Annotated in this window: 50 protein-coding genes and 1 tRNA gene (1 of these 51 only partly in view); 22 read left to right on the top strand and 29 right to left on the bottom strand. The window is 65.8% G+C overall.

The features are described from left to right. The 6 genes from JQX08_RS16150 to rpsU form a co-directional block, all read right to left on the bottom strand. Positions 1-1,755 carry the 5' portion of a cation-transporting P-type ATPase gene (locus tag JQX08_RS16150; protein WP_205349437.1) on the bottom strand. 948 nt of this gene lie to the left of the window's left edge, so the window shows 1,755 of its 2,703 coding nt (coding positions 1-1,755); the start codon lies at positions 1,753-1,755; its stop codon lies off the left edge, out of view. A gap of 397 nt (positions 1,756-2,152) precedes the next feature. Beyond that, a tRNA-Ile gene (locus tag JQX08_RS16145) sits at positions 2,153-2,229 on the bottom strand. A gap of 16 nt (positions 2,230-2,245) precedes the next feature. Beyond that, positions 2,246-5,980, bottom strand: coding sequence for an EAL domain-containing protein (locus tag JQX08_RS16140; protein ID WP_205349436.1), 3,735 nt, complete (start codon positions 5,978-5,980; stop codon positions 2,246-2,248). A 98-nt stretch (positions 5,981-6,078) separates the two neighbouring features. Beyond that, on the bottom strand, positions 6,079-7,923 hold the full coding sequence (rpoD, locus tag JQX08_RS16135) for an RNA polymerase sigma factor RpoD (RefSeq protein WP_205349435.1): 1,845 nt from the start codon (positions 7,921-7,923) through the stop codon (positions 6,079-6,081). Positions 7,924-7,990: 67 nt separating this feature from the next. After that, on the bottom strand, positions 7,991-9,958 hold the full coding sequence (gene dnaG, locus JQX08_RS16130) for a DNA primase (RefSeq protein WP_205349434.1): 1,968 nt from the start codon (positions 9,956-9,958) through the stop codon (positions 7,991-7,993). 143 nt (positions 9,959-10,101) lie between these two features. After that, entirely contained in the window at positions 10,102-10,317 is a 216-nt protein-coding gene (rpsU, locus tag JQX08_RS16125; RefSeq protein WP_002551877.1) for a 30S ribosomal protein S21, read from the bottom strand. Positions 10,318-10,518: 201 nt separating this feature from the next. On the opposite strand from rpsU, the gene tsaD reads away from it, so the two are divergent. Further along, complete coding sequence (gene tsaD, locus JQX08_RS16120; protein ID WP_205349433.1) at positions 10,519-11,550, top strand: tRNA (adenosine(37)-N6)-threonylcarbamoyltransferase complex transferase subunit TsaD; 1,032 nt, start codon at positions 10,519-10,521, stop codon at positions 11,548-11,550. A 29-nt stretch (positions 11,551-11,579) separates the two neighbouring features. On the opposite strand, the gene plsY is transcribed toward tsaD, so the two are convergent. Next, positions 11,580-12,149 (bottom strand): glycerol-3-phosphate 1-O-acyltransferase PlsY, encoded by a 570-nt coding sequence (gene plsY, locus JQX08_RS16115; RefSeq protein WP_205349432.1) that lies wholly within the window; start codon positions 12,147-12,149, stop codon positions 11,580-11,582. 70 nt (positions 12,150-12,219) lie between these two features. Between plsY and folB the strand changes: the two genes are divergently transcribed. Next, positions 12,220-12,573: a dihydroneopterin aldolase gene (gene folB / locus JQX08_RS16110; protein ID WP_205349431.1), complete on the top strand. Its 354-nt coding sequence runs from the start codon at positions 12,220-12,222 to the stop codon at positions 12,571-12,573. Continuing rightward, positions 12,564-13,103 carry a 2-amino-4-hydroxy-6-hydroxymethyldihydropteridine diphosphokinase gene (folK, locus tag JQX08_RS16105; protein WP_205349430.1) on the top strand — a complete coding sequence of 180 codons (540 nt, stop codon included), beginning with the start codon at positions 12,564-12,566 and terminating at the stop codon, positions 13,101-13,103. Before folB ends, folK begins: the two co-directional genes overlap by 10 nt. A gap of 33 nt (positions 13,104-13,136) precedes the next feature. Here folK and JQX08_RS16100 read toward each other — a convergent pair whose 3' ends face one another. The 12 genes from JQX08_RS16100 to JQX08_RS16045 form a co-directional block, all read right to left on the bottom strand. After that, positions 13,137-14,366, bottom strand: a complete 1,230-nt coding sequence (locus JQX08_RS16100; protein WP_205349429.1) for a multifunctional CCA addition/repair protein — start codon at positions 14,364-14,366, stop codon at positions 13,137-13,139. Between the two features lie 58 nt (positions 14,367-14,424). Then, positions 14,425-14,934 carry a DUF4136 domain-containing protein gene (locus tag JQX08_RS16095; RefSeq protein ID WP_205349428.1) on the bottom strand — a complete coding sequence of 170 codons (510 nt, stop codon included), beginning with the start codon at positions 14,932-14,934 and terminating at the stop codon, positions 14,425-14,427. A 61-nt stretch (positions 14,935-14,995) separates the two neighbouring features. Further along, a complete protein-coding gene (locus JQX08_RS16090; RefSeq protein WP_205349427.1) occupies positions 14,996-16,543 on the bottom strand; it encodes a SpoVR family protein in 1,548 nt (515 codons plus the stop codon). 10 nt (positions 16,544-16,553) lie between these two features. Further along, positions 16,554-17,825: a YeaH/YhbH family protein gene (locus JQX08_RS16085; RefSeq protein ID WP_205349426.1), complete on the bottom strand. Its 1,272-nt coding sequence runs from the start codon at positions 17,823-17,825 to the stop codon at positions 16,554-16,556. Between the two features lie 101 nt (positions 17,826-17,926). Further along, complete coding sequence (locus tag JQX08_RS16080) at positions 17,927-19,849, bottom strand: PrkA family serine protein kinase (protein WP_205349425.1); 1,923 nt, start codon at positions 19,847-19,849, stop codon at positions 17,927-17,929. 279 nt (positions 19,850-20,128) lie between these two features. Beyond that, complete coding sequence (gene glpE / locus JQX08_RS16075) at positions 20,129-20,458, bottom strand: thiosulfate sulfurtransferase GlpE (RefSeq protein ID WP_205349424.1); 330 nt, start codon at positions 20,456-20,458, stop codon at positions 20,129-20,131. Then, positions 20,451-21,278 carry a symmetrical bis(5'-nucleosyl)-tetraphosphatase gene (locus JQX08_RS16070; protein ID WP_205349423.1) on the bottom strand — a complete coding sequence of 276 codons (828 nt, stop codon included), beginning with the start codon at positions 21,276-21,278 and terminating at the stop codon, positions 20,451-20,453. The genes glpE and JQX08_RS16070 overlap by 8 nt, the downstream gene beginning before the upstream one ends. Further along, positions 21,278-21,658: a Co2+/Mg2+ efflux protein ApaG gene (gene apaG, locus JQX08_RS16065; RefSeq protein WP_205349422.1), complete on the bottom strand. Its 381-nt coding sequence runs from the start codon at positions 21,656-21,658 to the stop codon at positions 21,278-21,280. Before apaG ends, JQX08_RS16070 begins: the two co-directional genes overlap by 1 nt. Before the next feature lie 37 nt (positions 21,659-21,695). Continuing rightward, entirely contained in the window at positions 21,696-22,502 is an 807-nt protein-coding gene (gene rsmA, locus JQX08_RS16060; RefSeq protein WP_205349421.1) for a 16S rRNA (adenine(1518)-N(6)/adenine(1519)-N(6))-dimethyltransferase RsmA, read from the bottom strand. A gap of 115 nt (positions 22,503-22,617) precedes the next feature. Next, positions 22,618-23,619, bottom strand: coding sequence for a 4-hydroxythreonine-4-phosphate dehydrogenase PdxA (pdxA, locus tag JQX08_RS16055; protein ID WP_205349420.1), 1,002 nt, complete (start codon positions 23,617-23,619; stop codon positions 22,618-22,620). Positions 23,620-23,753: 134 nt separating this feature from the next. After that, a complete protein-coding gene (locus JQX08_RS16050) occupies positions 23,754-25,031 on the bottom strand; it encodes a peptidylprolyl isomerase (RefSeq protein ID WP_239482227.1) in 1,278 nt (425 codons plus the stop codon). Between the two features lie 4 nt (positions 25,032-25,035). Continuing rightward, positions 25,036-27,804 carry an LPS-assembly protein LptD gene (locus JQX08_RS16045; protein ID WP_205349418.1) on the bottom strand — a complete coding sequence of 923 codons (2,769 nt, stop codon included), beginning with the start codon at positions 27,802-27,804 and terminating at the stop codon, positions 25,036-25,038. A 128-nt stretch (positions 27,805-27,932) separates the two neighbouring features. On the opposite strand from JQX08_RS16045, the gene JQX08_RS16040 reads away from it, so the two are divergent. The 3 genes from JQX08_RS16040 to JQX08_RS16030 are packed head-to-tail and all read left to right on the top strand — an operon-like array spanning position 27,933 to position 30,404. Then, entirely contained in the window at positions 27,933-28,958 is a 1,026-nt protein-coding gene (locus tag JQX08_RS16040) for an aminoglycoside phosphotransferase family protein (RefSeq protein ID WP_205349417.1), read from the top strand. After that, positions 28,955-29,626, top strand: a complete 672-nt coding sequence (murU, locus tag JQX08_RS16035) for an N-acetylmuramate alpha-1-phosphate uridylyltransferase MurU (protein ID WP_205349416.1) — start codon at positions 28,955-28,957, stop codon at positions 29,624-29,626. The genes JQX08_RS16040 and murU overlap by 4 nt, the downstream gene beginning before the upstream one ends. A gap of 1 nt (position 29,627) precedes the next feature. Further along, positions 29,628-30,404, top strand: a complete 777-nt coding sequence (locus JQX08_RS16030) for a TerB family tellurite resistance protein (protein ID WP_205349415.1) — start codon at positions 29,628-29,630, stop codon at positions 30,402-30,404. Positions 30,405-30,411: 7 nt separating this feature from the next. On the opposite strand, the gene JQX08_RS16025 is transcribed toward JQX08_RS16030, so the two are convergent. Then, on the bottom strand, positions 30,412-31,395 hold the full coding sequence (locus JQX08_RS16025) for an alpha/beta hydrolase family protein (protein ID WP_205349414.1): 984 nt from the start codon (positions 31,393-31,395) through the stop codon (positions 30,412-30,414). Positions 31,396-31,567: 172 nt separating this feature from the next. Between JQX08_RS16025 and JQX08_RS16020 the strand changes: the two genes are divergently transcribed. From JQX08_RS16020 to trpC, 10 genes are all read left to right on the top strand, one after another. Then, positions 31,568-32,692 (top strand): ABC transporter ATP-binding protein, encoded by a 1,125-nt coding sequence (locus JQX08_RS16020; protein ID WP_205349413.1) that lies wholly within the window; start codon positions 31,568-31,570, stop codon positions 32,690-32,692. 81 nt (positions 32,693-32,773) lie between these two features. After that, positions 32,774-33,766, top strand: a complete 993-nt coding sequence (locus JQX08_RS16015) for an ABC transporter substrate-binding protein (RefSeq protein ID WP_430472548.1) — start codon at positions 32,774-32,776, stop codon at positions 33,764-33,766. Between the two features lie 97 nt (positions 33,767-33,863). Further along, positions 33,864-35,111, top strand: coding sequence for an ABC transporter permease (locus JQX08_RS16010; RefSeq protein ID WP_205349411.1), 1,248 nt, complete (start codon positions 33,864-33,866; stop codon positions 35,109-35,111). 10 nt (positions 35,112-35,121) lie between these two features. Continuing rightward, on the top strand, positions 35,122-35,949 hold the full coding sequence (locus tag JQX08_RS16005) for an ABC transporter permease (protein WP_205349410.1): 828 nt from the start codon (positions 35,122-35,124) through the stop codon (positions 35,947-35,949). A 132-nt stretch (positions 35,950-36,081) separates the two neighbouring features. After that, entirely contained in the window at positions 36,082-36,756 is a 675-nt protein-coding gene (gene rpe, locus JQX08_RS16000; protein ID WP_205349409.1) for a ribulose-phosphate 3-epimerase, read from the top strand. After that, a complete protein-coding gene (locus JQX08_RS15995; RefSeq protein ID WP_205349408.1) occupies positions 36,753-37,574 on the top strand; it encodes a phosphoglycolate phosphatase in 822 nt (273 codons plus the stop codon). The genes rpe and JQX08_RS15995 overlap by 4 nt, the downstream gene beginning before the upstream one ends. Before the next feature lie 73 nt (positions 37,575-37,647). Further along, positions 37,648-39,138 (top strand): anthranilate synthase component I, encoded by a 1,491-nt coding sequence (gene trpE, locus JQX08_RS15990; RefSeq protein WP_205349407.1) that lies wholly within the window; start codon positions 37,648-37,650, stop codon positions 39,136-39,138. A gap of 12 nt (positions 39,139-39,150) precedes the next feature. Then, complete coding sequence (locus JQX08_RS15985; RefSeq protein ID WP_205349406.1) at positions 39,151-39,744, top strand: aminodeoxychorismate/anthranilate synthase component II; 594 nt, start codon at positions 39,151-39,153, stop codon at positions 39,742-39,744. Position 39,745: 1 nt separating this feature from the next. Then, entirely contained in the window at positions 39,746-40,795 is a 1,050-nt protein-coding gene (gene trpD, locus JQX08_RS15980; protein ID WP_205349405.1) for an anthranilate phosphoribosyltransferase, read from the top strand. Then, positions 40,792-41,625, top strand: coding sequence for an indole-3-glycerol phosphate synthase TrpC (trpC, locus tag JQX08_RS15975; protein ID WP_205349404.1), 834 nt, complete (start codon positions 40,792-40,794; stop codon positions 41,623-41,625). The genes trpD and trpC overlap by 4 nt, the downstream gene beginning before the upstream one ends. A 74-nt stretch (positions 41,626-41,699) precedes the next feature. On the opposite strand, the gene crp is transcribed toward trpC, so the two are convergent. After that, positions 41,700-42,344, bottom strand: a complete 645-nt coding sequence (gene crp, locus JQX08_RS15970) for a cAMP-activated global transcriptional regulator CRP (RefSeq protein ID WP_205349403.1) — start codon at positions 42,342-42,344, stop codon at positions 41,700-41,702. Between the two features lie 236 nt (positions 42,345-42,580). Here crp and JQX08_RS15965 point away from each other — a divergent pair, with 236 nt between their 5' ends. Next, on the top strand, positions 42,581-43,003 hold the full coding sequence (locus JQX08_RS15965; protein WP_205349402.1) for an OsmC family protein: 423 nt from the start codon (positions 42,581-42,583) through the stop codon (positions 43,001-43,003). A gap of 236 nt (positions 43,004-43,239) precedes the next feature. Continuing rightward, positions 43,240-44,034 (top strand): adenosylmethionine decarboxylase, encoded by a 795-nt coding sequence (gene speD / locus JQX08_RS15960; RefSeq protein ID WP_205349401.1) that lies wholly within the window; start codon positions 43,240-43,242, stop codon positions 44,032-44,034. Between the two features lie 62 nt (positions 44,035-44,096). Here the strand turns inward: speD and coq7 are convergent, their stop codons facing one another. After that, positions 44,097-44,744: a 2-polyprenyl-3-methyl-6-methoxy-1,4-benzoquinone monooxygenase gene (gene coq7 / locus JQX08_RS15955; protein ID WP_205349400.1), complete on the bottom strand. Its 648-nt coding sequence runs from the start codon at positions 44,742-44,744 to the stop codon at positions 44,097-44,099. Between the two features lie 72 nt (positions 44,745-44,816). Beyond that, on the bottom strand, positions 44,817-45,155 hold the full coding sequence (locus JQX08_RS15950; RefSeq protein WP_205349399.1) for an HIT domain-containing protein: 339 nt from the start codon (positions 45,153-45,155) through the stop codon (positions 44,817-44,819). An 88-nt stretch (positions 45,156-45,243) separates the two neighbouring features. Here JQX08_RS15950 and JQX08_RS15945 point away from each other — a divergent pair, with 88 nt between their 5' ends. After that, entirely contained in the window at positions 45,244-46,725 is a 1,482-nt protein-coding gene (locus JQX08_RS15945) for an AAA family ATPase (protein ID WP_205349398.1), read from the top strand. Here JQX08_RS15945 and JQX08_RS15940 read toward each other — a convergent pair. From JQX08_RS15940 to hemJ, 4 genes are all read right to left on the bottom strand, one after another. Further along, positions 46,712-47,506 carry an SDR family NAD(P)-dependent oxidoreductase gene (locus JQX08_RS15940; protein ID WP_205349397.1) on the bottom strand — a complete coding sequence of 265 codons (795 nt, stop codon included), beginning with the start codon at positions 47,504-47,506 and terminating at the stop codon, positions 46,712-46,714. The two genes, JQX08_RS15945 and JQX08_RS15940, sit on opposite strands and share 14 nt — an antisense overlap. 27 nt (positions 47,507-47,533) lie before the next feature. Beyond that, on the bottom strand, positions 47,534-48,538 hold the full coding sequence (locus tag JQX08_RS15935) for a DUF805 domain-containing protein (RefSeq protein WP_205349396.1): 1,005 nt from the start codon (positions 48,536-48,538) through the stop codon (positions 47,534-47,536). Positions 48,539-48,691: 153 nt separating this feature from the next. Further along, positions 48,692-49,639 (bottom strand): NAD(P)H-dependent flavin oxidoreductase, encoded by a 948-nt coding sequence (locus JQX08_RS15930; protein WP_205349395.1) that lies wholly within the window; start codon positions 49,637-49,639, stop codon positions 48,692-48,694. A gap of 25 nt (positions 49,640-49,664) precedes the next feature. Beyond that, complete coding sequence (hemJ, locus tag JQX08_RS15925) at positions 49,665-50,090, bottom strand: protoporphyrinogen oxidase HemJ (RefSeq protein ID WP_205349394.1); 426 nt, start codon at positions 50,088-50,090, stop codon at positions 49,665-49,667. Positions 50,091-50,283: 193 nt separating this feature from the next. Between hemJ and argC the strand changes: the two genes are divergently transcribed. Together argC and erpA are read left to right on the top strand one after the other, a co-directional pair. Beyond that, positions 50,284-51,318 (top strand): N-acetyl-gamma-glutamyl-phosphate reductase, encoded by a 1,035-nt coding sequence (gene argC / locus JQX08_RS15920; RefSeq protein ID WP_205349393.1) that lies wholly within the window; start codon positions 50,284-50,286, stop codon positions 51,316-51,318. A 100-nt stretch (positions 51,319-51,418) separates the two neighbouring features. Further along, positions 51,419-51,769 (top strand): iron-sulfur cluster insertion protein ErpA, encoded by a 351-nt coding sequence (erpA, locus tag JQX08_RS15915; RefSeq protein WP_205349392.1) that lies wholly within the window; start codon positions 51,419-51,421, stop codon positions 51,767-51,769. A 57-nt stretch (positions 51,770-51,826) separates the two neighbouring features. Here erpA and JQX08_RS15910 read toward each other — a convergent pair whose 3' ends face one another. Together JQX08_RS15910 and JQX08_RS15905 are read right to left on the bottom strand one after the other, a co-directional pair. Further along, the gene (locus JQX08_RS15910; protein WP_205349391.1) at positions 51,827-52,918 is read right to left on the bottom strand and encodes an anhydro-N-acetylmuramic acid kinase; all 1,092 of its coding nucleotides are present in this window, start codon (positions 52,916-52,918) and stop codon (positions 51,827-51,829) included. Between the two features lie 3 nt (positions 52,919-52,921). Next, positions 52,922-54,364, bottom strand: coding sequence for a peptidoglycan DD-metalloendopeptidase family protein (locus JQX08_RS15905; RefSeq protein ID WP_205349390.1), 1,443 nt, complete (start codon positions 54,362-54,364; stop codon positions 52,922-52,924). A 214-nt stretch (positions 54,365-54,578) separates the two neighbouring features. Between JQX08_RS15905 and tyrS the strand changes: the two genes are divergently transcribed. Further along, on the top strand, positions 54,579-55,778 hold the full coding sequence (gene tyrS, locus JQX08_RS15900) for a tyrosine--tRNA ligase (RefSeq protein WP_205349389.1): 1,200 nt from the start codon (positions 54,579-54,581) through the stop codon (positions 55,776-55,778). Positions 55,779-56,163 lie beyond the last annotated feature (385 nt).

Here is a 56,163-nt window from a genome sequence, read left to right as displayed (position 1 = left end):
CAGGTCGTTGCCCATGCCGAGCATGCCGGCGATGGCCACCGCGGTATCGGGGTGGTCGCCGGTGATCATCTTCACCTGGATGCCGGCCTGCCGGCACATGGCGATCGCCTCGATCGCCTCCGGGCGCGGCGGGTCCATCAGCCCGGCGACGCCGAGGAACACCATGCCCTGCTGCACGTCCGGGTGATCGATGTCGCCGCCGGCGCCGGGCACCGGCTTGTAGGCCGCCGCCAGCATGCGCAGGCCCTGGCTGGCGATATGGCTCATCTCGCGTTCCCAGTAGGCGCGGTCCAGCGGCTCGACGCCGGCGCTACCGAACTGTTGTTCGCACATGCGCAGCAACACGTCGGGCGCGCCTTTGAGGTAGATCAGCGGCTCGCCGTCGACGTCGCAACGCCGCGCCATGTACTTGTAGGCCGAGTCGAAGGGAATCTTGCCCAGCCGCCGCACCTCGATCTCGGCCAGTTCGGCCTTGCGCGCCAGCACCTTGAGCGCGCCCTCGGTGGGCCCGCCGACCACGCTCCAGCGCCCGCTGTCGTCGCGCTGCAGGCTGCTGTCGTTGCAGATGTCCACGGCGCGGATGAACGCCGCGAGGTTGCCGTGCGCCGCCCAGTCCAGCGGCTCGGTGGCGCCGGCCAGGGTAATGCGGCCCTTGGGCTCGTAGCTCTGCCCCTCGACGGCGTAGCTGGCGCTGGCGGTCAGCACCTGCTTGGCGGTCATTTCGTTCATGGTCAGCGTGCCGGTCTTGTCCGAGCAGATCACGCTCATCGCGCCGAGCGTCTCCACCGTCGGCAGCTTGCGGATGATTGCCTTGTTGCGCGCCATGCGCTGCACGCCGAGCGAGAGGATGATCGACACGATCGCTGGCAGGCCCTCGGGCACCGAGGCCACCGCCAGACTGATCAGCGACAGCAGCAGTTCGCCGAACGGGTAGTCGTGCCAGAAGAAGCCAATGACGAACAGCGCCAGCATCATGCCGATGATCAGCTGGAAGATGCGCTTGCCGAGCTGGGCGATCTGCCGCAGCAGCGGGGTTTCGGTCTCGTCCACCGTGGCGATCATGCGGTTGATCTTGCCCAGCTCGGTGGCCGCGCCGGTGCCGATCACCACGCCCTTGGCGTTGCCGGCGCTGACGCTGGTGCCGGAGTAGCCGAGGTTGGTGCGGTCGGCGAGTTGCGCCTCGTGGTCGAGGGCCTCGGCGTGCTTGGCCACGGTCAGCGACTCGCCGGTGAGCATGGATTCCTCGACCTGCAGGTGGTGCACCTCGAACAGGCGCACGTCGGCGGGAATCTTGTCGCCGGGGCGCAGCACGATGATGTCGCCGGGCACCAGTTCGGCGGCGTCGATCTCCAGCTTGGCGCCGTCGCGGATCACGTGCGCGCTGCTGCTGAGCATGCCGCGCAGCGCGGCCAGGGATCTCTCCGCCTTGTTTTCCTGGAAGAAGCCGATTGCCGCGTTGATCACCGCCACGGCGAGGATCACCAGGGTGTCGGTCCAGTGGCCCATCAGCGCGGTGGCCAGCGCGGCGGCGAGGAGGATGTAGATCAGCACGTCGTGGAAGTGCCGGGCGAAGCGCAGCCAGGCCGGGTCGACGGCCTTGGCCGGCAGAGCGTTGGCACCGACGCGCAGCAGGCGCGCCTGCGCTTCGTCAGGCGTCAGCCCGCGGGTGCCGGTCTGCAGTTCGGCGAGGGTCTGGTCCACGCTCTTGCGGTACCAGAGGCCGGTGCTGTGCTGGTGCGGTTGCAGTGATCCCATGTCGTCCTCCTGGATCTGTCGTCCTGAGCCGAAGTGGAGAAGGGCAGCCGGTGGCGGCCCCGGCGAGTGGTTACTCGTCCTGTGTTCCACTTTCGCCCCGCCAACCTGAACGGTTGCTGTCTGCGCCTATGGTTGCCCGCGCCAAGCCGTACGCGCTTGATCCAGGTCAGCTGCGGGCGCCTCCGGTGGAGGGTGATGCGGCGCCGTCGGCTACCGGTTGGGCAAGGAACTGCGGGAAAACGCCTGCGGTTCTGGCGATTCGATCGAGTAGCGGAGGGACTGTGACGGGGCTCGGCGGCAGTGCTGTGGCGGAAGGGAAGAGCCGCTGGCCGAAGATTACGGTCGGGCAGAAACGAAAAAGGCCAGCACGGAGGCTGGCCTGATTCATGGATTGTGATGGTGGGCCCACACGGACTCGAACCGTGGACCAAAGGATTATGAGTCCTCTGCTCTAACCAACTGAGCTATAGGCCCCCAGAAGGCGGGCGGATTATACCGGCGCGGTCTCGCTGGCGCCAATTGCGTGTCGGGGGCTGAGGAAATGTTGGGAGAACTGCTCGGCCGGCAGCGCCTGGCTGAGGATGAAGCCTTGGATCTGGCCGCAGCCTTCGCGGGTGAGGAAGTCCTCCTGCGCCTGGGTTTCCACGCCTTCGGCGATCACCGTCAGCTGCATGCTGCGCGCGAGGGCGATGATCGCGCGGACGATGGCGGCGTCGTGCGGGTCATCCGGCAGGCCGCTGACGAACGACTTGTCGATCTTCAGGGTGTCCAGCGGCAGGCGCTTGAGGTAGCTGAGCGAGGAGTAGCCGGTGCCGAAGTCGTCGATCGCCAGCTCCAGTTTCAGCGCCTTGAGCTCGTGGAGGATCGCCAGCGCTTCTTCGGTCTGGCTCATGATGAAGCCTTCGGTGATCTCCAGCTGGAGCAGCTGGGGCGGCAGCTGCAGCTCGTCGAGCAGCCCGGCAATGCGCTTGGCCAGCAGTGGCTGGCGCAGCTGCGCGCCGGCCAGGTTCACCGACAGCGGGCCGAACGGCGCGTGCTGCTTGTGCCACACGCTCATCTGCCGACAGGCCTCCTGCAGCACCCAGTCGCCGAGCGGCAAGATCAGGCCGTTTTCCTCGGCGAGGGGGATGAAGCGGTCCGGCGGGATGTCGCCGAGCACCGGGTGCTGCCAGCGGATCAGCGCCTCGGCGCCGGTCAGGCGGCGGCTGTCGAGGGCCAGCTTGGGCTGGTAGTGCAGGCTCAGTTCGTTGCGCTCCAGGGCGCGGCGCAGCTCGTGTTCGAGGGCCATGCGCTCGGTGGCCTGGAAGGTCAGGTCGCGGGTGTACAGCTCGACCCGGTTGCGGCCTTTGGCCTTGGCGCGGTACATCGCCGCGTCGGCGTTCTTGACCAGCGTGGCAACGTCCTTGCCATCGGCGGGGAACAGGCTGATGCCGATGCTGGCGCTGATGAAGAACTCGTGGTCGTCGGCCTGGAACGCTGTGTCGAAGCAGCTCAGCAGCTTGGCGGCGACATGCTCGGCGTCGTCGAGCTGGTGCAGGCCGGGCAGCAGGATGATGAACTCGTCACCGCCCTGGCGGGCCACGGTGTCGATGTCGCGCAACTGGTCGCGCAGGCGCAGGGCGATGCTCTTCAGCAACGTGTCGCCGACCGGATGGCCGAGGCTGTCGTTGATGTGCTTGAAGCGGTCGAGGTCGAGGAACAGCACCGCACCCTGGCGGTCGTCGGCCTGCGCGTCGTTCAGCGCGGCGAGCAGGCGGCTCTCGAACAGCAGGCGGTTGGGCAGGCCGGTGAGCGGGTCGTGGTGCGCCTGGTAGTCGAGGCGCGCCTGGGCGTGCTTGAGAATCGAAATGTCGGCGAACACCCCGACGAAGTGGGTGATCACCCCGGCCGGGTCGTGCACCGCGTTGATGGTCAGCCATTCCGGGTACAGCTCGCCGCTCTTGCGGCGGTTCCAGATTTCGCCTTGCCAGTGGCCTTGGTCGGCCAGCTGGTGCCACATCGCGGCGTAGAAGGCGCTGTCGTGCTGGCCGGAGGCGAGCAGGCGCGGCGATTGGCCGAGCGCTTCGGCCTCGCTGTAGCCGGTGATCTCGCTGAACGCGCGGTTGACCGCGGTGATGCGCTGCCGGGTGTCGGTGATCAGCACGCCCTCGGCGGTGCTTTCGAACACGGTCGCGGCCTGCTGCAGCTTCTCCTGCATGACCTGGCGCTCGGTGATGTCGCGGGCGATGGTCAGCATGCACGCTTCGTCGCCGATGAGGATGCTCTGCACCGACAGTTCGCACAGGCGCTGCTGGCCGTCGCGGGTGCGGATCGGTGCGATGTAGTCGTGCACGCTGCCGCTGTGCCGCAGTTGTTCGACGACCTGCAGGCGGTCCTGCGGGTTGGCCCACACGCCGAGCTGGATGGTCGACTGGTCGGTGGCCTCGTGGGGGCGGTAGCCGGTGATCCGCGTGAAGCCTTCGTTGGCCTCGATCAGCAGGCCGTCGCGCAGGCGGGTGATCAGCATGCCGTCCGGCGAGGCGTGGAAGGCGCGGGCGAATTTCTCCTCGGAGATCTGCAGGCGCTGCTGGGTTTCCTTGAGCTGGCTGATGTCGCGCACCGCCACGACCAGCGCCGGGGTGGCGTCGAGGAGGATGCGCTGCGAGGAAATCAACCCGGTGAACATCTCGCCGTTGCGGCGGCGGAAGGGCATTTCCAGGTTGTGCAGGTTCTGCTGCTGCATGCTCGACAGCAGCTCCGGGGCGATCCCCGGCAGCACCCAGATGCCCAGCTCGCTGGAGGTCTTGCCGACCGCTTCGGCGGCGGCGATGCCGAGTTGCTGCTCGAAGGTCTGGTTGACCGAGAGCAGCCGGCCGTCCTCGCGGCTGGCGATGACCTGGATGTCCGGTGAGTGGTGGAACACCGACGCGAACTGCTGCTCGGACAGGCGCAGCGCGCGCTCGGTGTGCTTGGCCTCGGTGATGTCGATCATCAGCCCGCGCATCAGCACGCCGTCTCCCTGGGGTATCAGCGTGACGATGTCGCGCAGCCAGACCACCCGGCCATCGGCGGCGAGCATGCGGTAGTCGAGGGTGTGGTCGCGCCCGGCGGCGCTTTCGCTGACGCAGTAGTCGATGGCCTGCGCGGCATCATCCGGGTGCAGGGTGCGCTGCCAGAAGCCCGGCTGCAGCCAGTCACTGACCGCGTAGCCGAGCAGTTTCTCGGCGTGCGGCGAGACGTAGGTGAAGCAGTAGTCGGGCAGGCGCATTTCCCAGGCGATCGCCGACAGGCTTTCCACCAGGCCGCGGTAGTGCTGCTCGCTGGCGCGCAATTCGCGCTCGAGCGCCGAACGCCGGCCGATTTCGCTGCTCAGCCGGCGGTTGATGCGCAGGATGATCGCCAGCACGGCAAGCACCGCCAGCAGCAGCGGCAGGCCGTAGCGCAGGGCGTCGCGCCATACCTCGCGCTGATCGAGCAGAGTGCCGACCCAGGGCTCCTGCAGGGCGCGGATTTCTTCGGGGGTCAGCTCGGCGAACAGCTTGTCGAGGATGCCGATGAGCAGCTCATGACCCTTCGGCGCGGCCATCGCCAGCTGATAGCGGTAGGGTGTTTCGCCGCTGATGTAGAGGCCTTCCAGCTTGAGCTGGCGCAGGCTCCAGACGCTGGAGGCGAGGTCGCCGACGAAGGCGTCGGCCTGGCCGGTGGCGAGCGCCTGCAGAGCTGCGCTGACGCTCGGCAGCGGCAGCAGGTTGAGGTCCGGGTGCTGGCTGCGCAGCAGCTCGTGGGGCGCGTAGTCGGCGACAATGGCGATCTTCAGGCTGTACAGGTCGCGCAATGTGCGCGGTTGCGGGCCGTTCTCGCGGGCCAGGATGACGATCGGGAAATCCAGGTAGGGGCGGGTGAAGTGCAGGTAGCTCTGCCGCTCGGGGGTCGACATCACGCCGGGCAGCAGGTCGAGGTCGCCGCTCTTAGCCTGGCGCAGCACTTCGCTCCAGCTGCTCGGCTCGATCGGCTGCAGCTGGATGCCCAGGCGCTGCTGGATCAGCTGCACATAGTCGGCGGCCAGGCCCTGGTAGTGATCGTGGTCGTCGCGGAATTCGAACGGAGGCCAGGAGGCGTCGATGCCTAGGCGCAGCTGCGGGTGCGCGACCAGCCAGTCGCGTTCCTTCTGGGTCAGCGTCAGGGCCATGACCGGGGCGGTGAAGAGCGCCAGACAGAACAACACAACGGCCGGCAGTCGCGGCATACAAGCCCCATCCCCAAGCGAAGACTAGTGGCAAAGTGTAGTCGCGGAGGGGGGGCGCCGAAAAGCAAAACCCCCGGGCTAGGCCGGGGGTTCTGGTATCACTCGTCGAGGAACGATCGCAAGTGTTCGCTGCGGGTCGGGTGGCGCAGCTTGCGCAGCGCCTTGGCCTCGATCTGCCGGATACGCTCGCGGGTCACATCGAACTGCTTGCCGACCTCTTCGAGGGTGTGGTCGGTGTTCATGTCGATGCCGAAACGCATGCGCAGGACCTTGGCTTCACGCGCGGTGAGCCCGGCCAGCACTTCGCGGGTGGCTTCCTTGAGGCTTTCCACGGTCGCCACGTCGATCGGCGATTGCATGGTGGAGTCCTCGATGAAGTCGCCCAGATGCGAGTCTTCGTCGTCGCCGATCGGCGTTTCCATGGAGATCGGCTCTTTGGCGATCTTCAGGACCTTGCGGATCTTGTCCTCGGGCATGTCCATGCGCTCGCCCAGCTCTTCCGGAGTCGGTTCGCGACCCATCTCCTGCAGCATCTGCCGAGAGATACGGTTGAGCTTGTTGATCGTCTCGATCATGTGCACCGGGATACGGATGGTGCGCGCCTGGTCGGCAATCGAGCGGGTGATCGCCTGGCGAATCCACCAGGTGGCGTAGGTCGAGAACTTGTAGCCGCGGCGGTATTCGAACTTGTCCACCGCCTTCATCAGGCCGATGTTGCCTTCCTGAATCAGGTCGAGGAACTGCAGGCCGCGGTTGGTGTACTTCTTGGCGATCGAGATGACCAGGCGCAGGTTGGCCTCGACCATTTCTTTCTTCGCCCGGCGCGCCTTGGCTTCGCCGATCGACATGCGACGGTTGATGTCCTTGATGTCGGCGATGGTCAGGCTCGATTCGTTCTGCAGGTCCGCGAGCTTTTCCTGGCAGCGCTGGATGTCAGCCTGCAGGTTGCTGATCGCTTCGGCGTACTTGGCCTTGCCCTTGGCCAGGCCGGCGGCCCAGCTGTCGTTGACTTCGTTGCCCGGGAACAGGCGCAGGAAGTCGGCACGCGGCATGCGGGCGTCACGCACGCACAGCTGCATGATCGCTCGCTCTTGGGCCCGCACGCGGTCCAGGGCGCCGCGCACGCGGGTCACCAAGGCTTCGTACTGCTTGGGCACCAGCTTGATCGGCATGAACAGCTCGGCGAGCGCCTGCAACTCGGCAACGCCTTGCTTGCTGTCGCGGCCGTGCTTCTTCAGCGTCTTGCGGGTCTTCTCGAGCTGATCGGAGACCGCGGTGAAGCGGCGCGCCGCCTCTTCCGGATCCGGACCGCCGTCGCCTTCTTCCTCGTCGTCGCTGTCGCCGTCGGCTTCCTCGTCGTCATCGGTCTCGGCGGCAGCGCCGGTCTTGATTTCGGGAACCGGGGCTTCGGCCGGCTCGGCGATGCCGTCGTCCGGGTCGATATAGCCACTCAGGACTTCCGCCAGGCGGCCGCCTTCGGTGGTGACGCGCTGGTACTCACCGAGGATGCTGTCGACGGTGCCAGGGAAGTGGGCGATGGCGCTCATCACCTCGCGGATGCCCTCCTCGATGCGTTTGGCGATTTCGATTTCGCCTTCGCGGGTGAGGAGCTCCACGGTACCCATTTCACGCATGTACATGCGCACCGGGTCGGTGGTGCGGCCGATATCGGTTTCTACCGCGGCCAGGGCGGCGGCAGCTTCTTCGGCGGCGGCTTCATCGGTTTCCGCTTCGGCCAACAACAGGGCATCCGCATCCGGAGCACTCTCGAATACGTTGATGCCCATGTCGTTGATCATGCGGATGATGTCTTCCACCTGTTCCGGGTCGGAAATATCCTCCGGCAGGTGGTCGTTGACCTCGGCGTAAGTCAGGTAACCCTGCTCACGACCACGGCTGATCAACTCTTTCAAACGAGACTGCTGTTGCGCTTTTCCGGACATAACACCCTATCCACTGAAGGTCTAGGCGGGCTGAAGACAAGCTGACCATTATAGCCGAGCACAGGCGTCACGCGCCAGTTGGGCTCGGCGTGATGATGGAAGCATTGCGGCTGAGGAGCTCGCGCAGGTGGGTTTTTTCCTCTGCGCTCAACTCGCTGGTGCGCGCTTTGCGGAGCAGTTGCTCCAGGCTGCGCTCGCGCTGGCGGGCGGCAAGGCTAGATATGGTGTCGAAAAACTGTTGTTCAAGGTTGTCGCCACGAATTAGCCATTCCTTTTCCGCCAGCGCCTTGAGCAGGCGTCCCTGTTCTGTGCCGTGCCAGCGCGCGATCAGCTGCAGTGAGCGCAGCTTCGGATTCTTCTGCAGGGCGCCGAGCAGGGCGACCAGCAGTTGAGCATAGGTGTCGTCTTCCGCGGCGAAATGGCCGGCATCTTCGACCTTATGCGCGAGTTCTGGGTGGTGAAGCAGGGTGCGCAAGGCGGTCAGCGTCGGTGATTCGACCTTGATCGGCTCGCGCGGCCGGCGCGGCGCCTCGTCGCGGCCACCCTTCTTCCAGTTGCCATCTTTCTTCCAGCCCTTGCCGTCACCCTTCTTCCAGTTCTTCTGAGGCTCGTAGCTCTCGGCGGGCGGCTCGATGTGGTTGGCGTAATCGGCGATATCGCCGTAATCGGGCTGGGCGTCGTAGTAGTCGTAGGCGGCCGCCTGCTCGCTGCTGCTGGGGGCGGCCGGGATGCTGGAGGCGAACTGACTGACGGTCTCGCCGCTGAGTCCGGTGATCTCGCTGAGGCGCTGGCGCATCAGGGTGCGCAGGTTGGTCCCGGGGATCTTTTCGATCAGTGGTGCGGCCAGGGTCGCCAGGTGCGCTTTGCCTTCCAGTGAGCGCGGATCGGCCTCCTCCATGAGGTGCTGGAAGAAGTAGTCGGCGAGCGGCTGGGCGTGCTGGGTGATGCGCGCGCGGAACGCATCGGTGCCCTCGGCGCGGACCAGGCTGTCGGGATCTTCGCCTTCGGGGAGGAACAGGAAGCGTGCGCGGCGGCCGTCCTGCAGGCTCGGCAGGGTCGACTCCAGGGCGCGCCAGGCGGCGTTGCGGCCAGCCTGGTCGCCGTCGAAGCAGAACAGCACGCTCGGCACGATGCGGAACAGGCGCTTGAGGTGCTCTTCGCTGGTGGCGGTGCCGAGGGTGGCGACGGCGTTGCGCAGGCCTTGCTGGGCTAGGGCGATGACGTCCATATAGCCCTCGACGACCATGATCTCGTCGAGGTTGCGGTTGTTCTGCCGTGCCTCGAACAGGCCGTAGAGTTCCTGGCCCTTGTGGAACACCGGAGTTTCCGGCGAGTTCAGGTACTTGGGCTTGTCGTCGCCGAGCACTCGGCCGCCAAACGCGATGATCCGCCCGCGGCTGTCGCGGATCGGGAACATCACACGGTCGCGGAAGCGGTCGTAGCGCTTGCCGGAGTCGGTGTTCTCGATCAGCAGCCCGGCATCGATCAGCGCCTTGTGCTGCAAGCTGTCGCCGCCGAGGTGCTTGAGCAGGTTGTCCCAGCCGGGTGGGGCGAAGCCGAGGCCGAAATCGCGGGCGATCTCGCCGGACAGGCCGCGGCCCTTGAGGTAATCGACTGCCGCCTTGCGGGTCGGATGGCTCTTCAGTGCCTGGCGGTAGTAGTCCGCAGCGGCGGTCAGCAGTGCATACAGCGGGGAATCGGTGGGCTGGCGCGGGGTGTGGCCGCGGCCGCCGTCTTCACGCTGGACCTCCATGCCGGCGGCCTTGGCCAGGTCCTCGACGGCCTGGACGAAATCCAGGTTGTCGTGGTCCATGACGAAGCCGAGCGCATTGCCGCCCGCGCCGCAGCCGAAGCAGTAGTAGAACTGCTTGTCGGGGCTGACGGTGAACGACGGGGTCTTTTCCTTGTGGAACGGGCAGCAGGCGCTGTAGTTCTTGCCGGCCTTCTTCAGTTGGATGCGCGAGCTCACCACGTCGACGATGTCGGTGCGGTTGAGCAGGTCGTCGATGAAGGATTGCGGAATCAGGCCGGCCATAGGCGTTCAGGATACTGGCGTGCGTAGGCGGGAGAAACAAAAAAACTCCGCAGGTTCGCCGGTTGGCGAAGCGGAGTCTTGTGCTGCGAAAAATGCGATGCCCGGACGGAGCCGGGCATTCGTGGCGTTACGCGCGGTACGGATTAGTACAGGCGAACGGCACGGCGCTGTTCGCGCTGCACTTTCTTGGCGTGACGCTTAACGGCGGCAGCGGCTTTGCGCTTACGCTCGGAAGTCGGCTTTTCGTAGAACTCGCGGCTGCGAACTTCGGCCAGGACGCCGGCTTTTTCGCAGGAGCGTTTGAAGCGACGCAGGGCTACGTCGAAGGGTTCGTTCTCTTTAACTTTGACGGCTGGCATCCAGGTCGTACCTACATTAATTACCGAGGGTTGACGGGGTCCCGGCAAGCGGCTCGGGATACGTCGGTTTTTAAGGGTTGCGGATGTTACCGCCTCGCCGCCCGGAATGCAAAGCCTCTGATCGAAAAGCGCTGGCCGGGGGTGGGGGCGGCGATTATCATGCGCGCCTTCTAATTTGCCCAGCCTTATAGGGACGAACCCATGCTCGTACTGGGTCTGGAAACTTCCTGCGACGAAACCGGCGTAGCGCTGTACGACAGCGAACGCGGCTTGCTCGCCGATGCCTTGTTCAGTCAGATCGACCTGCACCGCGTCTACGGCGGCGTGGTGCCGGAATTGGCCTCGCGTGATCACGTCAAGCGCATGCTGCCGCTGATCCGCCAGGTGCTGGCCGAGGCGGGCGTGGCCACCACCGTCATTCAGGGCATCGCCTATACCGCTGGCCCCGGCCTGGTCGGCGCGCTGCTGGTCGGCGCCTCTTGCGCGCAGGCGCTGGCGCTGGCCTGGGGTGTGCCGGCGCTGGGCGTGCACCACATGGAGGGCCACCTGCTGGCGCCGATGCTCGAGGAGACGCCGCCGCAGTTCCCTTTCGTTGCCCTGCTGGTATCGGGTGGGCACACCCAGTTGGTGCGGGTCGATGGCATCGGCCGTTACCAGTTGCTCGGCGAGTCGCTCGACGATGCCGCCGGCGAGGCCTTCGACAAGACCGCCAAGATGATCGGTCTGGGCTATCCCGGTGGTCCGGAGATCGCCCGCCTGGCCGAGCGCGGCACACCGGGGCGCTTCAGCTTCCCGCGGCCGATGACCGACCGTCCGGGCCTGGAGTTCAGCTTCAGCGGGTTGAAGACCTTCACCCTCAACACCTGGCAACAGTGCCGCGCTGCCGGCGACGACAGCGAGCAGACGCGCAGCGACATCGCCCTGGCGTTCCAGCAGGCAGTGGTCGACACGCTGACCATCAAGTGTCGCCGGGCCCTCAAGCAGACCGGGCTCAACAGTCTGGTGATCGCCGGCGGGGTGAGCGCCAACCGGGCGCTGCGCCAGGCACTGGACGGCATGCTCGGCGAATTCAAGGGGCGGGTGTTTTATGCGCGTCCGGCGTTCTGCACCGACAACGGGGCGATGATTGCCTATGCCGGCTGCCAGCGCTTGCTCGCCGGGCAGCAGGAAGGCCCGGCGATTGGCGTGAAGGCGCGTTGGCCGATGGAGCAGCTGCCGCCGCTGGCGTCCTGAGGCAAGTGAGCGCTATTCAGCTCGACGATTCAGAAATGCCGTTCGCGTCCGGCGAACAGGTCGCTTAGATTGCGCCGATGGCGCCAGACGATCAGCCCGGTCAGCAGGGTCGTCGGCAGCAGGGCGCCGGGTTGCTGCCAGGCCAGCAGTGGCAGGGTCAGCGGCGTGGCGATCAGTGCGGCGAGCGAGCTGGTCCGGGTCAGCACGAAGGTCAGCAGCCACGCGCACACGGCGAGCAGCGCGGCCGGCGGATACAGGCCGAGGAGCATGCCGGCGGCGGTGGCGACACCCTTGCCGCCGCGAAAGCGGAAGTACAGCGGATACAGGTGGCCGACCACGGCCGCCAGGCCGATCCAGGCTTGTTGCTGGATGCCCAGTCCGAGCAGGGCGGCGATCAGCACGGGCACAAGGCCCTTGAGCAGGTCGCCGAGCAGGGTGAGGATGGCGAGTTTCTTGCCGGCGACGCGCAGCATGTTGGTCGCGCCGGGATTGCCCGAGCCGGCGGCGCGCGGGTCCGGGCCGCCCGCGAGGCGGCTGAGCAAAATGGCGAAGGACAGCGAACCAAGCAGGTAGGCGAGGACCGCCAGTAGCCAAAACATGGTATCCATTCCAGGCAGCGTGACCCCGATTCTAGCGGGGGCCTGGGCCCCTTGTCGTGGAGCAGAGCGTTTGGACAACGTATTTATCGAAGGTCTGGAAGTCGACACCCTGATCGGTGCCTACGACTGGGAGCGCAATATCCGCCAGTGCCTGCGCCTGGACCTGACCTTCGCCTGGGACATTCGCGCGCCGGCGGCCGAGGACGACCTGAGCAAGGCGCTCGACTATGCCAAGGTCTCGGCGAGCATCGACGCCTTCGCCCAGGCGGCGCGCTTCGAGCTGGTGGAGACCTTCGCCGAGCGCCTGGCAGCGACCTTGATGAGCGAGTTCGGCATCACCTGGCTGCGCTTGCGGGTGACCAAGCCGGGGGCCAATCCGGCTGCCGCCGGAGTCGGCGTGGAGATCGAGCGCGGATGTCGCTGACCCGGGTTTTCCTCGGCGTTGGCAGCAATAGCCAGCGCGAAGCGCACATTATCGCCGGCCTCGATGCGCTGGCCGGCTTTCTTCTCGAGCTGCGCTGTTCGCCGGTGTTCGAGAGCGACGCGGTGGGCATCAAGAGCGGGCCGTTCTACAACCTGGCGGTCACCGCGCTGACCGACTTGCCGCTGCACGAGCTGGATCGCCGGCTGAAGACCATCGAGGCCGACAACGGCCGCTATGCGCCGAACCGCAAGGGTTTGCCGCTGGACATCGATGTGTTGCTATACGGCGAGCAGGTCGGCAACTTCGACGGCCTGATCCTGCCACGCCCGGAAATTCTCAAGAATGCCTTCGTGCTCTGGCCGCTGGCCCTACTGGCGCCGGAGCAGGGCCATCCCTCCGCTGGGCAGACCTTTTCCGCGCTGTGGCAGGCGATGCCGCGCGCGCAGCGTCTGTGGCCGGTGGCGTTCGCCTGGCGCGACCGTGAGCTGACGCCGGCGACGCTGCTCGAAGCGTTCCCCGCGCCGTTGTAGCACTCGGCGGCACACCCGGGCGCCGCCGGTGGACTAGGCGCTGGCGCCGTCCTTGTAAGCCTTCAGCGCCTCGAGCCGCGCGCGGTTCAAGGCTTCGCCCAGCTCGGCGCCTTGCAGTCCCCGCTCCAGCAGCGGCTGGGCGGTCACCGCGCGGGCGGCGGCAGCGGCGCCGCGTAGGTAGTCGGCCTGGGGGTAGGCGCGCTGCTCCAGGCCGTGGCGGCCGCGGGCGTCCATCTCACAAGCGGCGATGAACTCCTCGAGGCGCTGCGGGCGGCGGTACACGTCGAAACGTTGCAGCAGTTCGAGCAGCGTGTTGGGCCGCAGTTCCAGGGCGCGATGTGCATGGGTGTGGTACTCGCCGACCAGCAAGGCCAGCTCCTGGCAGTCTCGCGGCGCCTTGCAGCGCTGGTTGACCGCGCGAATCAACTTGAGGCCGCGGGTCTCGTGGGCGATGTGCCGCGGCCATTGGCTCTCCGGCGTGGTGCCCTTGCCGACGTCGTGCAGCAGGCAGGCCCAGCGCACGGCGAGGGGCTGGCGGTGCGCGGCGCATTGGCGCAGCACCGCCAGGGTGTGCTCGCCGCTGTCGATTTCCGGGTGGTGCGCCGGCGGCTGCGGCACGCCGAACAGCGCGTCGACTTCGGGAAACAGCTGCGCCAGCGCGCCGCAGTCACGCAGCACCTGGATGAACACATCCGGGCGCGTCTCCATCAGCGCGCGGGAGATTTCCTTCCAGCTGCGCTCGGCGGTCAGTGCCTGCAGTTCGCCGGATTCGGCGAGCTGGCGCATCAGCGCCAGGGTCTCCGGGGCCACGTGAAAACCCAGCGGCGCATAGCGGGCGGCGAAGCGTGCCACGCGCAGCACGCGCAGCGGGTCTTCGGCGAACGCCGGCGAGACGTGGCGCAGCACCCGGGCGGCGAGGTCGGCCTGGCCATGATAGGGGTCGATGACCTGGCCGTGGTCGTCCTCGGCCATCGCGTTGATGGTCAGGTCGCGGCGCTGCAGGTCTTCCTCGAGGGTGACCTGCGGGCTGGCGTAGAAGGTGAAGCCGCCGTAGCCCTGGCCGCTCTTGCGCTCGGTGCGCGCCAGCGCGTACTCCTCGCCGCTCTGCGGGTGGAGGAACACCGGGAAGTCCTCGCCGACCGGGCGATAGCCCTGGGCCTGCATCTCGGCCGCACTGGCGCCGACCACCACCCAGTCGATGTCGGCCACCGGCAGGCCGAGCAGGCGATCGCGCACGGCGCCGCCGACTTTGTATATCTGCATGGGAATTCTCCGTCTGGCGCACAGGATAACCGCTCGCGCCGCCGCGTGCGTGCTGGCGTCAGCGCGCCTCGGGGATCTGCAGCAGCAGCGCGCCGACCGCGCTGTGCAGCAGTTCGGGGCTGTCGCGCGCCGGGCTCAGTCCGGTGGTCGCCAGGCCTTCCCAGAGCACCTGGCCGTCCGGGGTGGCCAGGCGAAGGCGCAAGGTGCCGGTTTCGTCGCGCAGGCGATGGATCGCCTGGTAGGGGCCGAGCGGGTTGGGCGGCGGGGTGTCGACGCGGAATTCCAGCGGGCTGTCCTGCAGCGCCAGCCAGTAGTAGACCAGCAGTTGCGGGCGCTGACTTTCGTGGTAGCCGCGCTCGCCAAGGCCCTGGCGCAGCAGCGGTACCAGCTGCGCATAGCGCTCGGCGTAGGGCGCCGGGCCGCTGAGCGCCTGCTCCGGGGCGATCAGCTGGAAGCTCTGGCGGCCGGCCAGCGCCGGGCTGGCCGGCTGCTCGACGCGGATCTGCGGGACGTGACTGGCGCAGGTGGCCAGGCCGAGGCACAGCAGGAGAACCAGCAACACGCGCATGACGCGGACTCCATGGAGGTTGCTGGCATGCTCGGCGGCGTGCCGCGCCACGGTCAACCGATCAAATGGGCGGCAAGGCCAATTCGAGGCGCGGGTAATCGTCGGCATCCTGGTCGTGGCGGGGCGGGATGTGCTGGGTGTGGACCACCTGGTCGCCGCGCACGCTTTCCAGATGAATGTCGAAGCCCCACAGGCGATGCAGGTGCTTGAGCACTTCGTCGGTGGACTCGCCCAGCGGTTTGCGGTCGTGCTGCTGGTGGCGCAGGGTCAGCGAGCGGTCACCGCGCCGGTCGATGCTCCAGATCTGCACGTTCGGCTCGCGGTTGCCGAGGTTGTACTGCGCGGCGAGGGTCTCGCGAATCGCCCGGTAGCCGGTCTCGTCGTGGATCGCCGGCACCAGCAGTTCGTCCTTTTGGTCGTCGTCGAGCACGCTGAACAGCTTGAGGTCGCGGATCACCTTGGGCGACAGGAACTGCAGGATGAAGCTTTCGTCCTTGAAGCTGCCCATGGCGAATTTCAGCGTCGCCAGCCAGTCGCTGCCGGCGATGTCGGGGAACCAGTGGCGGTCTTCGTCGGTGGGTTTTTCGCAGATGCGCCGCAGGTCGCTGTAGATCGCGAAGCCCAGGGTGTAGGGGTTGATGCCGCTGTAATAGGGGCTGTCGAAGCCCGGTTGGTAGATCACCCCGGTGTGCGACTGGAGGAACTCCATCATGAAGCCGTCGGTGACCAGGCCTTCGTCGTACAGGTCGTTCATCAGCGTGTAGTGCCAGAAGGTCGCCCAGCCTTCGTTCATCACCTGGGTCTGCCGCTGCGGATAGAAGTACTGCGCGATCTTGCGCACGATGCGCACCACTTCGCGCTGCCAGGGTTCGAGCAGTGGCGCGTGCTTCTCGATGAAGTAGAGGATGTTTTCCTGCGGCTCGGCGGGGAAGCGCTTGTTGTCCTGATCGCCGCCCTTGTGCGCGCCCTTGGGAATGGTCCGCCACAGGTCGTTGATCTGCCGTTGCAGGTGCTCTTCGCGGTCCTTCTGGCGGCGCCGTTCTTCCTCGGCGGAGATCGGGTAGGGGCGTTTGTAGCGATCAACGCCGTAGTTCATCAGCGCGTGGCAGGAGTCGAGCAGGTCTTCCACCGCGTCGATGCCGTGGCGCTCCTCGCACTGCATGATGTACTGCTTGGCGAACACCAGGTAGTCGATGATCGAGCTGGCGTCGGTCCAGGTGCGGAACAGGTAGTTGCCCTTGAAGAAGCTGTTGTGGCCATAGCAGGCATGCGCAATGACCAGCGCCTGCATGGTGATGGTGTTCTCTTCCATCAGGTAGGCGATGCACGGGTCGGAGTTGATGACGATCTCGTAGGCCAGGCCCATCTGCCCGCGCGAATAGCCTTTCTGGGTGCTGAGGAAGTGCTTGCCGTAAGACCAGTGGTGGTAGCCGAGCGGCATGCCCACCGAGGCGTAGGCGTCCATCATCTGCTCGGCGGTGATCACTTCGATCTGGTTCGGGTAGGTGTCCAGCGCGTAGCGCTCGGCCAGCCGGCTGATCTCCTTGTCGTAGGTGCGGATCAGCTCGAAGGTCCATTCCGAGCCGGTGGAAATGGGCTGACGTTTCATCTGCTGGCCCTCATGCGGTGAGGCGGCGCTGGAACAGCTCGCGGAATACCGGATAGATATCACCCGCCGACACCAGCTGCTGCTGGGCGAAGGTGTGCTCGAAGGTTTCCCGCACCTGCTCGTACTCGTACCACAGCGCCTGATGCTCGCGCGGGGTGATCTCGACGTAGGTGAAATACTGCACGAACGGCATGATCTGCTTCATCAGGATGTCGCGGCAGATCGGAGAGTCGTCGTTCCAGTTGTCACCGTCGGAGGCCTGCGCGGCGTAGATGTTCCACTCGTTGATCGGGTAGCGCTCGGCCATCACTTCCTGCATCAGCTTGAGGGCGCTGGAAACGATGGTGCCGCCGGTTTCCCGGGAGTAGAAGAACTCCTCCTCGTCGACCTCGCGGGCACTGGTGTGGTGGCGGATGAACACCACCTCGATGCGCTCGTAGTTCCGCTTGAGGAACAGGTACAGGAGGATGAAGAAGCGCTTGGCGATGTCCTTGGTGGCCTGGGTCATCGAGCCGGATACGTCCATCAGGCAGAACATCACCGCCTTTGACGAGGGGTTGGGTTGTTTGACCAGCAGGTTGTACTTGAGGTCGAAGGTATCGAGGAACGGCACGCGGTTGATGCGTGCGCGCAGTTTGCTGATTTCCGCTTCGATTTCCTGAATATCGCCGAAGTTGTCCGGCTCTTCGCGTTTCAATCGCTCCAGTTCCTCGAGCGCCAGCTTGAGCTTGCCGCGGCTGCTACCGGACAGCGCGATGCGTCGCGCATGCGCCGAGCGCAGGGTACGGATGATGTTGATGCGCGACGGATTGCCTTCGTTGCTGATCCCCGCGCGCACCGTCTTGAAGGTGTCGGTGCCGGCCAGGTGGCGCTTGATCAGGTTGGGCAGTTCGAGGTCCTCGAACATGAAGTCGAGGAATTCTTCCTGGGTGATCTGGAAGACGAAGTCGTCCATGCCTTCGCCGCTGTTGCTCGCCTTGCCGCCGGCGCCACCGCCGCCGCTGCCGGATGGCCGGGGGATGCGGTCACCGGTGGTGAATTCCTTGTTGCCGGGGTGGACGATGGTCTGCCGCCCGCCGCGACCGTGGTGCAGCACCGGCTCGTCGATGTCGCGGCCGGGAATACTGATCTGTTCGCCGTGCTCCATGTCAGTGATGGAGCGGCGGCTGACGGCCTCTTCTACCGCCTTCTTGATGTGATCACGGTAGCGCCGCAAGAAGCGCTGGCGGTTCACCGTGCTCTTGTTCTTGCCGTTCAGACGCCGGTCGATGACGTAGCTCATGAATGCTCCTCAGGGCTTGGTCCGCAGCGGCAGAACCGCCACGGACAAGTCCGAATGCGACGGCGACCGGCGCCGCGGGAAATCGCGGCGCCGATGGCAGACTACTGCGACTTGCGAACCCGCAGATACCATTCCGACAGCAGGCGCACCTGCTTCTCGGTATAGCCGCGCTCGACCATGCGTTTGACGAAGTCGTTGTGCTTCTGTTGATCCTCCTTGCTGGCCTTGGCGTTGAAGCTGATGACCGGCAGCAGGTCTTCGGTGTTGGAGAACATTTTCTTCTCGATCACCACCCGCAGCTTCTCGTAGCTCAGCCAGGTCGGGTTCTTGCCGTTGTTGTTGGCCCGCGCGCGCAGCACGAAGTTGACGATCTCGTTGCGGAAATCCTTCGGGTTGCTGATGCCGGCCGGCTTCTCGATCTTCTCCAGCTCTTCGTTGAGGGCCACGCGGTTGAGGATCTCGCCGGTTTCCGGGTCGCGGTACTCCTGGTCCTGAATCCAGAAGTCGGCGTACAGCACGTAGCGGTCGAAGATGTTCTGCCCGTACTCGCTGTAGGACTCGAGGTAGGCAGTCTGGATCTCCTTGCCGATGAACTCGATGTAGCGCGGCGCCAGGTATTCCTTGATATAGCGCAGGTAGCGCTCGCGCATCTCGGCGGGGAACTGCTCCTGCTCGATCTGCTGTTCCAGCACGTAGAGCAGGTGCACCGGGTTGGCGGCGATCTCGTGCGGGTCGAAGTTGAACACCTTGGAGAGGATCTTGAAGGCGAAGCGCGTCGACAGGCCGTTCATGCCCTCGTCGACGCCGGCCGAGTCGCGGTATTCCTGGATCGACTTGGCCTTCGGGTCGGTGTCCTTGAGGTTCTCGCCGTCGTAGACGCGCATCTTCGAGTAGACGTTGGAGTTGTCCGGCTCCTTGAGGCGCGACAGCGCGGAGAACTGCGCGAGCATCTTCAAGGTGTCCGGCGCGCAGTGGGCGTGCGCCAGCGAGCTGTTGAGCAGCAGTTTGTCGTAGATCTTGATCTCGTCGGTGACGCGCAGGCAGTAGGGCACCTTGACGATGTAGATGCGGTCGATGAACGCCTCGTTGTTCTTGTTGTTACGGAAGCTGTGCCATTCCGATTCGTTGGAGTGGGCGAGGATGATGCCGCTGAACGGCAGGCCGCCGAGGCCCTCGGTGCTGTTGTAGTTGCCTTCCTGGGTGGCGGTCAGCAGCGGGTGCAGCACCTTGATTGGTGCCTTGAACATCTCGACGAACTCCATCAGGCCCTGGTTGGCGCGGCATAGGGCGCCGGAGTAGCTGTAGGCGTCGGCGTCGTTCTGCGGGAATTCCTCGAGCTTGCGGATATCCACCTTGCCGACCAGTGCGGAGATGTCCTGGTTGTTCTCGTCGCCCGGCTCGGTCTTGGCGATGGCGATCTGGTTGAGGATCGACGGGTACAGCTTGACCACGCGGAACTTGCTGATGTCGCCGCCGAATTCGCTGAGCCGCTTGGACGCCCAGGGCGACATCACCGAGCGCAGGTAGCGCTGCGGAATGCCGTATTCCTCCTCGAGGATCGCGCCGTCCTCATCGGCGTTGAACAGCCCCAGTGGCGATTCGAACACCGGCGAGCCCTTGATCGCGTAGAACGGCACGCGCTCCATCAGCTGCTTGAGTTTTTCCGCCAGCGAGGACTTGCCGCCGCCGACCGGGCCGAGCAGGTAGAGGATCTGCTTCTTCTCTTCCAGGCCCTGCGCGGCGTGGCGGAAGAACGAGACGATCTGGTCGATGCAGTCTTCCATGCCGTGGAAGTCGGCGAACGCCGGGTAGCGGCGGATCACCTTGTTGGAGAAGATCCGCGACAGCCGCGGGTCGAGGGAAGTGTCCAACAACTCGGGCTCGCCGATGGCCATGAGCATGCGCTCGGCGGCTGTGGCGTAGGCGCTGCGTTCCTGTTTGCACAGGTCCAGGTATTCCTGCAGGGAATATTCTTCCTGGCGAGTCGCCTCGAAGCGTTGTTGGAAGTGGCTGAAAATACTCATGTCGTCACCTCGCTCGATGCGGAGAGTCGGCGCCGGATCGGTCGTGCGGGTGCGGGCGTCAGCCGAGAAGTCGGCCGATGGAAATCCCCCAGAACACCTAAGTGGTCACTGCCGATGGCCCGGAACCGGTGTGCCGGCTCTCCTTTTTGGATGGCCTGGCTTAAGAGTAGTTCGGAATCCCGAAGGTCAAGCGTCGCGCTTGCCCTGACGACCTGTGCCGTTCGTCCGGTAGTGACCGCTGAGCCAGAAACGGCGAGGGGTGCGCCGTTCTGTAATTTTTTATTCCAGGCTGCCCTGGTCGATCTCATTGGGGTAGGTGCCGCGCCACAGTTCGAAGCCGCCATCGAGGCTGTAGACCTCGGCGAATCCCTGGCCGGCGAGGTAGGCGGCGGCGCCCTGGCTGGAGTTGCCGTGGTAGCAGGCGACGATCAGCGGCTTGTCGAAATCGGCGTGGGCGATGAAATCGGCCAGCGAGTAGTTGTCCAGGTGCTGCGAGCCGGCGATATGGCCGAGGGCGAAGCTCTGCGGGTCGCGCACGTCGACCACCACGGCGCCTTGCTCGCGCAGTGCCTGGGCCTGTTCCGGGCCGATACGTTTGAAGTCAGTCATGGCGGTTCTCCTCGCAGCTGCAGCTGATACGCTCGCCGCTGTCGACGTTCAACAGGGTCATGCTGCCGCCCCACACGCAGCCGGTGTCCAGGGCGAACAGGCCGGGCTCGGTGCAGCGGCCCTCGAGTGCGGCCCAGTGGCCGAAAATGATCTTCTGCCCGCGCATCTTGCGCTCCGAGTGGCTGAACCACGGCGCGTAGCCCGGTGGCGCGGTGCCGACGCCTTCCTTGCTCTTCAGGTCGAGGGTGCCGTCGGCCTTGCAGAAGCGCATGCGGGTGAAATAGTTGGTGATCACCCGCAGGCGGGCGACACCCTTCAGGCTTTTGTCCCACTTGGCCGGCTCGTTGCCGTACATGCCGTCGAGAAACAGCGGCAGGCGGGCGTCGTCGCGCAGCACTTCCTCGACTTCCGCGGCGCACTTCTGCGCCTTGGCCAGCGACCACTGCGGCGGGATGCCGGCATGCACCAGGGTGATCTGGCGCTCGGCGTCGTGGTGCAGCAGCTTCTGCTGACGCAGCCAGTCGAGCAGCTCGTTGCGGTCCGGGGCGTCGAGGATTTCGCGCAGGGTGTCGGACTTCTTCAGGCGTTCGATGTGGTGGGCGGTGGCCAGCAGGTGCAAGTCGTGGTTGCCGAGCACGCAGACCACTGCTTCGCGCATGGCGTAGAGGAAGCGCAGGGTCTCCAACGACTGCGGGCCGCGGTTGACCAGGTCACCGACCAGCCACAGGCGGTCCTGGGTCGGGTCGAAGGCGACACGTTGGAGCAGGCATTGCAGCGGCTTCAGGCAACCCTGGAGGTCACCAACGGCGTACACCGCCATCAGTGCAGCGCCCCCGGAACGGCAAGGCGGAACGGCGCGATCGGCGCGTCGAAGCGCTTACCGTCGGCGGCGAGCATCTGGTAGCTGCCCTGCATGTTGCCGACCCGCGTGCTGAGCACGGTGCCGCTGCTGTAGGTGTGGCTGGCGCCCGGTTCGATCAGCGGCTGCTGGCCGACCACCCCGGCGCCGCGCACTTCCTGCACGCCACCGTCGCCGTCGGTGATGATCCAGTGGCGCGACAGCAGGCGGGCCGGCTGCTCACCGCCATTGTGGATGGTCACCGTGTAAGCGAAGGCAAAGCGCTGCGCGTCCGGCTGCGATTGCTCGGGGAGGAAGCGGGTGACGACGCTGACGTCGATCTGATAGCGGGAATCGGTCATGGGGACGCTCGGAAAGCTGAACTGCGAGTCTAAAACCTCACTCCGCGCTTGTCTGCTCGGCCAGCTGGTCGGCCAGGCGAACGAAGGCGGCGAGGTCGAGCTGCTCGGGACGGCGGCTGCCATCGACGCCGGCGGCTTCGATGGCGGCCGCCGGCAGCAACGCCTTGAGGGTGTTGCGCAGGGTCTTGCGGCGCTGGTTGAAGGCTTCGCGCACCACGCGCTCAAGCAGCCGGTGGTCCTTGGCCGGGTGCGGCAGCACGGCGTGCGGCACCAGGCGGACGATCGCCGAATCGACCTTCGGCGGCGGATTGAACGCGCCGGGGCCGACATTGAACAGGTGTTCGACCCGGCAGTGGTACTGGACCATGATCGACAGCCGGCCCCAGTCGCCACCGCCTGGCTCGGCGGCCAGGCGCTCGACCACTTCCTTCTGCAGCATGAAGTGCATGTCTTTGATCAGCGAGGCGTGGTCGAGCAGGTGGAAGATCAGCGGGGTGGAGATGTTGTACGGTAGGTTGCCGACCACCCGCAGGCTGTGCGGCTCGCCACCCAGCTGGGTGAAGTCGAACTTCAGGGCATCGCCCTGATTGAGGCGGAAGTTGGCGCGTTCGGCGAACTTGGCGCGCAGGATGGGGATCAGGTCGAGATCCAGTTCCACCACGTCGAGATGCGCGCCGCTGCTCAGCAGGCCTTCGGTGAGAGCGCCCTGGCCTGGACCGATCTCCACCAGGCGCTCACCTTCGCGTGCATGAATGGCACGCAGGATGCGGTGGATCACGCCGGCGTCGTGCAGGAAGTTCTGGCCGAAACGCTTGCGGGCGCGGTGTTGGTGCAACTCGGACATCGGGGCGGCTCCAGGCTTCGCCGCGCGCGCCTGGTGGGCCGCGCCGAAGCAGTCAGGCAAAGGCGCGCAGCTTACCAGTTGCGGCCGGGGTCGGCATCCCGGCGAGGCGAGCGGCTCAGCCGCGCGCGGTGCGGCTGGCGGCCATCTGGTAGGCGGTGTCGAGGGCGACCTGCAGGCTGCCGGTGTCGATTCGCCCGGTACCGGCCAAGTCCAAGGCGGTGCCGTGGTCGACCGAAGTGCGGATGATCGGCAGGCCCAGGGTGACGTTCACCGCCGCACCGAAGCCCTTGTACTTGAGCACTGGCAGGCCCTGGTCGTGGTACATGGCGAGCACCGCGTCGCAATGCTCGAGGTGCTTGGGGGTGAACAGGGTGTCGGCTGGCAGCGGGCCGATCAGCTCGATGCCCTCGCCGCGCAAACCGTCCAGGGTCGGTTCGATTACCTCGAGCTCCTCGCGACCGAGATGGCCGCCCTCGCCAGCATGCGGGTTGAGGCCGCAGGCCAGGATGCGCGGCCGCTCGATGCCGAACTTGTCGCGCAGGTCGGCATGCAGGATGCGAGTGACGCGCTGCAGGCGCTCGGGGGTGATCGCCGCGGACACGTCCTTGAGCGGTAGGTGGGTGGTCACCAGAGCCACGCGCAGGCCATGGGTGGCGAGCATCATCACCACCTGGGCGGTGTGGGTCAGTTCGGCGAGGAACTCGGTGTGCCCGGAGAAGGGGATGCCGCCGTCGTTGATCACGCCCTTGTGCACCGGCGCGGTGATCATCGCGGCGAAGTCGCCGTCGAGGCAGCCCTGCCCGGCGCGGGTAAGGGTGTCCAGCACATAGGCGGCGTTCGCCGCGTCCAACTGACCGGGCACCACCGGCGCATGCAGCGGGGTGTCCCAGACGTACAGGCTGCCCGCGGCGGCGGGCTGCGCGGGCCACTGGCCGGGTGCGACGGCCAGCAGTTCGATGGGCAAGGCCAGTTGCGCCGCGCGTTCGGTGAGCAGGGCGCGGCTGGCCACCGCGATCAACGGGTGCGGCTGGGCCTGTTGGGCGAGCAGCAGGCACAGGTCGGGGCCGATGCCGGCCGGCTCGCCTGGGGTGAGCGCGAAACGCAGGGGCTGAGTCATCGAAGGCTCCTCTCGGGGCTGGCCGGCGAGGCGCGGCCGGGCAGGCTATGGGTCTGGCACCAGAGTATGCCGATGCCGATCACGGATACAAAAAGCCCGGCGCTAGGCCGGGCTTCCGATTGCTGAGCCGGGGCTCAGAGCTTGATCTCGACGTAGGCTTCGTCGCGGATCTGGCGCAGCCAGGCTTGCAGCTCTTCGTCGTACTTGCGATTGCGCAGGGCGCTGAGTGCCTGCTGCTCGCGGAACTGCTCGCTGCTGTCGGTGGCGCGGCGGCCGAGGACTTCCAGGACGTGCCAGCCATACGGGCTCTTGAACGGCTTGGAGAGTTCGCCGCTGGCGGTGTGCGCCATCACTTCGCGGAACTCCGGCACCAGTGCGTTCGGGTCGATCCAGTTGAGGTCGCCGCCGTTGAGCGCCGAGCCTGGGTCTTCCGAGAAGCTCTTCGCCAGGGCGCCGAAATCTTCGCCAGACTGGATGCGTTCGTACAGGCGCTCGGCCAGGCGCTGAGCCTCGGCTTCGCTGCGAATTTCGCTGGGCTTGATGAGGATGTGGCGCACATGCACTTCATCGCGCACCTGGGTGCCGCCGCCGCGCTTCTCGATCAGCTTGAGGATGATGAAGCCGCCCGGGGTGCGCATCGGCTCGGTGACTTCGCCGGGCTTCAGCGCGCCGATCATCGAGTCGAACGGCGAAGGCAGTTGCGCCGCCTTGCGCCAGCCCATGTCGCCGCCTTCCAGTGCGGTTTCGCTGGCCGAGCGGGCGATGGCCTGCTGGGCAAAGTCGGCGCCCTGTTGCAGTTGCTGGTACAGCTCGTCAGCCTGCTTGGCAGCGCCCTGGATGTCGGACGACGAGGCGCTTTCCGGGACCGGGATAAGGATGTTGGCGAGGTGGTACTCCTCGGACAGCTGCATCTTGCCGAGGTCGGAGGCGAGGAAGTTCTGCACCTCCTGCTCGGTCACCTGGACGCGCTCGGCAACGCGGCGCTGACGCACGCGGCTGATGACCATCTCGCGGCGCACCTGCTCGCGAGCATCCTCGTAGGACAGCCCGTCACGGGCCAGGGCCGCGCGGAACTGCTCGACGCTGAGGTTGTTGCGCTGGGCGATGGTGCCGATCGCCTGATTCAGCTCTTCATCGGTAATGCGGATGCCGGAGCGGTCGCCGATCTGCAGCTGGATGTTCTCGATGATCAGGCGCTCGAGTACCTGCTGGCTCAGCACGTGCTCGGGCGGCAGCGCGGCACCGCGCTTGGCGATGGTCTGCTGCACTTCGCGCAGGCGCTGGTCGAGCTGGCTCTGCATGATGACGTCGTTGTCGACGATCGCTACCACACGGTTCAGCGGTTGAACTTCGGCCTGTGCGTTACCCAGCAGGGCGCTACTCAGCAACAGCGCGCCCAGCAGCGGGCGCATGCAATCAGAAAGCTTGGTCTTCACGTTCACGGTAACCTTGGATGCCTTTATCGAGGAAGGTTTCAACCTTGTTGCCGACGACACCGCCAAGGCCTTTGAGCACGATTTGCAGGAAGATACCGCGGTCGCCTTCCTCGTTGAGGTCGGGCGACAGGCTGTATTCGTCGTAGTCCAGCCAGTAGCGGTTGATCAGGCGCAGCTTCCAGCAGCAACTGTCGTACTCGAAGCCGGCGAAGGCCTCCAGGGTGCGGTTGCGGTTGTAGTCGTACTGCCAGCGCGCAATCGCACTCCACTGCGGCACCATCGGCCAGATGGTCGAGATGTCGTGCTGTTCGATCTTGTAGTAGTCCTTGATGGTCTGCCCGGTGACTGGATCGGTGTAGTCGCCGCCGCCGGTCAGCCAGGTGCCGGTGGACGGGTCGTAGCGCACGGTATCGTTGCGATAACGGAAGCCGGCGTTGACCACCTTGTTCGGATTGTCTTCCGGTTGGTAGTGGAACATCGCGCTGCCCGAGCGGGTGCGATGACTATCCGGGTCCCAGTTGAAGTCCGAGGTGAAGTTCCAGTCGCGGTTGAAGCGGTACAGGTATTCCAGCGCGTACGGCGAAACGTCCGAAGTCGCATCCTGACGGGTGCGGTAGTCGACACCCGGCATCTGTACCTTGCGGTCGGCGAAGTACAGCGCCTGGCCAATGCTGAAACGCTGGCGCTCGAAGCCGTCCGGTTGGATCCAGCGGTTGGTCACGCCCAGCGACAGCTGGTTGGCGTCGCCGATGCGGTCGCGACCGGAGAAGCGGTTCTCGCGGAACAGCGAGGAGTAGCTGAAGGTGCTTTCGCTGCTGTCGAACACTGGGATGTCGTCCTGGTCTTCCTCAGGGACATAGAGGTAGAACAGGCGTGGTTCCAGGGTTTGCCGATAGCTCTTGCCAAACAGCTGGGTGTTGCGGTCGAAGTACAGGCCGCTGTCGACGCTGGCGACGGCTACACCACGATCCGGGGCGTCGTCGAAGCTACCCACCTGGCTCTTGCCGAGGCTATCCAGGTCGAGGCTGTAGTCGGTGTAGAGGTATTTGAGCGACGGTTTGACGAAGCCCCAGGTCCAGTTCACTGGCAAGCTCACGCCCGGCTCAACGTGGGCGCGATCACCGGTGGCGCGGGCCAGGCCGAAGATCTGGCTGTCGTACCAGGGCGTCGGGTTGCCGTCCTTGTCAATGAAGTTGCCTTCGCGCAGGTCACGGTCGAAGCGCACGAACTCGGTGGAGTAGGTGAAGTTCAGTCCGGCCGGTTGGAACGGCAGCATGCCGTCCAGGGTAAGTTGCGGCAGGCGGTCGTACGGGGTGATGTCGGTGACCGTAGCCATTTCATAGGCGTGCGCATTGAGGCGCGCGGTGTAGCTGTCGCCGCGCCAGGTCAGGGTGCCGCGCTGGTCGACGTAACTAGTCGGCGCCAGACCCAGGTCGGTTTTCAGATCCTGGAAGTAATAAGGGTCGCTGATGTCGGTGAAGTCGACTTCAGTCAGCAGGCGCGAGTCGAGGCCGCCGGTGTGCTGCCAGCTGTACAGCCAGCGCTGGTCCTCGTACTCGGACTGCAGTTTGCGCTCGTCTTCCTGGTCATCCAGGTAGGCCGCGCCGAACTGGCCCTGGCTGCTCTTGGTCAGGTAACGCCCTTCGCCTTCCAGCAACAGGCCGCGCTTGGCCATGAAGGTCGGGTACAGGGTTGCGTCGTAGTTAGGCGCCAGGTTGAAGTAGTACGGGGTTTCCAGCGAGAAGCCGGTATCGCTCGAGGTGCCGATGCTCGGCGGCAGGAAGCCGGACTGGCGACGGTCGTCGATCGGGAAGTAAATGTACGGCGTGTAGAACACCGGCAGATCCTTGACCCGCAGCGTCACGTTGGTCGCGGTACCGAAGCCGGTCGCCGGGTTGAGCGTGATGTTGTTGCCCTTGAGGTGCCAGGCATTGCTGCCCGGCTCGCAGCGGGTGTAGGTGCCGTCTTTCAGGCGGATGATCGCCGTCTCTTCACGCTTGGCATACAGGGCGTTGCCGCGGGTGTGCGACTTGTGCAGGACGTACTCGGCGTTGTCGACCTGCGCCTCGCCGTTGTCCAGTTGCAGGTCGGCGCGATCGCCGACCACCAGCGCGCCGTTGTCGCGCAGCTTGACGTTGCCGACCAGCTCGCCGTGGTTTTCCGCCTGACGCAGGTTCGCCTCATCGGCTTCGACCTGCAGGCTGCCTTGGCGCAGCACCACATTGCCGGCCAGGGTGGCGACCTGCTTTTCCTGCTCGTAGCGCGAGGCCTTGGCGGAGATGTACATCGGCGCTTCGCTGAGCGGTGTCTTGTCATCCATGCCGGGGCGCGGTGGCTCGACGTAGGCGCCGGCGCAATACGGGCCGGTTTCCGCCAGTTGCGCGGCGGTCAGTTTGTCGCGCGGTACCCAGTCGAGGTGGCTGTAATCGGCACTGCGCGATTTCAGGCCCTTGCCTTTACTGTCGATGACCAAGGGCGTGACGGGTGCGCCCGCTTCCGCGGTGCCCCCGGCTTCGCCGCTGGCCGCGGCGGCACCGGCGCTGACTGCCGAGGCGCTGTGCGCTGGCCGTGGCGGCAGTGCACTGGCGGGCGTCTTCGGCGCGCAGGCCCAGCCACCCGTGGGGGAGGCTTGGCAGTCGAACTGCTCGGCGGCGGTGACCTGTGGTGCGGCAACGGTGTGGATGGCCAATAGGCCGCCGCTGAGCAAAAGGGGGAATTTTCTACGAAACGCGGGGCTGTTTACTGCCATCTTATAAGTCCGGGCTTCCTGCGCGCCTTCGGCCGCTAGGGGCCGCACGCCACTCGATGGGCTGAAAAAGATGCTGGATAATAAAGCATGACCCGCACAACGGCTAGCGCCGTCGGAGACCCCTGAGAATGCCTCAAGAAGATGTACGCCTAGGCCAGCTGCGCGCCTGGTTGGATCAGTGTTTGCCCGCGTTGTTCGCCGCCGAGGGCTGGGGCGAGGTGCCGCCTGCGGAGCTCACTCCCGCTAGCAGCGACGCCAGTTTCCGCCGTTACTTCCGCAGGCAGGGCGGCGCGCGGACCTTGATCGTGATGGACGCGCCGCCGCCGCAGGAAGACTGCCGGCCCTTCGTCAAGGTCGCCGGCCTGCTGGCCTCGGCCGGTGCGCACGTGCCGCGAATTCTCGCCGCCGACCTCGAGCGCGGCTTCCTGCTGCTCGACGATCTGGGTCGGCAGACCTACCTCGAGGTGATCGATGCGAGCAATGCCGATGCGTTGTTCGAGGACGCCCTGCAGGCCCTGCTGAAGTTCCAGCGCCTGCCGCTGGATGCCGGTCTGCCGCACTACGACACCGCCCTGCTGCTGCGCGAGTTGCAGCTGTTCCCCGACTGGTATGTGCAGCGCCACCTCGGCATCGAGTGGCAGGGCGAGCAGTTGGCGGCGTGGCAGCGCTGCTGTGAATTGCTGATCGACAGTGCGCTGGCGCAGCCCAAAGTGCTGGTGCACCGCGACTACATGCCGCGCAACCTGATGCAGAGTTCGCCGAATCCCGGTGTGCTGGATTTCCAGGATGCGGTGTACGGCCCGGTCACCTATGACGTCACCTGCCTGTTCAAGGATGCCTTCCTCAGTTGGCCGGAAGTGCAGGTGCGCGGCTGGCTCGAGCGCTACTGGTGGATGGCTCGCGACGCCGGGATTCCGGTGCAGGACCAGCTCGAGGAGTTCCTTCGCGCCAGCGACCTGATGGGCGTGCAGCGCCACCTCAAGGTGATCGGCATCTTCGCGCGCATCTGCCACCGTGACGGCAAACCCAAGTACCTCGGCGACGTGCCGCGCTTCTTCCGCTACATCACTGCGGTGCTCGCGCGCCGTCCGGAACTGGCCGAGCTCGGCGCGCTGCTCGCCAGTCTGCCGCAGGCCGAATCGGTGCCGGAATGAAGGCGATGATTCTCGCCGCCGGCAAAGGCGAGCGCCTGCGTCCGCTGACCTTGCACACGCCCAAGCCGTTGGTGCAGGCCGGCGGCCAGCCACTGATCGAGTACCACGTGCGTGCGCTGGCGGCGGCCGGTTTCGACGAGCTGGTGATCAACCACGCCTGGCTGGGTCAGCAGATCGAGGACTACCTCGGCGATGGCGCGCGCTTCGGCGTGCGCATTGCCTACTCCGCCGAGGGTGAGCCGCTGGAAACCGGTGGTGGCATCTTCCGTGCACTGCCGCTGCTGGGCGATGCGCCGTTCCTGGTGGTCAACGGCGACATCTGGACCGACTACGACTTCGCCGCGCTGCGCCGGCCGCTGCCGGCTGCGGCGCACTTGGTGCTGGTCGACAACCCGGCGCATCACCCGCACGGTGATTTCCACCTGCACGCGGGATTGGTGAGCGATGCGAGCGCAGCACAGCCGTGCCTCACCTACAGCGGTATCGCCGTGCTCGCCCCCGCGCTGTTCGCCGGCTGCCAACCGGGTGCCTTCAAGCTCGCGCCGCTGCTGCGCCAGGCCATGGCGGCGGGGCAGGTGAGCGGTGAGCACTATGCGGGACGCTGGGTCGATGTCGGCACCCACGAGCGCCTGGCGGAAGTCGAGCGCCTGGTGATGGAGCCGCGCTGAGATGATCTGGCCGGCGACCCTGATCGGAGCGGGGGCGGGCTTCGCCCTGGCGAGCATTCCCGGTGCGCTGCTCGGCGCCTTGCTCGGCCAGGTGCTCGACCGCCGCCTGCGTCTGCATGACTGGCGCGCGCTGCTCACCCACCTGCGCGGTTCGGTGACCAGTGCGCCGCGCCTGGACGAGCGCGAGCTGCTGTTCCTGCTGCTCGGCCGTTTGGCCAAGAGCGACGGCGCGGTGCAGGAAGCGCATATCCAATTGGCGCGCAACGAGATGCAGCGCCTGCAACTGGATGCCCAGGCGCAGCGCGAAGCGATCGAGGCGTTCAGCCGCGGCAAGAGTGCCGGTGGCGAGTTGCGTCGCCCGCTCGGCGAGCTGCGCAGCCGTCGCGAGCGCGGCGAAGCCTTGCTGCGCGCCTGCTGGCGGATGGCCTGGGCGGATGGCCGGCTCGGCGCGCGCGAGCAGGAGTTGTTGCTGCAGTGGGGGCAATGGCTGGGCTGGAACGCCGAGACGGTGATGAGCCTCGGCCGCGACTACCAGCCCGCCGGGCAGCCGCTGGCGCGTGGCGGCGCCTACCAGGAAGCGTTGCGCCTGCTCGGCGTGCACACCGACAGCGAGCCGGTGGCGATCAAGCGCGCCTACCGTCGTCTGCTCAGCCAGCATCACCCGGACAAGCTGAGCGGCAGCGGCGCCAGCCCGGCGCGGGTCCGCGAAGCCACCGAACGCACCCGCGAACTGCACAACGCCTACCGGTTGATTCGCGAGCGCCGCGGCTTCCGTTGAGGCCGGCTCAGCCGGCCGGGCGCTGCGCCGCCTTGATGTGCAATGACAGCCAGCCCTTGATGCGCCGGTAGAGCTGTTCCTGCTCGACCGCGACATTGCCCGGCAGTGCCTTCATGGCGACCTGGATGTAGGCCGGCAACTGCTGCCGTTTGGCCGCCTGCAGGCGCTGCAGCGCGGCCCGGCGATCGCCGGGATTGTCCTGATAGAAGAAGTCGCCGGTGGCCAGTTTCAGCGGCGGGATCAGGCTGTCCAGCGTCGGCGTGAAGCCCTCCGGCACCTCGGCGGCGACCAGCAGCAGATTCTGAATGCGTGGCGACGGTTGCTCGGCGAGGTAGCGCGCTGCCCAGTAAGCACCGCTGCCGTGGCCGAGCAGCACGATGGTCTTCGGTTGGCGCTCTTCGGCGGCTGCGATGCCGGCCCGGATGCGCGCCAGCACGCGCTGGGCATGCGCTTCACGTTGCTCGGCGGTGAAGCCGGCCGGCGCTGTGGCATCCGCCGCGGCCTCGCTCGCCGGTGCGGTTTCTGCGGCTTCGCTGGCGGGCGCCGACGCGTCCGCGCTGGCCGCGTCCGTTGCGGCGGCGGGGGAGTCGTGCACCGGCGGTACCGCGCCCTGCGGGTCGGGTAGGGTCAGGCTCAGGGTGTGCCAGCCGGCGTCCGGCAGCTTGCGCCGCAGTGGGCCGATGGCGCGCGGCCAGTCGGCGCTTTCACCATCTCCGGGCACCAGCACGATCACCCCGCTCGGCGTGCCGACGTTGGCCGGTTGCCACAGGGCGAGGAAGCTTTCCTCGCCGGCCTGCAGCTGCAGTTGCTGTTCGCCCGGCAGGCGTTGCTGCAGCGCGCTGGCGGTGTCGACGCTCTGCTCGCCACCGACCCGCTCGACCGGCGCGGCGCTCGGTTCGGCGGGCTGCGCGGCGTCCTCGGCCTGAGTCGGCAGGCCGAAGGGCAGCAGGCAGAACAGGCACAGGGTGGACAGGCGTTTGGCTGACAGCATGGTGACATTCCGGGCCGGGGCGGGTGCAGGCAGCCTACTGCGTCGCCCGGGCTTTGTCAGGCGGGCAGGGCCTGCACGCGCTTATAGCGATCTCGCATACCCGCCGATTTGCGCTAGCGTCACCATTCTCTAGGCTTTGATGCACGGTTTGCCAGATTTCGAGGGTGTGGCCATGAGCGACGCGAAGACCGGTGTAGGCGCGAACGGCGAAACGCTGGTCAGCTTCCGTGGCGTGCAGAAGAGCTACGACGGCGAAAACCTGATCGTCAAAGACCTCAATCTGGACATTCGCAAGGGCGAGTTCCTCACCCTGCTCGGCCCGTCAGGCTCGGGCAAGACTACCAGCCTGATGATGCTCGCCGGCTTCGAGACGCCCACCGCCGGGGAAATCCTCCTCGCCGGCAAGGCGATCAACAACGTGCCGCCGCACAAGCGCGACATCGGCATGGTGTTCCAGAACTACGCCCTGTTCCCGCACATGACCGTCGCCGAGAACCTGGCCTTCCCGCTCAGCGTGCGCAAGGTCGCCAAGAGCGAGTCGATCGAACGGGTCAAGCGCGCGCTGGCCATGGTCCAGCTCGACAAGTTCCGCCATCGCTACCCGGCGCAGCTTTCCGGCGGCCAGCAGCAGCGCGTCGCGCTGGCCCGCGCGCTGGTCTTCGAGCCGCAGCTGGTGCTGATGGACGAGCCGCTCGGTGCGTTGGACAAGCAGCTGCGCGAACACATGCAGATGGAGATCAAGCACATCCACCAGCGCTTCGGCGTCACCGTGGTGTACGTCACCCACGACCAGGGCGAGGCACTGACCATGTCCGACCGCGTGGCGGTGTTCCACCAGGGCGAGATCCAGCAGATCGCCCCGCCGCGCGAACTCTACGAGGCACCGCACAACAGCTTCGTCGCCAACTTCATCGGCGAGAATAACCGCCTCGCCGGGCAGCTGCTCAGCCGCGACGGCGAGCGCTGCGTGGTCGAGCTGGCGCAGGGCGCGCGGGTCGAGGCGCTGGCCATTCAGACTGGCGAGCCGGGCGCGCCGGTGATGCTCTCGATTCGTCCCGAACGGGTCTGCCTAAATGGCCGCAGCGCGGATTGCGCGAATCGCTTCAACGGCCGCGTCGAGGAATTCATCTACCTCGGCGACCACGTGCGCATTCGCCTCGAGGTCGCCGGCAACACCGATTTCATCGTCAAGCAGCCGATCGCCGAACTCGACCCCGCGCTGGCGGTGGGCGACACCGTGGCGCTCGGTTGGCAGGTCGAGCATGTGCGCGCGCTCGATCCGTCGCCGGTCGAGTGACTCGCCCGGCGCTTCCCATCCCGCAACCTGGAGACAACCGCAATGCACAACTCGCTGAAACTCACTGCTGTTGCGCTGGGAATGGTCTGTGCCCTGCCGCTGCTGGCCGCCGACCTGACCGTGATTTCCTTCGGCGGGGCCAACAAGAACGCGCAGGCCAAGGCTTTCTACCATCCGTGGGAAAAGGCCGGTAACGGCAACATCGTGGCTGGCGAGTACAACGGCGAGATGGCCAAGGTCAAAGCCATGGTCGACACCAAAAGCGTGTCGTGGAACCTGGTGGAAGTGGAGTCGCCCGAGCTGGCGCGCGGCTGTGACGAAGGCCTGTTCGAGGAGCTCGACGCCGCGCAGTTCGGCAATCCCGACGACTTCGTCGATGGTGCGCTGACGCCCTGCGGGGTCGGTTTCTTCGTCTGGTCGACGGTGCTCGCCTACAACGCCGACAAGCTCAAGGCGGCGCCGGCCAACTGGGCGGATTTCTGGGACACGAAGAAATTCCCCGGCAAGCGCGGCCTGCGCAAGGGTGCCAAGTACACCCTGGAGTTCGCCCTGATGGCCGACGGCGTGCAGCCCAAGGACGTCTACACCGTGCTGGCCACCAAGGAAGGCCAGGACCGCGCGTTCAAGAAGCTCGATGAGATAAAACCGAGCATCCAGTGGTGGGAGGCCGGCGCACAGCCGCCGCAGTTCCTCGCCTCCGGCGACGTGGTGATGAGCTCGGCGTACAACGGGCGGATCGCCGCGGTGCAGAAGGAGAGCAATCTCAAGGTGGTATGGAACGGCGGCATCTACGACTTCGACGCCTGGGCGATCCCCAAGGGCGCCAAGAATGCCGAGGAGGCCAAGCAGTTCATCGCCTTCTCCGTGCGTCCCGAGCAGCAGAAGATCTACTCGGAAAACATCGCCTACGGTCCGGCCAACAAGCAGGCCGTGCCGCTGCTCGACAAGGCACTGCTCAAGGACATGCCGACCACCCCGGCGAACATCGAGAACCAGGTGGCGATGAACGTCGGCTTCTGGGCCGACTATGGCGAGCAGCTGGAGCAGCGCTTCAACGCCTGGGCGGCGAAGTAGGCGCCTGAGCGGGACGGGGCGGGCCGCGTCAGTTGCGCGTCCCGCCCCGTCCCGCGCTGCCGCACCCTGAAGGCCCGACCATTGTCCCGGAGTCACCATGGCCACCTCCGTCACCATCAGCGATGTCCCCGGTCCGACGCTCAAGCAGAAGCTGGCGCGCGCCGAGCGGATCAATCGGTTCAAGGCCCAGGCGCTGATCCTGCCGCTGGTGCTGTTTCTGCTGCTGGTGTTCCTGCTGCCGATCGCCGCGCTGCTGTACAAGAGCGTCAGCAACCCGGAAGTGGTCGCCGGCCTGCCGCGCACCGTGCAGCTGATCGGTGCCTGGGACGGCAAGGCGCTGCCCGACGAGACGCTGTTCAAGGCGCTGGCCGACGACCTCGGCGAGGCGCGCAAGCAGCAGACCCTTGGCGACCTGTCCAAGCGCCTGAACATGGAGCTGGCCGGCTACCGCAGCCTGCTGGCCAAGACCGGCCGCGCGCTGCCGTTCAAGCAGGAGCCGGCTTCCTATAAAGAGGCGCTGCAGGCGCTGGATGCGCGTTGGGGAAAGGTGCCGTACTGGCAGGCGATCCGCCGCAACGCCAGTGCTTTTACCTCCTACTACCTGCTCGCCGCGCTCGATCACCGCATCGACGAGCAGGGCGAGCTGGCGCCGCAGACGCCGGACCAGGCGATCTACCTGGACATCTTCGCCCGCACCTTCTGGATGGGCCTGGTAATCACCGCGATCTGCCTGCTGCTCGCCTATCCGCTGGCCTACCTGCTGGCCAGCCTGCCGGCGCGGCAGAGCAACCTGCTGATGATCCTCGTGCTGCTGCCGTTCTGGACCTCGATCCTGGTGCGCGTCGCCGCCTGGATCGTGCTGCTGCAATCCGGCGGGCTGATCAATGGTGCGTTGCAGGCGCTGGGGCTGATCGATGAGCCGCTGCAACTGGTGTTCAACCGCACCGGGGTGTACATCGCCATGGTGCACATCATGCTGCCGTTCATGATTTTGCCGATCTACAGCGTGATGAAGGGCATCTCGCCGTCCTACATGCGCGCGGCGATCTCGCTCGGTTGCCACCCGTTCGCCAGTTTCTGGAAGGTGTATTTCCCGCAGACCCTGGCCGGTGTCGGCGCCGGCGGCCTGCTGGTGTTCATCCTGTCGATCGGCTACTACATCACCCCGGCGCTGCTGGGCAGTCCGAACGATCAGATGGTCAGCTACTTCGTCGCCTTCTACACCAACACCAGCATCAACTGGGGCATGGCCACCGCGCTCGGCGGCCTGCTGCTGCTCGCCACCCTGGTGCTGTACATGGTCTATGGCTGGCTGGTCGGCGCCAGCCGGCTGCGCCTGAGCTGAGGAGGTGGCGATGATCAGCCCCTACCAATCGCCGATCGAACGCCTGTGGTTCTGGGTGCACCGCATCTTCTGCGGCCTGCTGCTGCTGTTCCTGGTGCTGCCGGTGCTGGTCATCGTGCCGCTGTCGTTCAATGCCGGGACCTTCCTGGTCTACCCGATCCACGAGTACTCGCTGCGCTGGTACCAGGACTTCTTCGCCTCGGCCGAGTGGATGCGCGCGCTGAAGAACAGCCTGATCATCGCCCCGGCGGCGACCTTCCTGGCCATGGTGTTCGGCACCCTGGCGGCGATCGGCCTGACCCGCGGCGAGTTCCGCGGCAAGGCGCTGATCATGAGCCTGGTGATTTCGCCGATGGTGGTGCCGGTGGTGATCGTCGGCGTGGCCTGCTACCTGGCCTTCGCCCCACTCGGCTTCGGCAACAGCTACCTGGCGCTGATCCTCACCCACGCGGTGCTCGGCGTGCCGTTTGTGATCATCACCGTGTCCGCCACCCTGCAGGGCTTCAACTACAACCTGGTGCGCGCCGCCGCCAGCCTCGGCGCCAACCCGACCACCGCGTTCTTCCGCGTCACCCTGCCGCTGATCGCGCCGGGGGTGATCAGCGGTGCGCTGTTCGCCTTCGCCACCTCGTTCGATGAAGTGGTGGTCACCCTGTTCCTCGCCGGCCCCGAGCAGGCCACCTTGCCGCGGCAGATGTTCAGCGGCATCCGCGAGAACCTCAGCCCGACCATCGCCGCGGCGGCGACGCTGCTGATCGGCTTCTCGGTACTCCTGCTGCTGACCCTGGAATGGCTGCGCGGGCGCAGCGAGCGCTTGCGCACCGCGCCCGGCGACTGACGAGCCGCGCTAGGTCGGGGTGGACGTGGTTGCGACCATGGTCGAAGAACTTGCCTGACATACGACAGCCGCCTCGGCGTCCGACTCAGGCTACAATTCGCGCCATCCTGGTACCGCCTGAGGCATTTCGCCATGCAACCCTTTGCCATCGCCCCGTCGATTCTCTCCGCCGACTTCGCCCGCCTCGGTGAGGAAGTCGACAAGGTTCTCGCCGCCGGCGCCGACATCGTCCACTTCGACGTGATGGACAACCACTACGTGCCCAACCTGACCATCGGCCCGATGGTCTGCGCCGCGTTGCGCAAGTACGGCATCACCGCGCCGATCGACGTGCACCTGATGGTCAAGCCGGTCGACCGCATCATCGGCGACTTCCTCGAGGCCGGTGCCAGCTACATCACCTTCCACCCGGAAGCCTCCGAACACATCGATCGCTCGCTGCAGCTGATCAAGGCCGGCGGCGCCAAGGCCGGCCTGGTGTTCAACCCGGCCACCCCGCTGGATGCGCTGAAGTATGTGATGGACAAGGTCGACATGATCCTGCTGATGAGCGTCAACCCAGGCTTCGGCGGGCAGAAGTTCATCCCCGGCACACTCGACAAGCTGCGCGAGGCGCGCGCGCTGATCGACGCCTCGGGCTACGACATCCGACTGGAGATCGACGGTGGGGTCAACGTGCAGAACATCGGCGAAATCGCCGCGGCCGGCGCCGACACCTTCGTCGCCGGCTCGGCGATCTTCAATCAGCCGGACTACAAGGCGGTGATCGACGCCATGCGGGGCGAACTGGCGCGCGCCGCGCGATGAGTTTCGAGCAGCTGTTTCCCGGCCGCTTGCCGCGCCTGGTGATGTTCGACCTGGACGGCACCCTGGTCGATTCGGTGCCCGACCTCGCCGCCGCCATCGACCGCATGCTGCAGCACCTCGGCCGGCCCAGCGCCGGCATCGAAGCGGTGCGCCAGTGGGTCGGCAACGGCGCGCGGGTGCTGGTGCGCCGCGCCCTGGCCGGCGACCTCGAGCACGCTGCGGTCAGCGACGAGGACACCGAACACGCCCTGGCGCTGTTCATGGACGCCTACGGCGGCAGCCATGCGATGACTCGCGTCTACCCCGGCGTGCGCACCACGCTGAAATGGCTGAAGAAGCAGGGCGTGGAAATGGCCCTGATCACCAACAAGCCGGAGCAGTTCGTCGCGCCGCTGCTCGACGACATGAAGATCGGTCGCTACTTCCGCTGGATCATCGGCGGCGACACCCTGCCGCAGCAGAAGCCCGATCCGGCGGCGCTGTTGTTCGTCATGCAGATGGCCGAGGTCAAGGCCGAGGACGCGCTGTTCATCGGCGACTCGCGCAACGACGTGCTCGCCGCGCGCGCCGCGGGGGTCTCCTGCGTGGCCCTGAGCTACGGCTACAACCACGGCCGGCCGATCAGCGAAGAGGCACCAACCCTGGTGGTTGACGACCTGCGCGAGCTGCTTCCGGAAGGTTGCCTGGCGCCCGAGGCTGCGCTAATGTCGCAGGACTCCGCTGCAAACCCACTCTCAAGAGACAGCATCGTGGTCGTTGCCCGCAAATACTGGATGACTCTGATCAAGGCTCTGGCCCGCTGGCGCTGGCGCGCCTGATCGATCCTGGCCGGCCTGCCGGCGCGTTTGCTGACAACACGACTCGATTTACCCTCATTCCACGAGGCTGCTCATGACCCGCGAAGAATTCCAGCGTTTGGCCGCTGCCGGCTATAACCGCATTCCGCTTGCACTCGAAACCCTGGCCGACTTCGACACCCCGCTGTCGATCTACCTGAAGCTCGCCGACGCGCCCAATTCCTACCTGCTGGAATCGGTGCAGGGCGGCGAGAAGTGGGGCCGTTATTCGATCATCGGCCTGCCGTGCCGCACCGTGCTGCGTGCCCACGAGCACCGCATCAGCGTGACCCGCGACGGCGTGGAGGTCGAAAGCCTGCAGGCCGACGATCCGCTGGCCTTTGTCGAAGCGTTCAAGGCGCGTTTCAAGGTGCCGAGCATCCCCGGTCTGCCGCGTTTCGACGGCGGCCTGGTCGGTTACTTCGGCTACGACAGCGTGCGCTACGTCGAGAAGAAACTCGCCCAGTGCCCGAATCCCGATCCGCTGGGCACCCCGGACATCCTGCTGATGGTCTCCGACGCGGTGGTGGTGTTCGACAACCTGGCGGGCAAGATGCACGCCATCGTGCTGGTCGATCCGGCTGCCAGCGATGCCTACGAGCAGGGCCAGGCGCGCCTCGCCGAATTGCTCGACCGCCTGCGCCAGCCGATCACCCCGCGCCTCGGCGTCGACCTGTCGCTGCCGAGTGGCGCCGAGCCGGAGTTCGTCTCCAGCTTCAAACGCGACGACTACGAAGATGCGGTCAAGGCGATCAAGGAATACATCCTCGCCGGCGACTGCATGCAGGTGGTGATCTCCCAGCGCATGTCGATTCCGTTCCAGGCCGCGCCGATCGACTTGTACCGCGCGCTGCGCTGCATCAACCCGACGCCGTACATGTACTTCTTCAACTTCGGCGACTTCCACGTGGTCGGCAGTTCGCCGGAAGTGCTGGTGCGGGTCGAGGACAACCTGGTCACCGTGCGCCCGATCGCCGGCACCCGCCCGCGCGGCGCCACCGAAGAGGCCGACCTGGCCCTCGAGGAAGACCTGCTGTCCGACGCCAAAGAGCTTGCCGAACACCTGATGCTGATCGACCTCGGCCGCAACGACGTCGGCCGGGTCGCCGAGATCGGCTCGGTGAAGCTCACCGAGAAGATGGTCATCGAGCGCTATTCCAACGTCATGCATATCGTCTCCAACGTGACGGGGCACCTCAAAGAGGGGCTGAGCGCGATGGACGCGCTGCGTGCCATCCTGCCGGCCGGCACCCTGTCCGGGGCGCCGAAGGTGCGCGCGATGGAAATCATCGACGAACTCGAACCGGTCAAGCGCGGCGTGTACGGCGGCGCGGTCGGCTACCTGGCGTGGAACGGCAACATGGACACCGCCATCGCCATCCGCACCGCGGTGATCAAGGACGGCGAGCTGCACGTGCAGGCCGGCGCCGGCATCGTCGCCGACTCGCAGCCGGCGCTGGAATGGGAAGAAACCCTGAACAAGCGCCGCGCCATGTTCCGCGCGGTGAGCCTCGCCGAACAGTCCGTTCCGCAGAATACGAAGTAAGGGAGTCCCGCCATGTTGCTGATGATCGATAACTACGACTCCTTTACCTACAACGTCGTGCAGTACCTCGGTGAGCTGGGCGCGGATGTGCACGTGGTGCGCAACGACGAGCTGAGCATCGCCGAGATCGAGGCGCTCAAGCCCGAACGCATCGTGGTCTCGCCCGGTCCGTGCACGCCCAACGAAGCCGGCGTGTCGCTGGAGGTGATCCGTCACTTCGCCGGCAAGCTGCCGATCCTCGGCGTGTGCCTCGGTCACCAGAGCATCGGCCAGGCCTTCGGCGGCGATGTGGTGCGCGCGCGCCAGGCGATGCACGGCAAGACCAGCCCGGTCTACCACCTCGACCAGGGCGTGTTCGCCGGGCTCAACAACCCGCTGACGGTGACCCGCTACCACTCGCTGGTGGTCAAGCGCGAGACCTTGCCGGATTGCCTGGAAATCACCGCCTGGACCCAGCGCGACGACGGCAGCGTCGACGAGATCATGGGCCTGCGCCACAAGACCCTGCACGTCGAAGGCGTGCAGTTCCACCCGGAATCCATCCTCACCGAGCAGGGTCACGAACTGTTCGCGACCTTCCTCCAGCAACAAGGCGGGGTGCGTTGACATGGACATCAAGGCAGCTCTCGGGCGGATCGCCAACCAGCTCGACCTGACCCACGAGGAAATGCAGGCGGTGATGCGCCAGATCATGACTGGCCAGTGCAGCGACGCGCAGATCGGCGCGTTCCTCATGGGCATGCGCATGAAGAGCGAAACCATCGAGGAAATCGCCGGTGCGGTGGCGGTGATGCGCGAACTGGCCAGCCAGGTCGAACTGCCGAGCCTCGACCACGTGGTCGACGTGGTCGGCACCGGCGGCGACGGCGCGAACATCTTCAACGTCTCCTCGGCGTCGGCCTTCGTGGTCGCCGCCGCCGGTGGCAAGGTGGCCAAGCACGGCAACCGCGCGGTCTCCAGCAAGAGCGGCAGCGCCGATCTGCTGGAAGCCGCGGGCATCTACCTGGACCTCAGCCCCGCACAGGTGGCGCGCTGCGTCGAGACGGTCGGGGTCGGCTTCATGTTCGCCCAGGTCCACCACAAGGCCATGCGCTACGCCGCCGGCCCGCGCCGCGAGCTGGGCCTGCGCACACTGTTCAACATGCTCGGCCCGCTTACGAATCCGGCTGGGGTCAAACATCAGGTGGTCGGCGTGTTCACCCAGGAGCTGTGCCGGCCGCTCGCCGAAGTGCTCAAGCGCCTCGGCAGCCGCCACGTGCTGGTGGTGCATTCGCGCGACGGGCTCGACGAGTTCAGCCTGGCGGCGCCCACCCACGTCGCCGAGCTGAAGGATGGCGAGATCAGCGAGTACGAGCTGCGTCCCGAGGACGTCGGCCTGCACAGCCAGACCCTGATGGGCCTCGAGGTCGACAGCCCGCAGGCCTCGCTGGCGCTGATCCGCGACGCGCTGGGCCGACGCAAGACCGAGGAGGGCCGCAAGGCCGCCGACCTGATTGCGCTGAACGCCGGCACCGCGCTGTACGCCGCCGACCTCGCCACCAGCCTGCACGAAGGCGTGCAGCTGGCCCAGGACGCGCTGTACACCGGGCTGGCCCGTGAGAAAATGGATGAACTGGCGGCCTTTACCGCTGTATTTCGCGAGGAGAATCAAGCGTGAGCGTTCCCACCGTTTTGGAAAACATCCTCGCGCGCAAGGTCGAGGAAGTGCGTGAGCGTTCTGCCGCGCTGGCGCTCGGCGAGCTCGAACGCCTGGCACGCGGGGCCGATGCGCCGCGCGGCTTTGCCGCGGCGCTGCAGGCGCAGGCCAAGCGCAAGCAGCCGGCGGTGATCGCCGAGGTCAAGAAGGCTTCGCCGAGCAAGGGTGTGCTGCGCGAACACTTCGTCCCGGCGGACATTGCCCGCAGCTACGAAGAGGGCGGCGCGACCTGCCTGTCGGTGCTCACCGACATCGACTTCTTCCAGGGCGCCGATGCCTACCTGCAGGAAGCGCGCGCGGCGTGCAAGCTGCCGGTGATCCGCAAGGACTTCATGATCGATCCGTACCAGATCGTCGAAGCCCGCGCGCTCGGCGCCGACTGCGTGCTGCTGATCGTCTCCGCCCTGGCCGATGCGCAGATGGCCGAACTGGCCGCGGTGGCCAAGGACTTCAACCTCGATGTGCTGGTGGAAGTGCACGACGGCGTCGAGCTGGAGCGTGCGTTGAACACCCTGGACACGCCGCTGGTGGGGATCAACAACCGCAACCTGCATACCTTCGAAGTCAGCCTGGAAACCACCCTCGACCTGCTGCCGCGCATTCCGCGCGATCGCATGGTGGTCACCGAGAGCGGCATCATGAACCGCGCCGACGTCGAGCTGATGGAGATCAGCGAGGTCTACGGCTTCCTGGTCGGCGAAGCGTTCATGCGCGCCGACAATCCGGGCGGCGAATTGCAGCGCCTGTTCTTCCCCGAGCGACGCGTGGTGACCGGCAGCGATCCGGACTGATTCGCCGCCGCGCCGCATGCCCCATAAAAAACGCCGCTCGAAAGCGGCGTTTTTTATGGGCCGACGCTGGCGCTTCAGCGTGTGCCGAACACCACCATGGTCTTGCCCTTGACGTGCACCAGGCCCTGTTCTTCCAGGGACTTGAGCACGCGGCCGACCATTTCCCGCGAGCAGCCGACGATGCGGCCGATTTCTTGGCGGGTGATCTTGATCTGCATGCCGTCCGGGTGGGTCATCGCGTCGGGCTGCTTGCACAAGTCGAGCAGGGTGCGCGCGACGCGGCCGGTGACGTCGAGGAACGCCAGGTCGCCGACCTTGCGCGTGGTGTTGCGCAGGCGATCGGCCATCTGGCTGCCGAGCGCGTAGAGGATTTCCGGGTCCTGCTGGGTCAGTTCGCGGAACTTGGCGTAGCTGAGTTCGGCGACCTCGCACTCGGTCTTCGCACGCACCCAGGCGCTGCGCTCTTTCTCGCTGCCTTCCTTGTCGAACAGTCCCATCTCGCCGAAGAAGTCACCGGCGTTCAGGTAGGCGATGATCATCTCGCGGCCGTCGTCGTCCTCGATGAGGATGGTGACCGAGCCTTTGACGATGAAGAACAGGGTTTCGCAGCGATCGCCTGCGTAGATGATGGTGCTTTTGGCGGTGTAGCGACGGCGGTGACAGTGTGCGAGGAGTTTGTCGAGGTTCTTAATCTTAGGAGTAAGTGTGATCGCTACCATGCCCGAGCCCCAAAAAAGTAGATGAAAATCATCGCCTTGCGGACGAATTTCTTATTCGTTATCCGAGCCAGTGTGCCAGTAAACCGGCGCCAGCTTAACAGGTGTGACGTGACGCTGGTCGGTTTTGCGACATAGCTAACATTTGCTCGGGCGCCCATTCGGGCAGGCGGCTGGCTGAGCCTCGCCGGGGCGCTGTGCTACTCTAGCGCCCCTTTTTTATCAGCGGAGTCGCCGCAATGAAAGCACGCATCCAGTGGGCCGGGGAGGCCCTGTTCCTCGGCGAGTCCGGCAGCGGCCACGCGGTGGTGATGGATGGTCCGCCGGAGAGCGGCGGGCGCAACCTCGGCGTGCGGCCGATGGAGATGCTGCTGCTCGGCCTGGGCGGCTGCACCAACTACGACGTGGTCAGCATCCTGAAGAAGTCCCGCCAGCCGGTGGAGAGCTGCGAGGCGTTCCTTGAGGCCGAGCGCGCTGACGAAGACCCCAAGGTGTTCACCAAGATCCATGTGCATTTCGTGGTCAAAGGCCGTGGTCTGAAAGAGGCGCAGGTCAAGCGCGCGGTCGAGCTGTCGGCGGAGAAATACTGCTCGGCGTCGATCATGCTCGGGCGGGCCGGCGTGGAGATCAGCCACGACTACGAGATCGTCGAGCTGGGCTGAGCCGGCACCGACATCCAGCCATCATAAAAGCGGCGCATAGTCTGGCAGCAGTTGCCGGACCTCTGCATAATGGCGCCCCTTTTTGCGGGGCCCGGCACGAGCCGGCCGGGCTCCCGACACATACCCAAAATCGCCAGTGCGAAGAGGTGTTAACCGTCCTACGCAGATGCGCTGTACGCATCTGACGGGCATGCTCGATCACGCGGCCGCGCCGCACTTATAAGAGAGTTCCAACGGTGAAAAGCAAACTCAAGCTCCACGGGTTCAACAACCTGACGAAGACCTTGAGCTTCAATATCTATGACATCTGCTACGCGGAAACGCCGGAAGACCAGCAGGCCTACGTGCAGTACATCGACGAAGAGTACGATGCTGAGCGCCTGACGCAGATTCTCACCGATGTTGTCGACATCATCGGCGCCAATATCCTGAACATCGCCCGTCAGGATTACGACCCGCAAGGCGCCAGCGTGACCATCCTGATCTCCGAGCAACCGGTGGAGCCCACCGCCAGCCAGATCGAGGAATCGCCGGGCCCGCTGCCGGAGACCATCCTGGCGCACCTGGACAAGAGTCACATCACCGTACACACCTACCCGGAAATCCATCCGGTCGAGGGCATCGCCACGTTCCGCGTCGACATCGACGTGTCGACCTGCGGGGTGATCTCGCCACTGAAGGCGCTCAATTACCTGATCCATCAGTTCGACTCGGACATCGTCACCGTCGACTACCGGGTACGCGGCTTCACCCGTGACGTGGAAGGCAAGAAGCACTTCATCGACCACGAGATCAACTCGATCCAGAACTACCTCTCCGACGACACCCAGGACGCCTATCAGATGACGGACGTCAACGTGTACCAGGAGAACATGTTCCACACCAAGATGCTGCTCAAGGACTTCGAGCTGGACAACTATCTGTTCGGCGACGCGACCAACACCCTCTCGGCCGAGCAGCGCAAGCAGGTCGAAGAGCGCGTGCGTCACGAGATGCTGGAAATCTTCTACGCGCGCAACATGCCGCGCTAAGCGGTTTGCCGGTAGTAACGAAAAAAGGGCGCCCGAGGGCGCCCTTTTTCATGCCCGCCGCGTCAGATGCGGTAGGTGCTCTTGGTCATCACCTTGGCCAGCAGGCTCATGCCGAACTTCACCGGGCGCGGGAAGCGGAAGCCGCCGGCGTCCAGGGCGCTGTCGGCGTGCTGCTGTTCGTCCTCGCGCATCTGCTCGAGGATCGCCCGCGACTTGGCATCCTCATCGGGCAGTTGCCCAAGGTGGCTGTCGAGGTGCTTGCACACCTGTTCCTCGGTGGCGGCGACGAAGCCCAGGCTGACCCGGTCGCTGACCAGCCCGGCCAGTGCGCCGATGCCGAACGACATGCCGTAGAACAGCGGGTTGAGCACGCTCGGGTGGCTGCCCAGCTCGCGGATGCGCTGTTCGCACCAGGCCAGGTGGTCGACCTCTTCCTCGGCGGCGTGCTCCATGGCCTTGCGCACCTGCGGCAGCTTGGCGGTCAGCGCCTGGCCCTGGTACAGCGCCTGGGCGCAGACCTCGCCGGTGTGGTTGATGCGCATCAGGCCGGCGACATGGCGGGCGTCGCTGTCTGTGAGTTCGGTATCCGGGCGGGTGATCGCCGGGGACGGGCGATACGGCTGGCCGCTGAACGGCAGCAGGGTGCGCAGCGCGGCGTCGGCCTGCAGCAGCAGACGGTCGGCAGGCGAGTAGTGGCGTTCGGTGGTCATGGCGTACCTCCGCAAAAGTCGATGGCGGCAGTTTACCCGATGCGCGGCGGCCCGGCTTGACCGCCGTCAGGGCTAGCCCGGCGGCCAGTGCATCTGCCGCTGGCCGAGCACGTGCATGTGGATGTGGAATACCGTCTGTCCGCCCAGTGCGTTGCAGTTCATCGCCACGCGGAAGCCCTCGTCGCAGCCCAGCTCGCTGGCCAGGCGCTGCGCGGTGTGCACGATGTGGCCGAGCAGCGGCTTGTCGCCTTCGTCGAGATCGGTGAGGGTGCGTATGTGTTTCTTCGGGATCACCAGGAAGTGCACCGGCGCCTGCGGGTTCACATCGTGGAAGGCGAATACCTGGTCGTCTTCGTACAGCTTGCGCGCCGGGATTTCCCCGGCGACGATCTTGCAGAACAGACAGTCCACGGTCGCATCTCCGGCTTGGGACGGGAAGCCTGAGTCTAATCGCGGCGGCCGGCAGCGGCCAGCGCGCGGCACACACAAGGAGTGATGGGTGAAGAACGATATCCACGACCTCGGCCTGGTCCTCGATTCCAAGGTCAAGCTGATCGTCATCGAGTCCTGGGACGAACCGCGCGTGCTGGAGACCCTGACCAGCCTGGCGATCAAGAAGGGCCTTGGCCTGCACACCTGGGCGGTGACCGAGGGTATCCAGCGCCTCGGCTTCGGCGGCGACAGCCTGGGCGACCAGCCGACCCTGGAGCCGGAGGCCGCGCTCACGCTGGTCAAGCACGACCCGCAGGCCAACCTCTACGTGTTCTGCGACCTGCATCCGTTCCTCGTCGACAACCCGCGGCTGGTGCGCCTGCTCAAGGAAATCGCGATGGCCGAGGGTAGCCACAAGCCGACCCTGGTGCTGGTCTCGCATGCCCTGAAGCTGCCGGCCGAGGTGCAGCGCTATGCGGCGCGTTTCAGTCTGGCGCTGCCCTCGGAAGACGAGTTGCTGGCCATCGTCCGCGAGGAAGCGGCGCGTTGGAGCGAGCGCAACCGCGGGGCGCGGGTGCGCACCGACAACCGCACCCTGCAGCAGGTGGTGAAGAACCTGCGCGGCATGAGCCACGGCGAAGCGCGGCTGTTGGCGCGCAACCTGATCGTCGACGATGGGGCGATCACCCAGGAAGATTTGCCGGAGCTGAACAAGACCAAGTTCCAGCTGCTCGACTTCGACGGCGTGCTCAGCTTCGAGTCCGAGACCGCGCGCTTCGCCGAGGTCGGCGGGCTGGCCAATCTCAAGCGCTGGCTGGGCGAGCGGCAGAGCAGCTTCCTCGATGGCAACGGCGTCGATGCGCCGCGCGGCATGCTCTTAGTCGGCGTGCAAGGTGCCGGCAAGAGCCTGGCGGCGAAGGCGGTGTCCGGCTTGTGGGGCCTGCCGCTGCTGCGTTTGGACTTCGGCAGCCTGTACAACAAGTTCTTCGGCGAGACCGAACGCAATCTGCGCGAAGCGCTGCGCCTGGCCGAGCAGATGGCGCCGTGCGTGCTGTGGATGGACGAGATCGAGAAGGGCCTGGCCAGCGGCGAGCACGACGGCGGCGTCAGCCAGCGGGTGCTCGGCACTCTGCTGACCTGGATGGCCGAGCGCAAGGCGCCGGTGTTCGTGGTCGCCACCGCCAACGCCATCGAGCGCCTGCCGCCGGAGTTGGTGCGCAAGGGACGCTTCGACGAGGTGTTCTTCGTCGACCTGCCGAACGCGGCGATCCGCGAGGACATTTGGCGCATCCACCTCAAGCGCCGCGACCTCGAGCCGACGGCGTTCGACCTGGCGCAACTGGCGGCGGCCAGTGCCGGTTTCTCCGGTGCGGAGATCGAGCAGGCGGTGGTCAGTGCGGTGTATACCGCGCAGGCGCGGCAGCAGGCGGTCGATCAGGCGCTGCTGCTGGCGACGCTGCAGGGCAGCGTGCCGCTGTCGGTGTTGATGGCCGAACAGTTGGCGGCGTTGCGCGCCTGGGCGCAGGGGCGGACGGTCAGCGCCGACTGAGCAGCAGCTTGCGGGTGATGCGGCCGCTCAGGCGGCGCATCAGCGCGCGTGGCAGCAGTCGTGGCAACCAGCTGGCCAGGCGGTTGCGCCAGCCGGGGATGATGATTGCGCGGCGCTTCGCCAGGCCGTTGACCGCCTGCAGGGCGACTTCTTCGGCGCTGAGCATCAGCTTGCTGGCGCGTAGCGCGGCATCGTCGAGGCCGGCATTGCGGAAGAAGGCGCTCTGCGTCGGCCCCGGGCACAGCACCGAGACGCTGATGCCGTACTCGCGGAACTCTTCGCGCAGCGCTTCGGAGAAGTGCAGCACATAGGCCTTGCTGGCGTAGTAGCTGCTCATCCACGGGCCGGGCAGGTAGGCCGCCACCGAGGCGACATTGAGGATCTGCCCGCCGCCCAGGGCGATCATGCTGTTGCCGACGCCGTGGCACAGGCGGGTCAGGGCCAGTACGTTGAGTTCGAGCAGACGCTGCTCGTCGCCCCATTCGTGGGCCAGGAAGGCGCCGACGCTGCCGATGCCGGCGTTGTTCACCAGCAGGTCGATGGGATGGGTGCCTTCGTCCAGTTCGTGGAGCAGGCCGGTCAACTGCAACGGATTGGCCAGATCGCAGACGCGGAACAGCACCTCGACGCCGAAGCGCTGGGTCAGTTCACAGGCGATGCTTTCCAGCGCCTCACGCTGGCGGGCGACGAGAACCAGGTGGCGGCCGCGCCGCGCCAGTGCCTCGGCCAGTGCCAGGCCGAGACCACTGGAGGCGCCGGTGATCAGCGCATAGCGACGCATGTCAGCGGCAGGTCAGCGCGCCGGCGATCACTCTTCACCGTACGCGTTGGCCGGGGTTTCCTGGGTCGCCGGGGGATTCTGCAGGCCGAAGTCCTCACCCAGACCGCTCAGCGCGGCGGCGCCGCCGAGCGCGACGACCAGCAGCGCGGCGGCGATCGGGAGCAGCCACAGCGCGGCGAGCACCTTGACCGCCGTGCTGTTGGCCGGCGGTGGGGGGCCGAAGCGGTTGACCCCGGTGGTGCCCGGAACCAGCAGCATCAGCAGCGACAGCACGCTGCCGACCACCGGAATGATGTTGAGCAGCAGCAGCCAGCCGGACCAACCGATGTCGTGCAGGCGTTGCACGCCGATCATCAGTGAGACCACTACGATGGCGATACCGACCACGCTGATCAGGGTCCAGCCGACCATTTGGTGAATGCCCATGCCGATCATCGCCAGGCCGAACAGGCCGACGCTGGCCAGCAGCACCACCAGCGTCCAGGCGAGGTAGCGCAGGCGGCCGATACGGCCCTGCACGCTGAACACGTTGAGGTCGCCGAACTCCGGCAGTTCCTCACCGACCTGTGCCTGCGGCGGGGTGTAGGGCGAGGCCGGCGGTGTGTCGCGCGGCGGCTCCGGCTCGGGTGCCGGGTTTTCTGCCAGTTGCGCCTGGCGCGCCAGATACTTGTCGATGACGATGCCGCAGGCGCTGCATTCGATGGCCTTGGTCTGCTCGTGGCCGCATTTCGGGCACTGCATACGCGCGGTCTCCTCCGGCTGGTGCTCCTCGGTTTCCACCAGGCTGAGGCTGGCGGCGAGGTCCTGCTCCTTGCGGACCTGCGCGCCGGCGCGTTCCAGCGCGCTGACGTACTTGTCCACTTCGCCGGCCGGCAGGTCGCGCTTGAGCACCACCGCCTGGCGCCCGAACAGCGGTTCGACTCGTGCGCGGTCGAGCTTGAACAGCCGGGCGAGGTTGTCCTTGACGGTGTCCAGGCTCATCTCCGGCATCAGTTCGCCGTCGAAGACGATCTTGTAACGGGTATCGCTCATGCAGGCTTCCTTGTCGGCAAGGGGAGAGGTCAGGGCACAGAGTAGTTGCGCGCATGGGGCGTTGCCAAGCATTTGGCCAGCATGGCCGCGCAGTTCCCGGCAGATGGCGGCGGTTTCGCGCCCGCCGGTCGGCGAGCGCGAGCCGGGCGCGGGTCAGCGCAGGGTGGCGACGCGCTCGCGGGCAGCGCGGTACTCGCGGTCGAGGCGCTGCACCAGGCTTGCGACATCCGGCAGGTCGTTGATTTCGCCGACGCCCTGGCCGGCCGACCACACGGTCTTCCAGGCCTTGGCCTCGTCGCTGACTGGCTTGAGCTTCTCGCCATAGTTGAGCTCGCCCTTGTCCTGCAGACGCTGCAGGTCGTAGCCGGCTTGCTCGAGGCTCTGGCGCATGAAGCTCGCCGGCACCCCGGAGACCGCCGGGGTATGAATGATGTCGGCGGCCTTGGCGCCGAGGATCATCTGCTTGTACGGCTCGTCGGCGCCGCTTTCGCGGGTGGCGATGAAACGCGTGCCCATGTAGGCCAGATCGGCCCCCAGCGCCTGGGCGGCGAGGATCTCGTGGCCGTGATTGAGGCAGCCGGAGAGCAGCAGGGTCTTGTCGAAGAACTGACGAATCTCGGCGATCAGCGCGAACGGGCTCCACGTCCCGGCATGCCCGCCGGCCCCTGCGGCCACCGCGATCAGTCCGTCGACGCCCGCCTCGGCGGCCTTCTCGGCATGCCGGCGGGTGGTCACGTCATGGAACACCAGGCCGCCGTAGCTGTGCACCGCGTCGACCACTTCCTTCACCGCGCCAAGGCTGGTGATGACGATCGGTACGCGCTTCTCCACGCAGATAGCCAGGTCAGCCTGCAGACGCGGATTGCTGTGGTGGACGATTAGGTTGACGGCGTAGGGCGCGGAGTCCGCCGCCAGGCCGGCCTCGATCTCCTCCAGCCAGGCCTTGAAGCCGCTGCTCTCGCGCTGGTTCAGTGCCGGAAAGCTGCCGACGATGCCGTTGCGGCAGCAGGCCAGCACCAGTTGCGGGGTGGACACCAGAAACATCGGCGCGGCGACCACCGGCAGGCGCAGACGCTGGTCGAGCAGGGCAGGGAGGGACATGGCGTTTCCTCTTTAGGGTTCGACGTCAGAAGGGTTTGACCACCACCAGGATGACGATGGCCAGCAGAAACAGCACCGGGATTTCATTGAACCAGCGGTAGAACACGTGGCTGCGCGCGTTCTCGCCGCGTGCGAAGCGCTTGAGCTGCGCGCCGCACACATGGTGGTAGCCGACCAGCAGGAGCACCAGCAGCAGCTTGGCGTGCAGCCAGCCCATCTTCAGCCAGGCCGGGTTGAGGTACAGCAGCCACAGGCCGAACACTAGGGTGGCGAGCATCGACGGCAGCATGATGCCGCGGTACAGCTTGCGCTCCATGGTGCAGAAGCGCTCGTGGCCGAGGGTGTCGCTGCTCGCCGCGTGGTAGACGAACAGGCGCGGCAGGTAGAACAAGCCGGCGAACCAGCAGACCAGGGCGATGAGGTGCAGGGCTTTGATCCAGAGGTAGAGCATCGGTATATCTCGTGACGGAATGCGCCCGATAGTAGAGCGCGCGTCGTTGTGCGTCACCTTGCACGGCTGTCGCACCAGCGCACCGATGCGTTCCCGGTGGTCGCCGGAATGCCGCCGGCCTGTTCAGGCTGGCCCCCGGCTCTTATCATTGCGGTTTTCCCCGATGGGCCCGTGCGGGCGGAGTGACGGACAGATGATCAAGGTCGGCATCGTTGGTGGTACAGGGTATACGGGCGTGGAGCTGCTGCGCCTGCTGGCGCAGCACCCGCAGGCGGAAGTGGCGGTGATCACTTCGCGCTCCGAAGACGGGGTGAAGGTCGCCGACATGTACCCGAACCTGCGCGGCCACTACGACAACCTGGCCTTCAGCGTGCCGGACGCCGCCACCCTGGGCGCCTGCGACGTGGTGTTCTTTGCCACCCCGCACGGTGTCGCTCATGCCCTGGCTGGCGAACTGCTGGCCGCCGGCACCAAGGTCATCGACCTGTCCGCCGACTTCCGTCTGCAGGACGCCGTGGAGTGGGCCAAGTGGTACGGCCAGCCGCACGGCGCGCCGGAGCTGCTCGATGAGGCGGTCTACGGCCTGCCGGAAGTCAACCGCGAGCAGATCAAGCAGGCGCGCCTGATTGCCGTGCCGGGTTGCTACCCGACCGCCACGCAGCTGGGTTTCCTGCCGCTGCTGGAAGCCGGGCTGGCCGATACTTCGCGACTGATCGCCGACTGCAAGTCCGGGGTCAGCGGTGCCGGGCGTGGCGCCAAGGTCGGCTCGCTGTTCTGCGAAGCCGGCGAGAGCATGGCGGCCTATTCGGTCAAGGGCCACCGCCACTTGCCGGAAATCAGTCAGGGCCTGCGCCGTGCCGCCAAGGGCGAGGTCGGTCTGACCTTTGTGCCGCACCTGACGCCGATGATCCGCGGCATCCACGCCACACTGTACGCCAACGTAGTGGATCGCTCGGTGGACCTGCAGCGCCTGTTCGAGCAGCGCTACGCCAACGAGCCGTTCGTCGACGTGATGCCGGCCGGCAGCCATCCGGAAACCCGCAGCGTGCGGGGCGCCAACGTCTGCCGGATCGCCGTGCACCGGCCGCAAGATGGCGACCTGGTGGTGGTGCTGTCGGTCATCGACAACCTGGTCAAGGGGGCCTCCGGCCAGGCGGTGCAGAACATGAACATCCTGTTCGGCCTCGACGAGCGCGCTGGTCTATGGAATGCGGCGCTGCTGCCCTGAGGCGGCGCGTCGAGCTGGTCAATAGTTGACCGTTTTAGTCAGGGAAGCGGATAATGCCGCGACCCAGTTTCACAACGGCGAAAGCCGGGAGTAATGCAGCATGAGCGTTGAAACCTTCACCCCCAGCCCCCTGCAGTTCACCGAGGGCGCGGCGCACAAGGTGAAAACCCTTGTCGAGGAAGAAGGCAACCCGCGCCTGAAGTTGCGTGTGTTCGTCACCGGTGGCGGCTGCTCGGGCTTCCAGTACGGCTTCACCTTCGATGAGGACATCGCCGACGACGACACTATCGTCGAGCGCGAAGGCGTGAGCCTGGTGGTCGATCCGATGAGCTTCCAGTACCTGGCGGGCGCCGAAGTCGACTATCAGGAAGGCCTCGAAGGCTCGCGCTTCGTGATCAAGAACCCCAACGCCACCACCACCTGTGGTTGCGGCTCGTCGTTCTCGATCTGATTCGTCGCGGGTCCTGCAAAAACGCCGCCCCCTGGGGCGGCGTTTTCGTTTCTGCGCTCAGGCGGGATAGATCGCGCCGAGGATGCGCGGTCCGCGCGCGCCGGTGACGCTCGGCCGGTTGCCGGCAATGCCTTCCAGGCAGCAGTGGGCCAGCCAGGCGAACGCCATGGCCTCGACCCAGTCCGGCGGGACGCCGTGCGATGCGGTGCTGGCGACCCGGCAAGCCGGCAGCAGCTCCGCCAGGCGCGTCATCAGGCGGTCGTTGTGCGCGCCGCCGCCGCACACCAGCAGTTCGGCGGTGTGTGTTTGTGCGGCCTGCAGGGCGTCGACGATGCTTCGTGCGGTCAGCTCCAGCAGGGTGGCCTGCACGTCCGCCGGCGCCAGGCTCGGCAGCTGCTGCAGGTGCTGCTCCAGCCAGGGCAGGTTGAACAGCTCGCGGCCGGTGCTTTTCGGTCCGTGGCCCAGGAAGAACGGGTCGCCAAGCAGGCGCTGCAGCAGCGCGGGCTGCACCAGGCCGCTCGCCGCCCAGGCGCCGCCGCGGTCGAAGTCGACACCCTGGTGGCGCTGAATCCAGGCATCCAGCAGCACGTTCCCCGGGCCGCAGTCGAAGCCGCGCACCGCTTGCGGCGGCTCGATCAGGCTGAGATTGCTGAAGCCACCAACATTCAGCACTGCACGGGGCTGCTGGTCGTTGTCGAACAATGCTTCGTGGAAGGCCGGCACCAGTGGTGCGCCCTGGCCGCCGGCAGCGACATCGCGGCGGCGAAAATCGCCCACCACGGTGATGCCGGTCAGCTCGGCGAGCAGTGCCGGATTGCCGATTTGCACGGTGAAGCCACGCGCCGGCTCGTGGCGCACGGTCTGGCCGTGACTGCCGATGGCACGAATCGCCGTGGCATTCAGCTGCTGGTCGCGCAACAAGGTGTGGATGCCGCTGGCGGCCAGCTCGACCCAGCGCTGTTCGGCGAGCGCCGCGCGCGCCAGCTCGTCGGGGCCGGGGGCGCAGAGCTGCAGCAGTTCGGCACGCAATTGCGCCGGCATCGGCAGGTAGTGACTGGCGCGCAGGCGCGGCTGGAGGTTTTGCTCGATCAGCGCGATGTCCAGCCCGTCGAGGCTGGTGCCGGACATCACGCCTATATAGAGAGGCATGGCTTAACGCTTGTTCAGCGCCAGCATGGTGGCCTTTTCCTGGTCCATGCGCGCCAGCAGCGGCTGGCTCTGCTGGAGGAAACGCGCCTTTTCCGCTTTGGCGATCGGATCGGCCATCGGCAGTTTGCGGCTCAACGGATCGACGTGCACGCCGTTGACCTGGAACTCGTAATGCAGGTGCGGCCCGGTGGATAGGCCGGTGGTGCCGATGTAGCCGATGATCTGTCCCTGCTTGACCATGCTGCCGTTGCGGATGCCCTTGGCGAAGCCTTGCATGTGCCCGTACAGGGTGCGGTAGGTGTTGCCATGCTGGATGATCACGCAGTTGCCGTAGCCGCCGCGGCGCCCGGCGAGCATGATCTTGCCATCGCCGGTGGCCTTGATCGGTGTGCCGCGCGGGGCGGCGTAGTCGACGCCCTTGTGCGCGCGAATCTTGTTCAGGATCGGGTGCTTGCGGCCCATCGAGAAGCCGGAGCTGATGCGGGCAAAGTCCACCGGCATGCGGATGAAGGCCTTGCGCATGCTGTTGCCGTCGGCGGTGTAGTAGCTGGTGATGCCCTGCTTGCTGGTATAGCGCACCGCGGTATAGAGCTTGCCGCGATTCTTGAAGCGAGCGGCGAGGATTTCGCCGGTGCCGACGCGCTTGCCGGCGACGGCCTTCTCTTCGTAGATCACTTCGAATTCATCGCCGTCGCGAATGTCCTGCGAGAAATCGATGTCGTAGCCGAAGACATTGGCCAGATCCATGGTCATCTCGTGCGACAGGCCGGCACGCTTGCCAGCCAGCGACAGCGAGCTGTCGATCACCCCGCGCGCATAGGCTGCACGCACGTCCGGCTTGGCCAGGTCACGCTTGAACTTGAACAGGTCGCCGTTCTTGCTGAGGGTGATGCTCTCCAGCGGCGACAACTGGCTGTGCATGTTCTCCAACTGGCCATCGGCGGACAGGTGAATTTCAAGCACCTGGCCGACCTTGAGCTGACCGAACAGCTTGGCCTCTTTGGCACTGTTGAGCACGGTGTGCACGTCGGTGGAGCTCAGGCCGAGCTTGGCGAACAGCGTCGACAGGGTATCGCCACGCGCAACGGTAATTTCGCGGTGGTTGGGATCAGCAGGGGGGGTGTTGGAAACGAGGGAAGCAGCGTCTTTCTTGTGGCTGTCCGCGTCTTGGTTGGCGCTGTTCTGGTTGTCTTCGGAGCCCTCGATCTTCGCAAATGGCGAGGTGCTCTCATCCCCCGTATCGACCCTGGGTCGGAGATCGTCCTTTTCCTGGATGATCTGCTCGGCGCCGTTGTCCAGTTCGAGGTTCATTTGGGTGCGCTTGGCCTCGACTTCTCGCGAGGGGAAGACCAGCAGCGCGAGGCTCAGCAAAGCTGCCACACCGCTCGCCGCCAGGAGATGGCTTTTGGGGTATAGCGGTGGGGCTTTGGACGTTGTAGTTGTCATAGGCAAGGTGACTTTGAAGAAGGTGAAAAGGAAAAGATGAAAATGAAGATCAAGATGATGAAATAACTGTATAAAATATAACCAAAATCTCTCCGGGGCAACCCTGAATTCGGTGGCCTCCCGTCGAGCCCCCGTGGGCCGGGCAAACTTGTAATTAGTCGACGATCTTGTATGGTGGTTCCCCTTTTGAATTGCAGTGGTTGCGAGTTCTGTCATGAAGCGGGTTGAAGAGCAGCTGGCGCTGATCAAGCGCGGCGCGGAAGAGGTTCTGGTCGAGTCGGAGTTGGTCGAAAAGCTGAAGCGCGGCGAGCCGCTGCGCATCAAGGCAGGTTTCGATCCGACTGCGCCGGATCTGCACCTTGGGCACACGGTGCTTATCAATAAGCTGCGCCAGTTTCAGGAGCTCGGCCATCAGGTGGTGTTCCTGATTGGCGACTTCACCGGCATGATCGGCGACCCCAGTGGCAAAAGCGCGACCCGCCCGCCGCTGACCCGTGAGCAGGTGCTGGAGAATGCCGAGACCTATAAGGCTCAGGTGTTCAAGATTCTCGATCCAGCGAAGACCGAGGTGGCGTTCAACTCCACCTGGATGGATCAACTCACTCCGGCCGACTTCATTCGCCTGGCGTCGCAGTACACCGTCGCGCGCATGCTCGAGCGCGACGACTTCAGCAAGCGCTACTCGACCAATCAGCCGATCGCCATCCACGAGTTCCTTTATCCGTTGGTTCAGGGTTACGACTCGGTGGCGCTGCGCGCCGACGTCGAGCTCGGCGGCACCGATCAGAAGTTCAACCTGCTGATGGGGCGCGAACTGCAGCGCGCCTACGGGCAGGCGTCGCAATGCATCGTCACCATGCCGCTGCTCGAGGGTCTGGATGGCGTGAAGAAGATGTCCAAGTCACTCGGTAACTATGTCGGCATCCAGGAGGCGCCGGGTGTCATGTACGGCAAGCTGGTGTCGATTCCGGATTCGCTGATGTGGCGTTACTTCGAGCTGCTGAGTTTCCGTTCCATGGAGGAGATCGAGGCCTTCAGGCAGGACGTTGCGGCTGGCGCGAATCCGCGTGACATCAAGATTAAGCTGGCTGAGGAAATCGTGGCGCGTTTCCATGGTGAGGAGGCCGCGGCCAGTGCTCATCGTGCGGCGGGCAATCGCATGAAGGATGGCGAGCTGCCGGAAGACCTGCCGGAAGTCGAGCTGGCCTCTGGCGAGGACATGCCAATTTCTGCCGTCCTCAATCGTGCGGGCTTGGTGAAAAACGCTGCAGTCGCCCGCGACCTGCTGGGCTCTGGCGGTGTGCGCGTCGATGGCGCGGTGGTCGATCGCGGCTTCCTATTTAAGGTGGGTGCGGTGCATGTCTGTCAGGCAGGCAAGAAGGCCTTCGCGCGCATTTCACTGAAGGCTGAGTGATTCCTGTAGAAAACCCTTGACGGGGAATCTGGCGTCCCTATAATGCGCACCACTTCCAGCGCGGAAGCGCTTCAAAAGGTCTTGATAATCAATAGGTTAGCGAGATTTGCGAGGCGGCCTGATGAGTAATCAGGTGGCGTTGGAAAGGTGCTTCGGGGAGGTTGACAGGGTCTTAGGATGCTGTAAGATTCGCCTCCCGCTGACGACGAGGTTGAAACTGAGTCGGAAGCGCAAGCGGTTGAAGTAGAAAAGAAATTTTCGAAAAAACGCTTGACGGAACGAAAGGCTGCTGTAGAATGCGCGGCCTTGGTTGAGGCGAAAGACTCACCGAACGCTCTTTAACAACTGAATCAAGCAATTCGTGTGGGTGCTTGTGAGGTAAGAC

Origin of the sequence: Zestomonas insulae (assembly GCF_016901015.1) — a bacterium.
Lineage (GTDB): Bacteria > Pseudomonadota > Gammaproteobacteria > Pseudomonadales > Pseudomonadaceae > Aquipseudomonas > Aquipseudomonas insulae.
Note: the sequence above shows the minus strand (reverse complement) of the source record. Positions and strands in the feature narration are given on the sequence as shown.

Coding starts and splice junctions, on each gene's coding strand:
- plsY (WP_205349432.1), bottom strand. CDS start 12,149: ATGTTTTGGCTACTGGCGGTCCTCGCCTACCTGCTTGGTTCGCTGTCC.
- rpoD (WP_205349435.1), bottom strand. CDS start 7,923: ATGTCCGGAAAAGCGCAACAGCAGTCTCGTTTGAAAGAGTTGATCAGC.
- JQX08_RS16015 (WP_430472548.1), top strand. CDS start 32,774: ATGGTCTGTGCCCTGCCGCTGCTGGCCGCCGACCTGACCGTGATTTCC.
- JQX08_RS16010 (WP_205349411.1), top strand. CDS start 33,864: ATGGCCACCTCCGTCACCATCAGCGATGTCCCCGGTCCGACGCTCAAG.
- tsaD (WP_205349433.1), top strand. CDS start 10,519: ATGCTCGTACTGGGTCTGGAAACTTCCTGCGACGAAACCGGCGTAGCG.
- JQX08_RS16085 (WP_205349426.1), bottom strand. CDS start 17,825: ATGAGCTACGTCATCGACCGGCGTCTGAACGGCAAGAACAAGAGCACG.
- JQX08_RS15985 (WP_205349406.1), top strand. CDS start 39,151: ATGTTGCTGATGATCGATAACTACGACTCCTTTACCTACAACGTCGTG.
- JQX08_RS15995 (WP_205349408.1), top strand. CDS start 36,753: ATGAGTTTCGAGCAGCTGTTTCCCGGCCGCTTGCCGCGCCTGGTGATG.
- JQX08_RS16030 (WP_205349415.1), top strand. CDS start 29,628: ATGATCTGGCCGGCGACCCTGATCGGAGCGGGGGCGGGCTTCGCCCTG.
- JQX08_RS16050 (WP_239482227.1), bottom strand. CDS start 25,031: ATGCGCCCGCTGCTGGGCGCGCTGTTGCTGAGTAGCGCCCTGCTGGGT.
- JQX08_RS16140 (WP_205349436.1), bottom strand. CDS start 5,980: ATGCCGCGACTGCCGGCCGTTGTGTTGTTCTGTCTGGCGCTCTTCACC.
- glpE (WP_205349424.1), bottom strand. CDS start 20,458: ATGACTGACTTCAAACGTATCGGCCCGGAACAGGCCCAGGCACTGCGC.
- JQX08_RS15910 (WP_205349391.1), bottom strand. CDS start 52,918: ATGCCTCTCTATATAGGCGTGATGTCCGGCACCAGCCTCGACGGGCTG.
- trpE (WP_205349407.1), top strand. CDS start 37,648: ATGACCCGCGAAGAATTCCAGCGTTTGGCCGCTGCCGGCTATAACCGC.
- JQX08_RS15930 (WP_205349395.1), bottom strand. CDS start 49,639: ATGTCCCTCCCTGCCCTGCTCGACCAGCGTCTGCGCCTGCCGGTGGTC.
- JQX08_RS15935 (WP_205349396.1), bottom strand. CDS start 48,538: ATGAGCGATACCCGTTACAAGATCGTCTTCGACGGCGAACTGATGCCG.
- coq7 (WP_205349400.1), bottom strand. CDS start 44,744: ATGACCACCGAACGCCACTACTCGCCTGCCGACCGTCTGCTGCTGCAG.
- pdxA (WP_205349420.1), bottom strand. CDS start 23,619: ATGACTCAGCCCCTGCGTTTCGCGCTCACCCCAGGCGAGCCGGCCGGC.
- rpe (WP_205349409.1), top strand. CDS start 36,082: ATGCAACCCTTTGCCATCGCCCCGTCGATTCTCTCCGCCGACTTCGCC.
- folK (WP_205349430.1), top strand. CDS start 12,564: ATGTCGCTGACCCGGGTTTTCCTCGGCGTTGGCAGCAATAGCCAGCGC.
- crp (WP_205349403.1), bottom strand. CDS start 42,344: ATGGTAGCGATCACACTTACTCCTAAGATTAAGAACCTCGACAAACTC.
- JQX08_RS16005 (WP_205349410.1), top strand. CDS start 35,122: ATGATCAGCCCCTACCAATCGCCGATCGAACGCCTGTGGTTCTGGGTG.
- apaG (WP_205349422.1), bottom strand. CDS start 21,658: ATGACCGATTCCCGCTATCAGATCGACGTCAGCGTCGTCACCCGCTTC.
- murU (WP_205349416.1), top strand. CDS start 28,955: ATGAAGGCGATGATTCTCGCCGCCGGCAAAGGCGAGCGCCTGCGTCCG.
- JQX08_RS16100 (WP_205349429.1), bottom strand. CDS start 14,366: ATGCAGATATACAAAGTCGGCGGCGCCGTGCGCGATCGCCTGCTCGGC.
- JQX08_RS15965 (WP_205349402.1), top strand. CDS start 42,581: ATGAAAGCACGCATCCAGTGGGCCGGGGAGGCCCTGTTCCTCGGCGAG.
- dnaG (WP_205349434.1), bottom strand. CDS start 9,958: ATGGCCGGCCTGATTCCGCAATCCTTCATCGACGACCTGCTCAACCGC.
- trpD (WP_205349405.1), top strand. CDS start 39,746: ATGGACATCAAGGCAGCTCTCGGGCGGATCGCCAACCAGCTCGACCTG.
- JQX08_RS16070 (WP_205349423.1), bottom strand. CDS start 21,278: ATGGCGGTGTACGCCGTTGGTGACCTCCAGGGTTGCCTGAAGCCGCTG.
- rsmA (WP_205349421.1), bottom strand. CDS start 22,502: ATGTCCGAGTTGCACCAACACCGCGCCCGCAAGCGTTTCGGCCAGAAC.
- JQX08_RS16045 (WP_205349418.1), bottom strand. CDS start 27,804: ATGGCAGTAAACAGCCCCGCGTTTCGTAGAAAATTCCCCCTTTTGCTC.
- hemJ (WP_205349394.1), bottom strand. CDS start 50,090: ATGCTCTACCTCTGGATCAAAGCCCTGCACCTCATCGCCCTGGTCTGC.
- JQX08_RS16025 (WP_205349414.1), bottom strand. CDS start 31,395: ATGCTGTCAGCCAAACGCCTGTCCACCCTGTGCCTGTTCTGCCTGCTG.
- JQX08_RS16040 (WP_205349417.1), top strand. CDS start 27,933: ATGCCTCAAGAAGATGTACGCCTAGGCCAGCTGCGCGCCTGGTTGGAT.
- rpsU (WP_002551877.1), bottom strand. CDS start 10,317: ATGCCAGCCGTCAAAGTTAAAGAGAACGAACCCTTCGACGTAGCCCTG.
- JQX08_RS16090 (WP_205349427.1), bottom strand. CDS start 16,543: ATGAAACGTCAGCCCATTTCCACCGGCTCGGAATGGACCTTCGAGCTG.
- JQX08_RS15905 (WP_205349390.1), bottom strand. CDS start 54,364: ATGACAACTACAACGTCCAAAGCCCCACCGCTATACCCCAAAAGCCAT.
- JQX08_RS15940 (WP_205349397.1), bottom strand. CDS start 47,506: ATGCGTCGCTATGCGCTGATCACCGGCGCCTCCAGTGGTCTCGGCCTG.
- JQX08_RS16080 (WP_205349425.1), bottom strand. CDS start 19,849: ATGAGTATTTTCAGCCACTTCCAACAACGCTTCGAGGCGACTCGCCAG.
- argC (WP_205349393.1), top strand. CDS start 50,284: ATGATCAAGGTCGGCATCGTTGGTGGTACAGGGTATACGGGCGTGGAG.
- JQX08_RS16020 (WP_205349413.1), top strand. CDS start 31,568: ATGAGCGACGCGAAGACCGGTGTAGGCGCGAACGGCGAAACGCTGGTC.
- tyrS (WP_205349389.1), top strand. CDS start 54,579: ATGAAGCGGGTTGAAGAGCAGCTGGCGCTGATCAAGCGCGGCGCGGAA.
- JQX08_RS16095 (WP_205349428.1), bottom strand. CDS start 14,934: ATGCGCGTGTTGCTGGTTCTCCTGCTGTGCCTCGGCCTGGCCACCTGC.
- erpA (WP_205349392.1), top strand. CDS start 51,419: ATGAGCGTTGAAACCTTCACCCCCAGCCCCCTGCAGTTCACCGAGGGC.